This is a genomic window from Acinetobacter sp. AOR43_HL (assembly GCF_027854635.1).
Lineage (GTDB): Bacteria > Pseudomonadota > Gammaproteobacteria > Pseudomonadales > Moraxellaceae > Acinetobacter > Acinetobacter pittii.
Window position 1 is genome coordinate 55,598 of the sequence record NZ_JAKTHX010000028.1, and the last position, 54,303, is coordinate 109,900.

Genomic DNA, 54,303 nt, shown 5'->3' on the forward strand with positions numbered 1-54,303 from the left:
GCCCGTGAACGAGCTAAACTCACACAAGACATTGTGGGAACTTTTGCCAAAAGTGCTGCACGCAGTTTAGGAGGAAGTACCGGCCAAAAACTCGTAAGGGGCTTGCTCGGCTCTTTATTTGGTAAATAAAAATATTAAAAAAATTGCGTTAATTTTAGGGGATTTTATATCCCCTAATTTTTTTATGGTTTTTTATAAAAAAGTTATTGCCATTAATTTTTTAAAGATGTATTTTAAATACATCTTATATAGCCAGATAAATAAGGTCTAGCCATGACTCCACAACAAATTGAACTTGTTAAATCTACTGTACCGGTTTTACGTGAACACGGCGTTACGCTGACTACATACTTTTATAAGCGCATGCTTAATAACAACCCCGAATTAAAAAATGTTTTCAATTTAGATGACCAAACCAGCTTACGTCAGCCACGTGCTCTTGCAGCTGCTGTGCTTGCTTATGCAGAAAATATTGAGAATCCTACCGTGCTCGCTAAAGCGGTAGAACGCATCACCACTAAACACGTGAGCTTAGATATTCAACCAGACCAATATGCAATTGTTGGGGACAACTTGCTTCATTCAATTAGTGAAGTACTCAACGTGCCATTCGAATCAGAGCTTATTGAAGCGTGGAAGCAAGCATACTTACAGTTGGCTGATATCTTGATTGGTGTTGAAAAACAAAAATATGAACAACTTGAAAGCTTAAAAGGTGGATGGGCTGGCTGGCGTTCATTTGAAATTACTCAAATTGATCCTTTGGAATCTGGCAAACGCTTCACTTTAAAAGCAACTGACCATGAAGACGTACTGACTAGCCCAGCAAATGCCTTTATTTCAGTTAAAGTACAAGTTCCCGAGCAACAACTTGAACAACCGAAAGCGTTTAAATTTACTGAAGCTCAAGAAGATAACTCGTATCACATTGAAGTGCAGCCTGAAGAAAATCATACTGAGTTTTCAGTTGCTAATATTCTACTTGAGCATTATAGAGTTGGTGATCAAGTACAGGTTTCAGCCCCTTTAACGCTGTAATGTAAAAACCTCTTGCCTGAAAGTTTTCTTATTTAGACTTTCAGGCTAAGATGATCATCCTTTTAATCTCTTCCATTTTTGGTGATCATGCAACTTAATAAATTTACCGATTATGCATTACGACTCTTAATGTATGTTGCACGCCCAAGTGATGCACCCTACACGATTGCAGAAATCGCGAAAGATTTGCATGTTTCACAAAACCATCTAGTTAAAGTTGTTCACTTCATGGGCAAGCAGGAATGGATTATTACCATTCGTGGAAAAGGCGGCGGAATTCGCTTAAATCCAGAGGCACTTAACTCAAATTTAGGTTCAATTGTTCGAATATTACAGGGCGACAATCAAATTGTTGAATGTAATACACCACCTTGTGTATTACGCAGTCACTGTGGTTTAAAAGGTATTTTAGATCAGGCTTTAGAGAGCTTTTACCAAAGTCTAGATCAATACACACTCGGAGAAGTTTTGCAGCAATCAAAATCTGCTCCTGCCAACTCCCCTATTGCATTTTTACAAATCTAAGCTCTACTGATTTTGATAACTCGACTTATTGAAAATTAGCAAGAATACCCAAGCTCCTTTATACTAGGCGCGAGCCCTCTCATTTAAAAAGTTATTTTTTATGCGTCGTAGTGAAAAATCGAAAGACACCAAAGCCAGACTCGCACCCAAGCAAAAGATCAGCTATGAAAAGAAACCAGATCCAGCGATCACAGCATATGCTGTGCAATCACTCAACTGGTTACGCCAAGCTGAGTTTCTAATGAGTGCACCTAAATTGGCACTTTGTGTTGAAGATAGTGGCTACGAGATCGCTTTTGCAGGACGCTCAAATGCCGGTAAGTCCAGTGCTATCAATGCCTTAACTAACAAAAAACAGCTAGCGCGCGCCTCTAAAAAACCTGGCCGTACTCAGATGATTAACTTCTTTAGTTTAGGTAATCCTGATCAACGTTTAGTCGATCTTCCTGGCTATGGCTATGCAGCCGTACCTGAAGATATGAAACGAGTATGGCAAAAAGAATTAGAGAACTATTTAATCCATCGTAAAAGCTTACAAGGGTTAGTATTACTGATGGATATTCGCCATCCTCTACAGCATTTCGACATGATGATGCTAGAGTGGGCTTATTCACGTCATCTCTTTGTTCATATTCTCTTAACGAAAGCTGACAAACTTAATCGTGGCCCTGCAAACAAAGTGCTATTAGAAGTTAAGCAACAACTGAAAAAAATGAAGCTTGATTTCTCGATTCAACTTTTCTCATCACTTAATAAATTAGGTTTAGAAGAGCTAGCAAGTGTTATGGCTGGACGCCTGCATTTTACGCTTGATCAAGAGCCGGAATTCGACGTTGACGCGATCCCTGAAGCATCAGATGAGGATACTGAAGAGTAAATCGTCAAAACAGATACAATTTCTTTATTAAATTTATTTTCAAATTGGCCCCTATTGCTAAACACAAATGTAGGGGCTTTTTTTATACTCTTTATAACTTCATCGAGTTAAAAATCAGGACTAAATGATGAAATTGTTATCTTTTTTGAAGAACAAGGCTTTAGGTTCTTCTATTGACTATAAAATTCTTCCACGTAAAGTAAAATTTGACTGGAAAGATACCCCTGTTGACTGGATTCCAAATCAGCCTTTCGCAAGTTATTTTATTAATGAAATTAATAACATCTTACCTGCTGGAGAATTTTGGTTTTGCCGTTTGTACAATAAAGTTTTACCGCAAATTAAAGACGAAAAACTTAAACAGGATGTCCAAGCATTTATCCGCCAAGAAGCTATGCATGCCAATGCGCATACTTCTGCCAATAAAGAATATTTAAGCGCACGTAATATTGATATCCAGCGAAATCTGGACATTATGAATTATCTATTTACCACTGCCTTAGCAGATAAACCATTTGATAAAGAAGTTCCTCAATTTCTACAAGGGCAATGGGACCTTTTCCGTTTAGGCGTTATTGCAACTGTTGAGCATATGACCTGTGTATTAGGGAAATATGCACTCTATAACAAGCGTTGGGAAGAATTAGGCGCTGACCCTGAAATGGTCGATCTGGTTAAATGGCATGGTTCAGAAGAAATTGAACACCGTACCGTTGCTTTTGATTTATACCGCCATTTGGGTGGTGGATATATTCCACGCTACTATTTAAGCCTTGCAGTAATTGTACTGGTGCTTGGATTATGGGTAGATGGCGCTGCGCATATTATGAAACAAGATCCACGTTTTGCTGATGCTGCTAAATCTAGATTTTTCCCAGTATGGGTTGCTGTAGAGTGGTATAAAATTAGCAGAAAAGATAATCAGGTTTTACCAAACCCAATCTGGCTGATTGCCCAACAAATTGATTACCTCATGCCTTGGTATGATCCAGTTAAAGAAGGCAGCACTGAAGATGCGGTTAGCTATTTATCGCAATCTCCAGCAGCAAAAAGAGCAGAACTTCAAGCCGCTTAAAAATAAAAAAGCAGGATTTTAAATCCTGCTTTTTTATTTAGGAGATTAGACACTGATATCTTTATCTTTCGTATAACGATCTACAACCACACTAATCATCATATCACCCTGCACATTTACCACTGTTCTTACCGTATCCAATAGGCGGTCAATCGGAAGTAAAATTGCAATTGCTTCAGCCGGTAAACCTACAGACTGTAAAACCATAATCATGGTAACCATACCAGCACTTGGAATTCCAGGGGCCCCTAGTGATGCAATCATTGCTGTTAAACACACAATAATTTGTTGTGTCAGGTTTAAGTCTAGCCCCACCAAATTTGCGACAAATAATGCAGCGGCTGCTTCATATAGTGCAGTGCCATCCATATTAAGCTGTGTACCTAAAGGAATTACAAAACCAGCTGTTTGCGGACGAACACCTAAGTTTTCTTGTGCGCATTTCATACTAAGGGGCATTGTGGCAGAACTAGAGCTGGTTGCAAATGCTGTAATTAGCGCTGTACGTGTTCCTTTGAAAAAAGCCCAAGGACTCATGCGGCCAAAAATCCAAAGTAGTAACGGTAAAACAACAGCACCATGAAAAATGGTAGTACCCGTCACTACAACAGCAAACTCAGCCAAACGACTTAGTACTGAAATATCTTCCGTTGCCATTAACTTTGCTAACAAAGCAAAAATACCCAAAGGTGCTAGCTTCATTACCCAGCCGACTAGCATCATCATCATTTCAAAAAATTGATGACTTAATACGCGAATACTTTTAAAACGCTCACCGCCATGGACTAAAGCAACACCAACAAATAGTGCAAACACCACAACAGCTAAAACGTTACCATCACTAAATGCTTTAAATGGGTTAATTAATGTATTTTGAATAAAATTAGTGAAAAAACTTGCAGGATTTAAACTATCTGGTGCCTGATAGTTTTGCATAGACGTTTGGAAAATAGAGATATCTATACCGCGCCCTACTTCAAATAGATGAGCACAACTTATACCTAAAATTAAAGCTAATGTTGTTGTAGTCAAACAACATAAAAAGGTAATTTTCCAGACTGGACCTAACTGCCCTCCCGCCTGCAAATTAGATACTCCCACAACAATCGAGCTAAAAATCAAAGGCACCAACAACATTTTAAGCAGCCCAATAAAGACACTACTTAATATGCCTAACCCATATAAACTATGTTTTATAAACGCAGTATCGGGATACAACGTTAATATAAAACCAAAGGCTAAGCCTAAAATGGCCGCAATAAGAATTTGTGTATTTAAGTTCATATCAGCATTATTTTTTTCAGTTGGCAATCCTTTTGCAAATATGACATGAGCTTGCTTTTCATACGAGCAATTTTTTGTCACATCATTTCAATTAAAAATAAAAAAGCCATCTAATCAGATGGCTTTATAAATAAGTTTATTGCGTTTCAATTTCCCGCAAACGAATTAAACCCTCTTGTACTGTACTGCATACCAGCTGACCATTTTGCCACATACGGCCAAAGTTTAAACCGCGAGAAGCTGCGCTGACTGTTGCTTCCATATCGTAAAGCATCCATTCATCGGCACGCAGCGGACGATGAAAATAGATGGCATGATCAATACTTGCACACTGCAAACTTGGAGAAATATAGCTAAGCCCATGCGGTCTCAAAGCAGTTGTCATTAAGGTAAAGTCTGAATAAAACGCAACAATTGCTTGATGGAGGGCAATATCATCTAATTGTTTTGGAATACGGTCATGTGTGCGGATATAGTGTGCATTATACGGCGCTTCAGGTTGAGGCTGAAACGGATTTACCGGATCAATTGGGCGGATTTCTACATGGCGCTCACGCATGAAACTAGCACGAACATTTTCAGGTACGAAATTTAAAATACCTTCTTTGAGCTCATTTTCAGATTTAAGAGTCTCTGGTGCAGGATACTCTGGTTCTTGATGTTGATAATTCAGTCCTTCTTCGGGGTTAGCAAAAGAAACCATCGCCGAAAAGATAACTCGCCCATGCTGAATTGCACGAACCTGACGACTTACGAAACTCTTTCCATCACGTAAACGGTCTACTTCATAGATAATTGGGGCATTAATATCACCGCCATACAAAAAATATGCATGCAAAGAATGCGCTGGGCGATCGGTTGTATAGGATGCCGCACGTAAAGCCTGACCCAAAACCTGCCCGCCAAAGACACGTTTACCGACAAGATTACGGCTTATGCCACGGTAAATATTTTCTTCTAGCTTTTCTAAAGTAAGAAGATCGACAAGTTCTTGGGTTAACGCATTCATGAGAGATACCTTCATATTTCAGGTAAAAAATCGTATTAAAGTACAGATGTGTAGAATCTATTGTGCCATAAAAAACTATTTGAACATGGAACAATCAGTCAACTTCTGATGAAGATTGCTCATATAACAGCTAAAAATACGATTTTTAACGATAAAATATGCCAAAAGCATTATAATTTATAAGAAAGTAGCATATTGTTTTTTTTAATAAATGCCGCAAAATAATTACCCTCTGCATTTGGTGCTGGGATTTGTCTTTAAGAAGTAGGAGTTCTTATGTCCAAGAGTGGGTTTGGTCAAATGTATCGTCGGCTTTCGAGTAAACTACTTGACCTCGTGGTAACACCACATGTTCTTGGGGAAGTTCCTACTGAACCAGTATCAGAAACAACAGAAACAGAAGCAAAAACTGACCGCCAAAAAGTGGTTTGTTACGTCTTACAAAACCACTCTCGAAGCAATGCTTTAGTGGTTGATGGAGAAACGCGTCGTTTAAATTTAAAACCTGCGTTAGACCCACTCATTGTGGGTACTCATCAGGAAAAAGCATCAGTTTTATTTTTACAGCACAATGATGAAAATAATTTACTGAATCCGCCTCCTCATGCTTTTCCACCGCGTTTAATAAAACTGATTGAAGTTTTACAAGAAAACCCTGAACTTGATATAGAGCTTGTTCCGGTTACAGTTTTATGGGGCCGTTCGCCAGATAAAGAAGATTCTTGGTTTAAATTATTATTTTCAGACACATGGGCAACACCAAGCACAGTTAAGCAGCTGGTTAATATTGGTTTGCATGGCCGTCAGTCTTATTTAGAATTTCATGAACCACAATCGCTACGTGAATTGGTTGAATATGCACAGCAGCATTATCCAAATCTTTCACCAGCAACTTATATTGTAAGTACGTTAAATGATTATTTAGACCGTCAGCGTGAAGTCGTGTTAGGCCCCGATTTGTCGGATCGCCGCAATGTCATGCAATCGGTTGTTAAATCTCGTGATGTGCAAGAAGCAATCCGCCGTGAAAGTATTCGCGGAAAAGTGAGCATGCTTGAAGCTGAACGCCGTGCGATTGGCTATGTGAATGAAATCGTATCGGATTATTCGCACTCAGCAGTGCGCTTTGCCGATCTTGCCTTAACACGCCTATGGACCCAGCTTTATGACGGTGTAGAAGTACATAACTTTAGTACGGTTCGTGAACTAGCGAAAGACTATGAAGTTGTCTATACACCGTGCCATCGTAGTCACATTGACTATTTACTATTGTCATATGTCATCTATAAACGTGGCTTAATGGTTCCGTATATTGCTGCGGGCGATAACTTAAACTTACCTTTTGTTGGACAGCTTCTACGTGGTGGCGGTGCATTCTTCATTCGCCGCTCTTTCCGTGGAAATGGACTCTACACTACTGTATTTAAAGAATATCTATATAGTATTTTGTCACGCAACACGCCTCTTGAATACTTTATTGAAGGTGGACGTTCACGTACTGGACGTTTATTACCGCCTAAAACCGGTATGCTTGCCATGACAGTTCACAGCCATTTACGTGGCCGTGCTAAACCTATCGTTTTCTTACCAACTTATATTGGTTATGAACGACTTATGGAAGGCTCAACTTACGTAGGCGAAATGCAAGGTAAGCCAAAAGAAGCCGAATCTATTTTTGGTATTGTGAAAACCTTACGAAAAATTGAACGTATCTTTGGTAAAGTCCACGTGAACTTTGGTGAACCCGTTTTCCTTGATGATCTGCTTAAGCAACATAATGCAGAAAACGTTTATATCGAGAAAAATGACGACCCAATTCCTCAAGCTGTTTCAGATGCAGTAAATAGCTCTGCACATGCAATTTTAGAAAATATTAACCGAGCTGTGGTGATAAACCCTGTTTCTTTACTTTCTATTATTTTGCTTGCAACTCCAAAGCATACGCTTGATGAAGAAATTTGTATTAAGCAGCTAGAAGCTTATCGTAACTTGGCATCGAACTTCCCATATGACCAACGTATGGAAGTAACGCCACTTTCTGGTAAAGAAATTATTGCGTATGGTTTAAAGCTTAAACTCATTAAACGCGTTCAGCATGCGCTTGGCGATATTATTGCGATTGAAGATAATCAAGCTGTTCTTTTGACTTACTTCCGTAATAACATCTTGCACGCCTTTGTTTTACCTTCTCTAGTAGCATCACTTGTTGAGCATAATGGAAAAATCAGTCGTTCAGATTTAACTAATGTCATCTATACGCTCTATCCATTCTTGAAAGCTGAGTTATTCCTTAAATGGAAGAGTAGCGAGCTTAAGGCACAAGTTGAGCAATATGCAGATGCTCTAGTTCAATCTAACCTTATTCAACAAGACGATGAAGGTAACTTGATTAGCTCTGCGCCAAATACAGAAGAGCATAATCAGCTTGTTGTTTTAGCAACGCCAGTTAAGCAAAGTCTTGAGCGTTACTACATGACGCTTGCGCTCATTACTCAACGTGGTTCTGGTAATATTTCTGCTAAACAAGTTGAAGAGTTAAGTCATTTATTAGGACAACGTTTATCAGTTCTATATGAATTTAATTCGCCAGAGTTCTTCGACAAAGCTTTATTCCAAAGTTTCTTAAAAGTGCTTACACAGCAAAATTATATTCGTACCAATGACCAAGGCCAAATTGAGTTTGATGATAACTTCCGTCAAATGGCTGCTGGTGCACAGTTGGTACTTGATGAAGTAACCTTACAAATGTTACAGCACATCACCACCTTTACCGACGAAGAATTGAAAGATGCTCTTGAAGCAATGGCATCTCAACAAGCTAAACGCCGTTTAAAACGCAAAAAAGCTTAAAGTCTTCAGTCAAAATAAAAGGCAACTTCGGTTGCCTTTTATTTTATTAGCGAATTGGACATTCAAAATAACGTGGATCGTCCATACAACGTAAGCGCTTCATAAGCTGAACAAAATAAGCATCGTAATAACCTGAAAGAACATACTGATTACGTATTTTGGCAACCATTACGTCATAACTTTGCTTCTCATAAAAAGAGACATCTACCCAATAATAAGCAGGTAAATGATTTTCCCATTGTGTCGCACGATTCGTCAGCAATTGGCTATTTTGAACGAACCATCCTCGAATTTTCCGGCCAAAATTAGCGGGATAAGCTTGCGGCTTAATAATTAAATTAACACCGAAATATGCCAAAGGAAAATTAATGACTTGAGTATCTGGTCCAAATTCTTTTTGTAAGTTATACGGCAATAATCCATACACTGGGGCAGCAATAATATCGATTTTATTTTGCTTAAACTGCGCAATCGCGTTAGATAAATCGACATAAACTGGCTGAGCACCTACACTTCGCACCAGTGCTTGTTGTGGTGGATTGTTGGGTAGCACCCCAATACGCTGATTTCTTAATTGAGCGACTCTAGAGAGGTTCTTATTTTTTAGAACCATGTAAGCAGTTCCAATTGGAATCATTCCTATAGCTTCATAATTCTTAGAAACTAACCTTTTCTCGATTGTAGGATGATTTAAAAGCTGCAAAAAGCTTTTGGCCGTACGGTTATTAGGAATAAGCCCTATACCCGCGGTACTTCCCATAAACTGGTTATAACGATAAGTATTGAAATTGGATGCAGCTAAACCCGAACATTTCCCATCATCAAAAGCTTGTATAGCCTGCTGTTCTTTTTGATAGGTAACTACTTTAAATTTGACTTGATATTGCTGGGCATATAGCCGAATGTCATTTAAACGGCGAGTAATATCCCCTTGGGACCCGATAGGATCATAGGCACACCACACCTGATCCTCAGCCCAACTCGCAACAGCTGTTATGCTCAAGATAAGAGCTAAACAAATTTTTTTCACTTTCAACCTTTTTATCTTTATCGGCAATTTGACTGCCTCATCAGGTATTTATGTTCTTATTTAAAGTTTAATCAAAATTTCATTTAGTGCTATGAACATTTAAACATAATAAATAGTCATTAAAGCAAATCGGATGTTCTAACTGAAAACCTGTTGTAGATAACTGTCTTGCATAAATTCTTTTACCTGAAATTTGGTTTGATTCTAAAGTTAATTCTGGCAATCCCAATTGTTTTTGAAACCACACAATAATTTCATGCAAAGGCAATGGTTGATTATTCGTCACAATATAGCTTGTTTGATGACTTTCATAATCAGCCATAAAAGCCAAAAATCTCGCTAAATCATCAATATGTATTCGATTGCTATAATGTATATTTGGATAACTTTGATTATTTTCAGCCATTTTCTTTAAGCGGGCAATGGAAGTTCCATAAATACCTGTAGGACGAACAATTACAGATTGAGTTGGATAATATTTTTGCCAGAGTAACTCCATATTACGCAATATATAGCCTTGTGCATCATTTGGATGAATTTCACTAAAATCATCAATGATCTCCCCTGCATTTTCACCATACACCCGCGTAGAAGAGACAACAATTATTTTTTTTACTGGATGTATTTTTAATGCTTCTCGAATCGGTTCAATACTATCTACATAAGTATGTTGATAGCCCTCAACCGTACTCTCATTTGGAGAAAGTAAAATATATACGACATCCACAGGTTCAATTTTACTTAAATCAAGTTTAAAGATATCTTGAACAAGATGTGTTGCGTAACTATCCGTTTTTACACTACGGCTGATTGTGGTAATTTGATGTTCTTTCTCAAATAGTTGTTTAGCAACACGCTGAGATGTTTTACCATAACCGATAAATAATATATGCATAGAAAACTCGTTGAGGGGACATGACTTCAGTCCATCAGTTACAAGGCGTTGGATCGGCTTCAGCAGCCCTACTCGAAAAACTAAATATTTTTACCACAGATGATTTATTGTTTCATCTGCCACGTGATTATGAAGACCGCAGTACGATTATTCCAATGAATCAACTTGTGGTTGGGCGGAGCTATTTACTCGAAGGTGAAGTCAAATCAATTGATTTCCCTCCGGGAAAACGAAAATCTATGGCAGCCTTGGTGCAAGATGAATTCGGTAAAGTCACCTTACGCTTTTATCATATTTATAAAAACCTGACTGATAAAATAAAACCCGGTCATCGCTTACGTATTTTTGGTGAAGTCCGTGTAGGTGCTCGCGGCCTTGAGATGTATCATCCTGAAATTCAACTCATTCATGAACATACACCTCTACCAAAAACTCAGCTGACAGCAATTTATCCAAGTACCGATGGGTTAACTCAACCCAAATTACGCGAATACGTTAAACAAGCTTTAAAGCATCATAGTGATGCCTTACCAGAGCTACTCCCAAAGCAATATACCAATGGCTACGCGCTTAAAGAGGCTTTGTATTACATTCATGAGCCTCCTGTGGATGCCAACATGCTTCAATTGGCTCAAGGCTCGCACCCTGCACAGCAACGGCTTATTTTTGAAGAGTTGGTTGCGCACCAAATTAGTTTACTTAATCGCCGGGCTTATATTCGTCAAATTGCGTCACCTGCTTTTTCAAGCAGTAAAGTATTAGCTAAAAAACTATTAGAAGCTTTACCATTTCAAATGACCAATGCACAAAAACGTGTATCTAAAGAAATTTTAAATGACTTAAAACAACACCAACCTATGCTACGTCTAGTACAAGGCGACGTAGGTGCTGGAAAGACCCTTGTTGCAGCTGTAGCCGCTTGTCATGCTTTAGAAGCAGATTGGCAGGTTGCATTAATGGCTCCTACTGAAATTCTTGCAGAACAACATTATTTAAACTTTAAACGTTGGTTTGAACCATTAGGTATTACCGTGGCATGGTTATCTGGCAAACAAAAAGGTAAAGCCCGTGCCCAAGCAGAGCAGCAAATTAAAGAAGGCCACGCGGAACTTATTGTGGGTACCCATGCCTTATTTCAAGACAATGTTGGCTTCGCTAAATTGGGGCTAGTGATTATTGATGAACAACATCGTTTTGGTGTAGACCAACGTTTAGCTTTACGCAATAAAGGTGCTGAGCAGTTCACTCCACATCAACTCGTGATGACAGCCACTCCGATTCCAAGAACTCTAGCAATGAGTGCTTATGGTGATTTAGACACATCTATAATTGATGAGTTACCTCCAGGCCGTACCCCAATTCAAACAGTTACGATTCCTCTTGATCGTCGAGAGGAAGTACTTCAACGTATTGCTTCAAATTGCAGAGATGGGAAACAGGCCTATTGGGTATGCACATTGGTTGAGCAGTCTGAGACTTTAGATGCTCAAGCAGCAGAAGCAACTTACCAAGAGATGAAAGAACGCTTTCCTGAACTCAATATTGGTTTGGTACACGGCAAAATGAAAGCTGATGAAAAGCAAGCCGTCATGCAAGCATTTAAAAATAATGAATTACAACTTCTTATCGCAACAACAGTGATTGAAGTTGGAGTAGACGTTCCTAACTCTTCCATTATGGTGATTGAAAATGCCGAGCGTTTAGGGCTTTCTCAGCTACACCAATTACGAGGTCGCGTAGGTCGAGGTGCTCAAGCTAGTTTTTGCGTACTTTTATATAAAACGCCTCTCTCTCAAAATGGACAAGAGAGACTTTCTATTTTAAGAGAAAGTAATGATGGCTTTGTGATTGCAGAAAAAGATCTGGAACTACGTGGGCCGGGTGAATTACTAGGAACTAAACAAACTGGGGATATGGGATTTAGGGTGGCCCGATTAGAGCGAGATGATCATCTACTGAGTCAAGCCCACTATGTGGCACAGCAAGTTTTAAAAGATTATCCAGAACAGGCAGATGCTCTATTAAAACGTTGGCTTCCTGAGGCGCCTCGCTACGCCTATGTTTAATTTTTTAAACTTCCAACATCTTATTCAGTTATTTTCACCTTGCTCATTGTGCGAGTTAGGCACGCGAGAAAAATACTCGCTCTGTAAAGACTGTTGGGAACAGCTACCTTGGCTTAAACAAACGATTCAACGTAATAATCACTCTGTTCTTGTGGCTTGTAATTATGCTTATCCGGTTAACCGGATTATTCAGCAGTTTAAATATGAACAAAAGTTACATTATCAGATCTTATTAGGTGAAATTTTAAAACAATTAAAATTTCCCAAGGTACAAGCGATCGTACCTATGCCCATTTCCAATCAACGTTTAATCGAGCGTGGTTTCAATCAATCCTTAGTACTCGCCAATATATTAAGCAAACACTTAAAAATACCTGTTTGGCAACCAATTCAACGCTTAAATGAACACTCTCAAAAAGGACTTTCTCGGCTAGAACGCTTTGAAAATATCGAACAACAATTTTTACCTCATCATCAAGAGAAACGACGTTATCGCCGCGTTCTCATTATTGATGACGTGATAACCACAGGAAGCTCTGTTCATGCGCTCAGTCAGGCACTTAAACAATTAGGCTGCACATCCATTCATACGGCGTGCCTAGCGGCAACACTAAAGAGTTAAGCTATTGCACCGTAGATAAATACTCTTCACACCAAGGAATGACAATTTCTCGGGTCAATGGTGCAAGTTGAGTTTCCGAATCATTTAAATCTATCCACTTCATTTCTGCAATTTCGGCTGCAATTTTAGGTGCTTGGTCGAGCTGAACTAGGTATAAATGACTCACCAAAATATGATCTGGCTCATTGGCAGCTGCTGTTTCGAAATGACCAATAAATTGCTCAATCACACAAGAGCTTCCGACTTCTTCTAAAATTTCTCGCTGCATGGTGATCTCTGGTGCCTCATTAGGTTCCAGCTTGCCACCCACTTGCATAAAAGCGTGTGTATTACGCTTTCTTACAAGCAACAACTGATTTTGCTCATTTAAAATCACTGCGGCAGCGACCGTAATTGTTTTCACCTATTTAACCTCGTTTATGGTTGGACATCTGCGTTTGTCCATTTTGGAGCAGGAGCCTGATATTGCTCAAATTGTTGAAGAATATCTTCAATTTTGTCTGATGCGATCAATTTATCAACGAACCGTGCTTGGCTGAATCCATTATCCACCGTTCCTTGAATCATTTTAAGTAAATCTTCATAAAAGCCCGCTACATTTAAGAAAGCACATGGCTTTTGATGAATACCTAATTGCGCCCACGTCCATTGTTCAAAGATTTCTTCCAATGTACCAGCGCCACCCGGCAAGGCAATAAAGCCATCTGAAAGATCCGCCATCTTGGTTTTACGCTCATGCATATTTTCAACCACATATAATCTGGTTAGGCCCGGATGAGCTAACTCACGATCAACTAAAGCACGAGGGATCACGCCAATGACTTGTCCACCTGCTTGTAAGGCGCTATCGGCAACTACACCCATTAGGCCTGAGCGACCACCACCATAAACCAAGGTCTTCCCTTGTTTTGCAATAGCCTCGCCTGTAGCTTGGGCAATTTTTTGGAAAATTGGGTTTGAACCAAGAGATGAACCACAGAAAATACAAATTGATTTCATAGTGTAAAAAACCGTTTTATTGAACTGTCATGCTGACAAACTAAACTATCGATAGAGTTTTTTTTTGCAAAATAGCGTATTGGCAAGTGTTTTTCGGCAAATCCTTGTCTAAAATACACCCATCCATTTCCATCAGACTGCGTGAGGAAAAAAGACACATGCTTGAAGCCTTTTATGCCACAGAACGCGGAAGTCTGGAAGATGCCACCATCAATGGTGGATTTGATCTACATCCCGAATTAGTCTGGCTTGATCTTATTGCACCCTCGCAAGAAGAGCAACAATGGGTATTAGATGCCTATGACCAAAATTTACCAACACTAAAGTCGCTTGAAGACATTTCATCTTCTGCACGATTTTACCGTGATGATGACGGTATTTTGCACATCAGTACTTATTTTTTAACGAAAAATAAAAATTATCAGGTGGATGGAGACGCTGAAGAGTCATCACATATGCTTGCCATGGTGCAAACCGTAGCTTTCATTTTACATAAAGACCGCCTCTTTACGATGCGCGGAGAAAAACTAGTTGCGTTTCGTGCCTTTCGTGCCCGTGCTCGCCGAAATGACTATGACATGGACTATAAAGATCCTACCTGGATCTTATTAGGCCTTCTTGAAGCAAAACTCGATGAGCTTGCGGATATCTTAGAAGATATCCACAAAGATTTAGAAAAATACTCCACAGAGGTTCTTAATAACCACCAACGTGAAAAAATTCTAGATCTCGATGACATGATTACGCGCCTAGCTCAACAAGAAGATATGCTAGGAAAAGCACAGCTTTGTCTCATTGATTTACGACGTGTACTTACTTTTTTATCGCGTCCGCGAGCATTAGGCAGTCATATTTATGACGCTGACATTCGAGAGCTCAGTGAAGATGTACGCTCACTGGTAGAACATGATGCGTTCTTATTCCAAAAAGTACGATTCTTACTTGATACGACGTCTGGATTCATTAACACAGAACAGAATGATACGATTCGTCGATTCTCGATCTTACCAAGTATGTTAGCTCCTCCGATGCTTATTGCCAGTATTTATGGCATGAACACAGACGTATTACCTTTTGCACATGGTACGACCAGTTTCTTCGTTGTTTTGCTGATTATTATGGGTTTCTTTATTGGGCCGATCATTTATTTCCGCTGGAAAAAATGGATCTAAGTTTTGTAATAAAATGCTAATTTCGAGCATAAAAAAGCACCTAAATATAGGTGCTTTTTTACATCAAAAACATCAGATCAGTTGCAGGTCTTCCTGCAAATGACAGGCTTGAATGATCTTCAGCATTTTTTCAGGGACATTTTTAAAATGCAAACCAGTATTTTTTGGAGTCTCTCGCAACCATTGAACTAAAACAGCCAAAGCCAAGGTACTACCATGCTCAAGCTCAGTTAAATCCACCACAAGTGGGAAGCTTTGCTGCTTCTTTATGATGGCCAAACCTGCTTGATACTGTTGTTCCGCATTTTCAAAATCAATTTTTCCCGAAACAACCAATTGTTGGTTGAGATACTGAACCACACGTCACCTACTTATTTCTTTTTGTTTTGATTAACCGCTGCGTCTGCATCAGGTTGGAATGTAGCAATTGCTTTATTTAAATCACCGCCATTGCGTTTCACTGTTGCAGCAAACTGATTACGGAACTGTAATCCTAGATCAATACCAGAGACATTGATATTACGGATTTTCCATTGAGTACCTTTGTCAGCCAACTGGAAAGAAACAGGAATTTTTTCACCATTGTGATTAAAGTCCAATGTCACTACAGGGTTTTTACCCGCAGTTGCCTTGTAAGGACGCATGGTATAGCTTTGATTTGTATATTTAGCAAATGCGCTACCGTAATTTTCAATTAATGTATTACGGAAGTTTGTTTCAAACTGAGCACGCTGTGCAGCTGTACTATACTGATTCGTCGCATAAGTACCCATCACAATACGAGTGAACGCTTGTGAATCAACATATGGGTCTAAGTTCTGACGTACAATTGATTTTACTAAAGCAGGATTGTTCTGCAACTTAGCATGATCTGCTTTTAAACGAGCGATCAAGCCATCAGCAACACGCTTGATAAAATCAGATGGTGCTTCTGAAGGTGCAGCAAAAGCTGTACCTGCAATCATAGTAGACAAAAGACTTGCTGTCAGGGTTTGTTTAAACAACGTATTCACCTGGAACCACTCCTTCAAATAAACTCTTACTCAACAAATGACGGCTGTGCACTGCTGTCGGTACTTGCAGGAGCTTTTTCTTCTGCTGAGGATGAACCAGCGGCAACTTTACCTGCGCCACCACCAGTAATAAATTTACTAATTAAATCTTCTAAATCCATGGTTCCTTGGGTATTTGAAATTGTATCGCCACGTTTAAGATAGTTTAAACCACCACCTGGAACGACTTTCAAATATTTCTCACCCAACAAACCATTGGTTGCAACCATTATATAAGCATCTTCATCAATACTGGTGATGGAGGACATGTTACTGATCAGTTGCTGTTCCATTGCTTTTTGTTGCTCTGGAGAAGCCTGCGTATAGTCAGAACTATAACGTAGTTCATCTAAAGCATTTTTTTGAACTTCTTTTAGCTGCTCAGCATTAAAACTTGTCAACTTTCCATCTAAACCAAATGTTACGGTAGCCAAACGCGTAACCGGATCAAGTGTAATTGAATCAACACGACCAATTGTAACACCACTCATTGTTACTTTAGCACGTGGCTTTAGCCCATTGACGTTATCAAATTGAGCCTTCATGGTATAACTATCACTTAAGTTCGTACCAACAAGCCCACTAACTTTCATTGCTAAGAAAAACAATGCAATACCGAAGATAATAACAAAGATACCAACGGCCAGTTCACTACTACGTGATTTCATTAAATCCCTCCGAACATGACCGCAGTCAACACGAAATCAAAACCTAAAACACATAATGAAGAATACACAACCGTCCGGGTCATTGCCGTTGCAATGCCTTCTGGTGTCGGATCACAGGCATAGCCTTGATAAACAGCAACCCATGTACAAATCAAAGCAAAAACAATACTTTTAATAATCGTGCCATTGATAATGTCATGCCCGAAACGCACTGTATTTTGCATGCCACTCCAGAAGGAGCCTTCATCAGCACCTAAAAAGTCAACACCGACCATCTTGCCACCAATAATCCCAATGGCGGCAAATATCACAGTTAACATTGGCAAACTGACAATACCTGCCCAAAGACGTGGTGATACGATTTGTTTTAATGGGTCAACACCAATCATTTCCATACTGGCAAGCTGTTCGCTTTGCTTCATTGAACCAATTTCGGCAGTCAATGCAGAACCTGCTCGCCCTGCAAATAGCAATGCAGCAACCACAGAAGCAAGCTCACGGAGTAGTGTTAACGAAATCGCTGTACCCAACATCGACTCAGCACCGAAAGTGACCAAAATGCTATACATCTGCAAGCCAAGAACCGCACCAATAAACAAACCAGAAACGGTAATAATAAGTAAGGACATCACACCTACGCGGTGCATTTGGTAACCAAAACGACCAAAACCACCCTTGGTAGGAAGTGAAAAAATAATCTGCAAGAGCATATGTGCCGCAGCACCAATGCCTCGAATCCGCTCAATAACGAGTCTACCTAACCAGGCAATCGTATTCATGGACGAACCTCGTTATTTAAATAAGCTTGTTGACTAAACTGGTATTCAACTGGTCCTTCTTCCGAACCTGTTAAGAATTGGTGTACAAATGGAGAAGCATGTTTTTGCAACTCTTCAGGTGTACCCTCTCCCTGAATTTTTCCTTCAGCTACCACATAGATGTAGTCAGCAATCGATAATGTTTCTGCAACATCATGCGAAACAATAATTGTTGTTAAATCTAACGCTTCACGTAGTGAACGAATTAAACGTGTCAAAACACCTTTCACAATTGGGTCTTGACCAGCAAAAGGTTCATCGTACATGATTAAATCGGGATCAAGTGCAATCGCGCGAGCCAATGCTACACGGCGATTCATACCACCTGAAAGTTCTGTCGGCATTAACTGTTCAGAACCACGCAAACCCACCGATTCAAGTTTTAATGCAACCAGTTCAGCAATGAGATTTTCAGGAAGCTTCGTGTGCGCTCGAATTGGAAATGCCACATTTTCATAGACCGACATATCCGTAAATAAAGCACCGCTCTGAAATAACATTCCCATACGTGCACGGGCTGAAAAAAGTTCCTGACGAGACATTTTTGCAATATCTTTACCGTCGAGCAAAACCTCACCCTGATCAGGAACTAACTGTCCACCGATCAGACGTAATAATGTTGTTTTACCTGTACCAGAAGGTCCCATAATGGCCGTAATCTGGCCTCGACGTATATTTAAACTAATATTGTCATAAATGACGCGTTCCCCTCGATTAAAACTCAGATTTTTCACTTCAATAAGTGGTTGAGTCGAGAGAGGAGTTTTATTATTCATAATGGCAATCGTTCCTGCACTTTTATGCACGCATACTATAACACTGAAAATTGGCAAACTTGTTGTTATTTTGACAAAAGCAAAGCTAACTTAGTTGGTAGAAATAGAAGAGGTATGTTCGTAAAAAGAGGTTAATTCAGAAATTTGAAACTGCTCAATAGAACTTCCAGTTATAAAAGCATAGGCAAAATAAACCCCATTACACAAAACAAGTGCAATAAAAAGATAAGGCAAGCCGTGCTGAACTAATAAGTTCTTCAACTGTGCCATTATTGTTTCTTTTCGTTTACTTTTACTCATTATTTAATAAAAAATTGAACCAATTCACACTTTGTTATTTTATAACAAAACTGAAAAATAAAAAAGGCCAGTATTTCTACTGGCCTTTCTTTAAACGAACTTTTGATTAACGGTCGAATTTACGACGCGGTTTATCATCAAAACTACGACGTGGACGATCTTCACCACCGAAGCTACGTTTTGGACGATCTTCGCCACCAAACGCTGGACGCTCACCACGTGGTTTATCATCGAAGCTACGACGCGGTTTATCGTTAAAACCACCTTCGCGACGTGGACGATCTGAGTTGAACTCACGACGTGGACGATCTTCGCCACCAAATGATGGACGCTCGCCACGAGGCTTATCATCAAAACTACGACGTGGACGATCTTCACCACCGAAACTACGTTTTGGACGATCACCAAAGCCATTTTCACGACGTGGTTTGTAATCTACGCGGTTACCACGGTTGTCATCATTTGAGTCAAAACGCGGTTTATCATTGAAACCACCTTCACGACGCGGACGATCTGAATTGAACTCACGACGTGGACGATCTTCAAAACCACCTTCACGACGTGGGCGATCTGAATTGAACTCGCGACGTGGACGATCTTCACCACCGAATGGACGTTCACCACGTGGTTTGTCATCAAAGCTACGACGTGGACGGTCATCACGACCACCTTCACGGCGTTTGAAGTTGCTTTCGCCTTCAAAACGACGACCACCGCCAAAACCGCCACCACGACGACCATCACGACCACCGTTGCCGCCACGACCGCGACCACCGCCATCACGACCTGAACGAGCAGGAGGTGGAGATGGCTCTAAGCCTTCAATTTCAGAAACACTTAAACGTGCATCTAAATAGTCTTCAAGCGCACGGATTTTACCGCGTTCACGATAAGTCGCTAAAGTAATTGCTTGACCTGTACGACCAGCACGACCTGTACGACCAATACGGTGTACATAGTCTTCATGTTTCATTGGTAAACCGAAGTTAATTACGTGTGAAATTGTCGGTACGTCAAGACCACGTGCAGCAACGTCTGTCGCTACCAAGATTTTTGCACGACCTTCACGGATACTACGTAAACGACGGTTACGAACTGTTTGTGGCATTGCACCGTGAAGTGCAACTACAGAGTGACCTGCTTCTGCAAGTTCTTCAGCCAACATATCTGTATCTTCTTGAGTGCTCGCGAATACAACCGCTTGATCAAGAGTTTCATCAGCCAACCAGTGAGTCAGAAGTTTCTTCTTGTGTTCGAAACCATCTGTCCAGTGTAAAGTTTGGGTGATGTCAGTGTTTGTACTGTGACCTGTTTCAATTGCAATACGCTCAGGTTCATTCATCATGCGTTCAGCAAGACGAATAATACGATCAGCGAAAGTTGCAGAGAACATTAATGTTTGACGACGGTTACCAGCTAAATCGCTGATCGCTTCTAAATCTTCAGAGAAGCCGAGGTCTAACATGCGGTCAGCTTCGTCAACGATTAAAGCTTCAACTTTATCTAACTTTAATTGACGACGGTTTACTAAATCTAATAAACGACCTGGAGTCGCAACAATAACTTGCGCGCCTTTAAGCTGTTGGATTTGCTTACCAAAAGGCATACCACCCATGATTGCAGCAATACGAACACCTTTCATGTGACGTACGAAAGCAATCGCATCTTGGCTAACTTGTTGAGCCAATTCACGTGTTGGGCATAAAACTAAAATGTTAGGTTGGGTCACAGCTTTCATACGTTCTTTGAACGGAACAAAAGTTTCTTGACCAGCTAAATTATGTAATGTTGGTAATAAAAATGCCGCAGTTTTACCAGAACCAGTCTGGCTAGATACTAGAAGGTCTTTTCCTTCTAAAGCTGCAGGAATAGATTGTTCTTGCACAGGAGTCGGGGTAGTAAAACCTAAACCTTCAAGCGCTTGTTGTAAGGTTTCATGCAAAGAAAATTCGGCAAAAGTTTTGCTCATAGAGAGTTTCACCCTAGTGGGTGCTCCATTTTTAATAAATACAAAATAGACATCGGCACAAAGCGGCAAAGCAAAGTTAGCTGAAACGTTTTTTCAGCAGCAATCCGAGTAACGACGATGTGGACTAAACGCACGCTTGATTACGGCCGAACCTGAAGAATCGCTGAGCGATCGGGGCGCAAGAAATGGTCCTCTCTATGGACAGCGTGCGCTTACAATGAATAGAACAGAATGTTCAGGTAATGAACGGAAATTTAAGTGCGTGGGCGGATTATAGCAGAAAGAAATTAAAAGTCATGTGTTTTAATCAACTTTCTTCATATTTATTGAACTAACTAAAATTTACCAATTACTTAAAAAATAAAACCCTCTGATAATAGAGGGTTTTATTTATAAATAATTAAATTATTTTGCAGCTTGACCCCAAGCTGGAACTACAGTTTGCATTAAAGGTTTTAGCATTTTGAGTGAACTTGCAAGCACTTGACCGTTTTCAAGAGACTCATTACCACCACGTGCGTCAACCACTACACCGCCTGCTTCTTTAATAATAAGCTCACCGGCAGCGATATCCCATGGTTTTAAACCAAGCTCAAAGAAACCATCAAAACGGCCAGCAGCAACATATGCTAAATCTAGAGCAGCTGAACCACCACGACGAATTTGTGCGCCTGCTTGAGTCACAGCTAATAATGAAGCAAAGTGTTGTTCTGCATAAGACACGATCTCACCAGCACGTTTAGCACGGTAAGGATGGCCTACTGCCAAGAATGTATTTTCTAAAGTATCTTTTACATTTACACGGATACGGCGTTGGTTCATAACTGCACCGCGACCGCGACTTGCAGAGAATAATTCGTCACGTACTGGGTCGTAGATTACGCCGTGTTGAGTAACGCCTTTATGCTGAACTGCAATAGAAATACAGAAATGAGGGAAACCATTAATAAAGTTTTGCGTGCCATCAAGCGGGTCGATTACCCAGCACCAGTCTGCATCATGGCCTTTGCCTTCTTGCAAACCGAACTCTTCACCTAAGAAGCTATGGTTTTTATAACTTTTACGTAATGTATCAATCGTCAATTGTTCCAAATAACGATCTACACGTGTTACTGGGCCATCAATGCCTTTCTCTTCAACTTGCAAATCGAGTTTATGACGATTTTGATGCGCTTTTAAAAGCTCTTGACCAACTGTTTGAGCCGCACGCGCAGCCATAACCACCATAGGTTCCATTGAACACCCACTACAATACAAATTTGAAGATTTTGACAAAGAATAATGCATAAAAGCGCATACATTTTAGCAAATGAATGCGCTTTATGGGAAAAAATGTTTCAAAAATTTTATTAAAGGCTTAAACCACCTGATTTAGCTTAAGCCAAGCTCGTTCAATTGAGCTCAAAATACCTTTAGCATCTAGCCCACAATCTTGTAGCATTTGACCATGTGACGCTTGCTGCAAAAACAAATCTGGCAGACCTAAATTAATGATAGGTTTAACAATTTGTTCTTGTGCCATGAACTCATTTACTGCACTGCCTGCACCACCCATAATTGCGTGTTCTTCAACAGTTACAAATAATTGTGTATGTTCAGCCAAATCACGAATAATTTTTTCATCCAGTGGTTTCACAAAACGCATATTTACAACACGCACGCCAACATCATGTTTTTGTGCAAACTGCTCAGCAGCTTCTATGGCAACCATAACGCGACTACCAAACGCTAAAATCGTAATCTGCTCATCACAAGCAGATTTAATTTCAGCAACTACTTCTGCCTTACCTAACTCAATAGCAGTTAGCTCTTGCTGAATTTCAACGCCTACCCCAGCACCACGAGGATAACGTACTGCTGCTGGTCCATTATAAGCATAGGCAGTGTGCAACATTTGGCGGCATTCATTTTCATCTTTTGGTGCCATGATGACCATGTTCGGAACTGTACGCATATATGCATAGTCATATGCACCAGCATGAGTTGGACCATCTTCACCAACCAAGCCTGCACGGTCAATTCCAAAAGTCACATCAAGATTTTGTAATGCGACATCATGAATAAGCTGGTCGTAACCACGCTGTAAGAATGTTGAATAGATCGCAACAACAGGTTTTAACCCTTCACAAGCCATGCCTGCTGCAAGTGTTACTGCATGCTGTTCGGCAATTGCAACATCGAAGAAACGTTTTGGAAATTCTTTAGCAAACTTAACCATGCCCGAACCTTCACACATGGCTGGGGTAATCGCTAATAAACGTTCATCCTGTGCAGCTTCGTCACACAACCACTGACCAAATACATCAGAATATTTTGGCGGTGTTTTACCTGCTGAAGTCGCATTAATTTTGCCAATTGCATGATAGGTAATTGGGTCAGCTTCTGCCGGAGTAAAACCTTTACCTTTTTTAGTATAAACGTGGACTAAGCGTGGACCTTTACGTTTTTTCAATGCATTAAATACTTGAACAAGTTGATTTACGTCATGTCCATCGAAAGGACCAAAGTAATCAAAACCAATCGCTTTAAATAAATTATCAGCCGCATCTGTTGCCGATTGATGTAAACGAGAGTTGTACGTCCATTTCGGATGTGGCTGTACATACGCCTCGCCATGTTCATCGACATTAACTAAATGGCCTTTTTCCCAAATTGCAGCTAAATGCTTAGCAAAACCACCTGTACTGCAAGAAATCGACATGTCATTGTCATTAAGTACAACAATTAAATCGGCATCGTGTGCCACAGCATCGTTCATGGCTTCAAATGCCATACCTGCTGTCATTGCGCCATCACCCACAATACAAACGACTTCACATGGGTCATTTTGATAGCGACGTGCTAAAGACATTCCCAAACCTGCCGAAATTGCAGTTGATGAATGCCCTACACCAAAAGTATCAAAAACTGATTCTTCTCTAGCTGGAAATGCTGCTAAACCGTTTTTAGCACGAATTGTTGTCATTTGCTCACGGCGACCAGTCAAGACTTTGTGTGGATACGCCTGATGTCCTACATCCCAAACTAATCGGTCATTTGGAGTATTAAAGCAATAATGCAGCGCAACCGTCAGCTCAACCACGCCGAGGTTAGCACCGAAATGGCCACCACTCTGGCCTGCTGCATATAAAATATATTGACGCAACTCATCAGCCACTTGAACCAATTGGCTATGCTCGAGCTGACGTAATTGTTGAGGATGATCAATTGCATCTAACAATGGCGTAACAGGGCGTTGAGTTGGAATTTCGGTATACAACATATGTGGCAAAGCCTTTATAAGCCTGGCAAATCCTAAGCTGGGTCAAAATGGGTCGATCATACAATCGAATGAAGTCACCTTCAATCAGCCACATTTGCGAACGAGGTCATGCAAAGCAGTCTCTCATACAGTATGGGTATGGTTGGCAGATTATCCTGAATAATCTGACTATTTATCAACTATTATCGTCTTCTTTATACAAAAAAGAAAACCTTAGTGCTCAAAATGATTATGACAATTCGACCAATCTCCCAGCATTACGCTATACTTTAAACCGTTTTCGGTTAAAAGATGAGTTAATCTGTGCCTATAGAGTTCATTGCAACATCAAAACTCCCGACCGCTTTTGGTGAATTCAATATTTCTGTGTTTCAAGATCCAGTATCAGGTGAAGAACATGTGGCACTTTCTAAAGGGTTAGAAAATCCACCCACAGGCCCTGTTTTAGTACGTGTTCATTCAGAATGCTTAACAGGTGATGCTTTTGCGTCATTAAAATGTGACTGCGGCCCTCAATTACAGGCAACTCAAAAGCTCATTAACGAAGCAGGTCAAGGCGTTATTTTATATTTACGTCAAGAAGGACGTGGTATTGGGCTTACAAATAAAATTCGTGCGTATGCCTTACAAGATCAAGGTCATGACACGGTAGATGCAAATTTACTTTTAAATTTACCTGCTGATGCACGCCGTTATGACATGTGTAGCATTATGCTCGATCACTTAAAAGTAAAAGAAGTTAAGTTAATTACTAACAATCCTTTGAAAATTCAGGCACTCAAGGATCAAGGTATTAATGTGGTTGGTCGTGTTCCGTTAACGGTTGGACGTAATCCTTTTAATGAACAATATTTAAAAACTAAACGTGAACGCATGGATCACCTTTATCAAAAAGATGATTTCTAAAACAAAATTATAAATTTAAAAATAATTGGAAGGGATTTTTAAGACATTTCTTAAAAATCCCTTACTTTTTTTATGGTTTTGTGTTTTGATGTATCTATCTCCTATCTCAATCATCTTTGAGGGTCACTATGCAACATCCGACTTCAACAGATATTCAACGTGTCCGCGAATTTCTCCTCGATTTACAAGCCCGTATTTGTGCTGGTTTAGAACAACAAGAAAAAGCTGGCGGTGGTACGGGTGAATTCATTATTGATGATTGGGAACGTCCAGAAGGTGGTGGTGGTCGTTCACGAGTTTTACAAAATGGTACCGTGATTGAAAAAGGTGGTGTGATGTTTTCTCACATCAACATTAGTAAACTGCCCGCTTCTGCTACAGAAAGACATCCTCAAATTGCTGGTGCTAAAGCACAAGCGCTCGGTGTGTCATTAGTCATTCACCCTAAAAACCCGAATATTCCAACCTCCCATGCCAATGTACGTTTATTCGTTGCAGAACCTGAAGGACAAGATCCAATTTGGTGGTTTGGCGGTGGTTTTGACTTAACACCGTTCTATCCAGATGAACAGGATGTTATCGATTGGCATCAAGCCGCATATGACCTATGCCAGCCTTTTGGTGACAATGTCTACGCTGAACATAAAAAATGGTGTGATGACTATTTCTATCTAAAACATCGAGATGAACAGCGTGGTGTCGGTGGTTTATTCTTTGATGATTTAAATTGCTGGGATTTCGAAACCTGCTTTAAATATATCCAAGCTGTAGGCAATGGTTATTTAAATGCCATTCTGCCAATTTTTGAAAAACATCGTGAACAGCCTTATACCGAAGCTCAACGAGAGTTCCAGCTTTACCGTCGTGGTCGCTATGTCGAATATAATTTAGTCTATGACCGCGGAACATTGTTTGGCTTACAAACAGGTGGACGTATTGAGTCTATTTTAGTCAGCCTGCCTAATCTTGCAGCTTGGTCATATCGTCCAGAATGGGATGAAGACTCACCAGAGAAACGTTTAACCGACTATTACTTAAAACCACGTGACTGGTTAAACCTAAAAGAAAAAGTCGCTTAATTTTTTGCTTTTTGGAGATTCTTTGGCTTCCACCCTAAAGAATCTCCTTTTTTATTTCCAATTTTCTGAATCTCATTCAAATATTTTTTCTTATTAAAATTTGGCTTATAGTGAGGCCTGCTGAAAATTCAGTACAGACCTTATCTGCCTCATGCCATTTTAAAATTTTGGATATAAGAATGACCAAACAGTTTGCAGTAATTGGCAACCCCATCGAACAATCACGCTCTCCTGAATTGCATCATGCTTTCGCTCAAAAAACAGGTATTGACCTAGACTACCAAAAACGTCTTGCCCCTCTTGATGGTTTTGAGCCGAGTATGCGTAGTTTCTTTGAAAATGGCGGGAGTGGCATGAACGTTACCGTGCCGTTTAAAGAACAGGCATTTGCTTTGTGTGATGTGCTGACTGAACGTGCTCAAATTGCCAAAGCTGTAAATACACTTTGGATGGAAGATGGCAAATTGCATGGTGACAATACAGATGGCCAAGGCTTAGTTGCCGCAATTCAAGCTTTAGATTGGAACTTAGAAAATACAGTTATTTTAATTTTAGGAGCTGGCGGTGCAACTCGCGGCGTTATTTACCCGCTTGTACAGGCTGGTGCTAAAAAGATTGTGATTGCAAACCGAACTCTTGCTCGTGCTGAACAACTTGTAGATGACCTAAAAGCAGCAGTTCCGCAAGCTCAATTACAAGCAGTTTCTCTAAATGAGCTAGAAGGGAAATTTGATATTGTAATTAATGCAACTTCTGCAAGTCTGGCTGGTGATGCATTACAACTACCAGAAAGTCTAGAGTTCAAATATGCCTATGAGATGGCCTATGGCAAGCCATCTAGCTTCCTTGATCAAGCGAAACAACGCAATGTGCCTTATGCAGAAGGTTTTGGCATGCTAGTTGGCCAAGCCATTGAAGCCTTCTATATCTGGAATGGCGTAAAGCCAGAATTAAAAGATTTTCTATAAATCAAAAAAAGAACCTACACGAAGTAGGTTCTTTTTTATTTCATCTATTATTTTTTAGCTGTAACCATCTGTTTATAAACATCTCGGAAAATCTCATAATCAATAAATTCATTATGTTCAGGTTTTAAATTCTGAATTGTTTTTTCCGTAAGTTGCTGTTTGCGAGCAGCGACATAGACTTTACCTAAAATATCAGCTGTTTCTGACAACAAGTGTTTTTCTTCATCAGAACTACCATTTTGTTTTTCAAACTCTAATTGATACTGTTTTGAGAAAAGCTGTTCAGGTTGCTTATATTGTTTCTGTAGTTTTTGCCATGCTTCACGCCCAGCTTCACCTTGTATTGTTGTGATCACAATATGGTCCACAGCTCGGCCTAAGTCATTATCAAACTGATCTTCTTGCTCAAGATGATGTTTTTTCTGTAACGCCTCAATACGTTCTAAAGCTTTCCCTTGAGGGTTATAAGTTTCCTCTTCAGAGAACCAATAAGCATAAACCTCGGCAATTTCTTGCAACTGTTGAACTGAATAATAATGAATATATGACGGTTTTTCGGCAGTCAATTTTGCAATAAACACAGCCTTATACGTCTTGTCATAAGCATGTGTTGCATCATAAGTTTGGTTAGCCAACAGTGCCAGAGTCGAGTCTAAATCTTGTACATCGCTATGTGCACCAACTGGATGCTCAGAAACATCACCCTGCCCAAGTTTTTCACTAAATCCTTTTACGAAGTTTTCAAATAAAGAACCTTTGCTTGCCTCTGCAACTGATTTAGCTTGTTTAAGCTGCTGCTGATTAATTGGGGTCGCTTTACCATAATTGAGAATTTGCATGTCTGCTTTAATATTAAAGCGATGGTTAAATTCAGCTGGTGTATACGCAATATCATAATCCGCGTTGACTAAACGGCCCTTTTCATCCAGTCCGACATCAATCGCAACCGGATTTCTTTGTTTTGGTAAAGCTTGTTCAATTTCTGCTTTATGCTTGATCCATAGAGCTTTGAATGCCTCATCATCAACAAACTGGCTTTGATCATAAGCAGCAAAAGTTTGTTTCAATGCAGCTTGACGAGCTTTAATCTGAGTTTTTTCGGTATTTACAGCACTCCGATCAAGCACATCAATACCGTAAATTTGACAGTAATTAATATCACCTAAGGCAACAGGACTTTTTTGAGACTGTAATTCAACACACTGCTCTTCTGTAAGTGAAGCCACTTCTTCATCTTGTGTGACTTCTTCAGCATCTGCTACAGCAACATCTTCGGCTTGGGCCGTATCAGAAGCATTCTCTTCGGCTGCCCCATCTTGAGCTGCACTTGATTGGTCTTCATCACCATATTCAGAATCTAAAGCATTACCGAAATGAGCATTAATAAGTGAATAAAGTTGCTGGCTAACTGCTGCTGCATCTTCTGAAGAAACTTTTTGCCCATCAGCATTACCTTCTTTACTCTTCGCTTCTGAAGCAGCTAATTCAGTTGCTATAGATTCGGCAATCTTTTCTTCATCAAAACCAAAAACATTTTTTTGCAGATATTTAGCATTGACCTGACTATAGAGCTCCGATTGTAGCAATAATGCTTCAACCGTATCTTTTAAACGAATTTTTTCTACAATCCCCGCTTTACGCTCAGCGTCACTAACTGATAAACGCTGTAAATTTTGCGGTTCAGCCAAAAGATAAGATACAGCACCAGAAGCTTTCGCATATTCAACGAATTTCTTCATATCGACATTCGTAAACAGGTTTTTATACTTTGAAAAATCGACATACGCCAAATTATTTTGATTATCTTTATTGACCAAATAAGGCATTAACCCGAAATAATTAACGTAAAATTTATAATCCTTCAGATCAAGTACCATTGGCAATTTTGCCTGTACCAAAAGTGTCGGTTTTTCATACCTTGCTGTAAGGTTTAAAGACCCCATTTTTTGACGATAATGAACCGAACCATCGTAACTAAATTGAAGATCATTTAATAAATTAATTAATACGGCATTTACTTTTTCTGAGCGTGATTCACCAGAAATGCCCGAGTCCGCTTGCTCATTTGCAATTGCGGCATACAGCGCCTGCTTCTGTTTTTTATTCAAATTAATTTTTTGTTCACGTAAATATTGATCTACTTTTTTTTGCACTGCAGCATCTAGCTGCACTGTTTTTTCTACATTATTTATTTTTTTTGACTGATTTGGATCAACACTAACTTTAAAATGCCCACGATAGTCATAGCTTGGGTATTCATAGATTGCATTCATACCCTGAATGACTTTTTGATCTAACTGAGTAGATGCTACCGATGGACGTAGGTTATGCTGCGCACAAGCGGTCAAACCCAAACTAAATAAACATAAACTGAGATATTTTAGATGCATAACCTTTTTTAAAACCTTATCGCTTTATCTTTTTAACAAAACTTGCTAAAAATAAGAAAATTAGTTGTTTTTTCACATAAAAGTATAAGTCCTGAATGTAGCAGAAATTATAATTTCAGGTGTATTTATTTTCGACAAAATTCGCTTTTCTGACATTTCTTTCGGGTGCGATTAACATTGTATTTTTATCATGCGAGTGAATAATCAAATCATCGATACAGATAATCCCACAATGATTCAAAATTAGGATTAAAGCCATGCCAGCATATAAAGCTCCGCTACACGATATCCGCTTCTTAATGAATGAAGTACTAGATTACCCTGCTCACTATAAAACTTTATCAAATGGTGAAAATGCTGATCCAGATACTGTTGATATGATTCTTGAAGGTGCGGCAGATTATTGTGAAAACGTATTGTCGCCACTTAACCAATCTGGTGATGAAGAAGGTTGCCATTTTGACAACGGCGAAGTAACTACTCCTAAAGGCTTTAAAGAAGCTTATGACCAATTCGTAATGGGCGGTTGGCAAGGTCTTTCTTACCCAGAAGAATTTGGTGGTCAAGGCCTACCAATGTCTTTAAACCTGATTAAATCAGAGATGATGGGTACTGCAAACTGGTCATTTACCATGTACCCAGGTTTAAGTTCTGGTTGTATGAACACTATTTTGCAATTCGGTACTGATGAGCAAAAACAAACATATATGCCTAAGCTTGTTGAAGGCACTTGGAGCGGCACAATGTGCTTAACCGAACCTCAATGTGGTACAGACTTAGGGCAGGTAAAAACTAAAGCTGAACCTCAAGCAGACGGTAGTTACAAAATTACCGGTACAAAAATCTTCATTTCTGCCGGTGAACATGATTTAACTGAAAACATCATTCACATCGTGCTTGCGCGCCTTCCGGATGCACCTGCTGGTACGCGCGGTATCTCATTATTCATCGTACCAAAATTCATGCCTACAGCTGATGGCGGTGTTGGTGAGCGTAACACAGTCGCTTGTGGTTCAATCGAACACAAAATGGGGATCCGTGCATCTGCAACTGCAGTACTCAACTTTGATAATGCAACTGGTTATTTAATCGGTGAAGTGAACAAAGGCCTACATGCAATGTTTACCTTCATGAATACAGCACGTATTGGTACTGCTGTTCAAGGTATTGCACACGCTGAGTTATCTTTCCAAGGTGCATTACCATATGCTAAAGATCGTATGTCAATGCGTGCGCTTTCTGGTAAAAAAGATCCGGATAAAGTTGCTGATGCAATCATTCACCATGCAGACGTACGCCGTATGCTGTTAACTCAAAAAGCAATCGCTGAAGGCGGTCGCTCTATGATTTACTACGCTGCTCAAATCGCTGACAAAATGACAGATGCTTTAGCACGTGGTGATCAAGCTGCTTTTGAAGACTACGATGATAAACTTGGTTTCTATACACCAATTTTAAAAGGTTTCTTAACTGAACTTGGTTTAGAAGCTGCTAACCACGGTATGCAAGTTTACGGTGGCCATGGCTATATTAAAGAATGGGGTATGGAGCAAATCGCACGTGATGCACGTATTGCGACCTTGTATGAAGGAACAACTGGTGTTCAAGCACTCGACTTAATTGGTCGTAAAGTGTTGTTAAGTTCAAAAGGTAAAGTAGTTCGTGAATACACTGCTGAAATCTTAAAATTCTGTGCTGCACATGCCCGTAATAAATATTTACGTCGTTTTGCTTGGGACTTAACTAAGCTTTGTGCTCAGTGGAACACTTTAACAGTTCGTATCATGCTTGCTGCACGTAAAGACCGCGACATCGTATCTTCTGCTTCTGTAGATTTCTTGATGTTCTCAGGCTACGTGATGATGGCTTATTTCTGGGCTCAACAAGCTGTGGTTGCTTCTGAAAAATTAGAAGCAGGTAACGGCCAAGAAACTGCTGAGTTCTATAAAGCAAAATTCAAAGTTGCTGATTTCTACTTTGATCGTTTATTGCCACGCGCTCAAGGTCATGCAGAATCGATGGTGACAACATCTCGCACACTAACATCATTACCAGTTGAACACTTTAGCTTCGACTACTAATGATTTTTAAGTTTTGAAATAAAAAGAGCGCAATTTATATTGCGCTCTTTTTTATATTTTTCGGATATCTATTCTTTAGTTAAAACATAAGCCTGATTTGGAACAAAATAATTTTGCTCTAAAAATTCACGATTTTTTCCATAGTCGTTATAAAGTAACTTTTCTAAATTTGTGACCAATCTTTTATTTGAATCAATATTAAAATAAAAATTAACTTTAGATAATGGACATTGAATCGTTAACTCACGCTCTTTTTCATCCACTTTCCAATTTAGAGTAGGACATAATTGATTTACAGCGGCACTTTTAGCCCCGTCTTTACTTCCCACACGACCAAAATGAACAACATTCCAATAAGCCGACCCATTTGGTAATAAATTTAAAATGTACTCTGCTTCGCCTGATTCACAATCAGCAAAAGCATCCTCGCATGAAATACGAGTATGATATCGTCCTACATATTGCAATGACGCTGCGTTTAATTTTTGGGTTTGATCTGAGGTATCTTCAGGTAAGAAAGTTCGTCCAGCGACATAATCCAATGTTTTTATAGATGTACTACTTTTTATTAAGTTTTCTTCATGATTAGAACTAGAACTTGTAGTTGAGTGATCTTTTGAATTGGTATGGTTTATATCGCAAGCACTCAGTGTCATGCACATCGCAGCCACTACAACCACATGCTTAACTGAAAAACGAGACCACTTCAAAGACATATACATTATTCACAGATAACAGCAACAGCTCTATTTACACTTCAAATCAAGTATTAGCTGATTGCCGCTTTAAACTCTTAAGCCCTGAAAGGGTGCATTTTAGTAGATGTTGGTTTCGTTCCTTTCAATCCTTTACATATTTTAACTATTTTACTTTTTAAAGGGCTTTAAACCCGTTATTTCGTCTCCATATTTTTATTAAGCAAGAGCAATAGCTTCTTGTAACTTTTATCTTTAAGGAGAATTAGATGGCCAGTTCTGGTTTATATCGCTCGAACCGACACAGCATGATCGCCGGTGTAATGGGTGGTATTGCTGAACGTTTTGGTTGGAACGTAACTTTACTACGTGTCATTTTTGTTTTGATCTCAATTATGAGTGCTGCCTTTCCAGGAATTTTAGTTTATCTGGTTTTATGGTTAGTAATTCCGAAAAAACAGCCAGAACATATTGAAGGCTATCGACAATCCGTCCGAACAGTAAATGAAGAACAAGTACGTTAATTCATAACTTTGGTCGCTACGGTTGCATCCCCTAATCAACCGTAGCTTTTTTTATTCTAAAAATTATAGCTTTCGATTTAACTGTTGCTGTAATGCAGCAATCATATCTGCACGGCTAATCATTCCTATAAGCTTACGATCTTCAACAACAGGAATGTAATTAAAAGACTTTTCAACAAAGTATGGCACCAAATCTTGAATAGGTTGAGTTGGCAGTACGGTAACCACTCTACGGCTCATGATTTGTTTTACATAATGCTGCCAAGAATTCCTTGGGTCGGCTGCACCTTTAAACCACTCTACGACTTCATATAACGCTAAAGTTCCGACCAAATGGTTTTCTGCATTTACTACAGGGAGGCTCATTAAGTTCACTTGTTTAAACTTATCGAGTGCCTGATGAATATCGTCATCTTCATGTAGTTTAATCACATCACGGCTCATAATATCCTGACAGATATATTGATTTACCATACGCTCATTGGCATGTTCCTGAGCTTCTAAAATGATTTTTTCTAAGTCGTATTGGCTAATATCTAAAAGTTCAGTGTGATGCCCTAATGCATACTCAATATCTTTCGGCTGAATTGATACTTTTTGAGTTGGCGTTGGGTCTTTACTACGTTCATTTAAATGCGCGGTAACCGGATAATGTCGCCCAATCAATCGATTAAAGAAAACAGCAAACCCAAGTAAAAGGAACGAATTGAGTAAAACTGGATAAAAAATAAAATAAAAGCCTAATTTATGAATTGCAGCACCGCCCAACACAGCCGTAATTGCGACTGCACCACTCGGTGGGTGCAAAGAGTCGGTAGTCATCATTAAAAATATAGCAAAACCCACAGCCACACTAAAAGCTGTAGTTAAATCAGGAATCCACTGTGCACAGGCAACGCCAATTATGCCGGCTAAGGTATTACCAACAATTACATTCCATGGTTGGGCCAAAGGACTGGTCGGCACAGCAAAAAGAAGAACAGATGAGGCACCCATTGGGGCGATGTACCATGCATTAATTCCCCCGAGAACATACCAGCTAATTAAGGAGGAAATTGCTAAACCACACAACGCTCCAATACCGCAAAGTAACCGTTCTTTTAAGGGTAAAACCTTAAAATTTGGCTTTAAAATCTGTAACCATTCTCGCTGTATAACACTCACAGTACACCTTAGGGGATATGCCGTCATTTATAACGGGCAAAAGTATACGCCCAAAGCCACATAAAGTGCATTTAAATTATACCTTTCAACAATAAGAAAACTGGCTGAATTATTCTTTATGATTTTAAAACTTTAATATTCCATCAATTTTTCATTTAAATAACGCCAATACCGCTTCGGCAAATATTGCACATGAAGTTTTATATTCTGGCGTTCAGTAATATTTACACTGTTAAAATAATCCTTCCAAAGCTGATCATATAAAACTTCCTGCTCATCAAGCTCAAGCTGAAAGCTTTGACTCATCCCATTTTTTAAATTGCGGTCAACCTCAGAGGCTTCGAGTAAAACTTCATGTATTTCACATAAATCATAATAAAGCCCGAACTTGCGTTGCTCGTCATAAATAAGCCAACGCTGATCTTGATAGCGCCGTTTAAAATGTGGCTGAATAAGCGGTAAAACATTAAAATCAGGACGCACTAAACTTAAAAAAAGTTCATCCTTGGTTTTCTTAAACCGAATAAAAGCTTCCATCCGATGTTTCTCTCGCCCGACTTTTTTCGTCCACTGCGCAATCGCTAAAACACTAGGATTTGAATAATCTTTTTCAATGGAAACATGGCTAGTAAACACATAGATACAATAATCAAATAAGTGCTGATAGGCGTCTAAAGATTCAGATAAAGAGGCAAAATAAAATTGTTTTAACGAAGAAGATGAAAGCTTTTTTTGTAGCGCTGACCAAACACGTTCAGCATGCCGTTCGTTATTTTCAACCTCAATTTTATCGGCAAATAAGCCATGTTGAGCCGCATCATTCAAGCAAAGCCTGACCTGTAATTCTTTAAATTGAAATGCACGAAAAACACAGCTCAGCAGCCCAGCCATCGAACCATCAAAATAGTAAGCTACTTCATCATTAAACATGGCTAAAACCCAAGGCTTAATTGTGGCGAGAGTTGCTGCACATATTTCGAAGATCCCTGCGTTAAAATCTGCTGCCGAATAAAACTTGATGATAGTTCTTTTTGGAATTTTGGACTGTCTTCGCAGCGAATAAAGAATTTTGCACGCTGATAGGCTACGCCGAGTTTTTTTAATAAATCGATATGGATTTTTCCAAAACGACGAGCCTGTACAATTTTCTTGGCCGATTTCACCCCAATGCCCGGCACACGCAAAATCATTTGATAATCGGCACGATTTAAATCTACTGGAAACTTTTCAGGATGCCTTAAAGCCCAGCTTAATTTCGGGTCTACATCAAGATCTAAGTTTGGGTGTTTTTCATTGACGATTTCATTAACCTCAAAACCATAAAAACGCATCAACCAATCGCTTTGATAGAGTCGGTTTTCACGAAGTAATGGCGGTGCAGAACCTACTGCGGGTAAGTAATTATTTTCATTATTAATTGGGATATAGCCAGAAAAATAGACGCGCTTGAGTTTAAATTCTTTGTAATGCTTGTCTGCCATAAACAATACATCTTGGTCTGACTCTTGATGGGCCCCCACTACCATTTGTGTGGTCTGCCCTGCCGGTACATATTTCGGTACATGCTTAATGATTTGCCGTTCATCTTTAAGCTGAATCAGTCTATCACGGACCAAACCTAAATCTTTTTGAACTTCCTGATGTGATTTTTCTGGTGCAAAAGTTTTTAGACCAATTTCGGTCGGCATCTCTAAATTAATACTCATCCGGTCAGCATATAAACCTGCTTCATGAATCAGTTCAGGAGATGCCCCCGGAATGGTTTTTAGATGAATATAGCCATTAAAGTTTTCTTCAAGGCGCAGCTTCTTTACGACTTGAAGCATACGCTCCATCGTGTGATCTGCCGATTTAAAAATGCCTGAGCTTAAAAATAAGCCTTCGATATAATTACGGCGATAAAAATTAATGGTTAAATCTACAACCTCTTGCACCGTAAATGCTGCACGTTGGACGTCATTGGAACGGCGTGAAACACAGTAGGCGCAATCAAAAATACATACATTACTAAATAGAATTTTTAAGAGAGATACACAGCGGCCATCTTCAGTATAGCTATGGCAAATTCCTGAATGGCTGGCATCTCCCAAACCTTTATCTTTATTTTTACGGTCACTGCCACTTGATGAACAAGACACATCATATTTAGCAGCATCAGCAAGAATCTGTAGTTTTTCTCGAATGCGATCAGACATATCAAACGACTCATTTATGGCATCGTTTAAAAAATATCATTTTGCATTCTTAAATTTAATCCAGCAGAGTACGCTCGGCGTCATGAGGTGACGTTTTAATTCTGCTCAAGCTAGTACTGTTTATTAAATCAGATATAATTACTAAAAATTCAAAAGATTAAATATCGAACAATGGAACAAAACAAAGAAGAACTCCTTAAGCATCTTGCTGCTTCACTTGAAGATGCAAAGAGTGAGGGCGGTGCAATTTTATTAGTAGGCGCTGGTATTTCTGTGTCTGCTGGAATTCCTCCTGCACAGAAACTGATGAAAATTGCTATTGAGAACTTTCCTAACTACTTTACTCAAGAAGAGCAAGAACTCGCACAGCAAGACATAAATCGACTCCAATATAATGATATTATGACTAAGCTCTCTAATGTTAAACGTAAAGAGCTTTTTAGATGGTTTATTGAAGGAAATGATAAAAAAGGAATAAAAAAAGCAAAACTTAACTTCGCACATATTGCGATTGCAGAACTCTTAAAACAAGGCTATTTCAGCCGAGTATTGACTGTAAATTTCGATCCTCTTTTGATCCATGCTTGTTACATGGTTGGTATGTATCCCTTTCCCGCTATTTATGATTTAGGTGCTATGGGTAAAGTCAATGCTGAGCTTTTACACGACCCAAGTATTGTCTATTTAAATGGGCAACATGTTGGATTTGTTCAGCGAAATACTACAGATCAACTTGAAGCACATAAAGAAACTTTAACTCAAATCGTACGCTCAACAGGCTGTAATAAAACTTGGGTTGTTGCTGGTTATAGCGGTGAGAATGATCCTCTAATGCACGCTTTAAATGAGCTGCGCCCATATAATAATTGGATATACTGGTTAGAATATGGTAATCAAATCCTTCAAAAGGAGAGCCATCATTTCTTGGAAAATGATGAAGAGTCCAAAGTAATTTATGGATGTGATGCAGATGAAACATTTATGGAAATTGCTGAGCTTTTAGGGTGTAGCTTAGACTTTATTGAAAGCCCAGAAGCAGAATTAAAAAGATATTTAAATGAAATAAACTTTTACTCAGCCAAGTATCAAAGAGGGATCATTTATAAAAACCTAATAGAACAATATATTAATTTATTATCAAATGATCCAAATATAAAAAAACTTCAAAATATAAAAAATATTGAAACTATATTAAATCAAGTACTAACATGTATGTACAATTTTATTATTGAGGATAATCCAAAGTTAGAAACTTTAGATCAAAATATTAGTTTAGTTAAACAACAATATGAAGAACACAAAATTACAGATATTTTAGAAACTTACTGTTATGGATTATGTAGAAAATATCAAATTACTAAAGATATTAATAATTTAAAAGAAGAGATTGAGTACGCCGTACAAGAAGCTCATATCTACAAGGATGCTAGCCCAACCCTACGCTTCCAAATTATCCGGTTGTACTGTATCAGTCAGAAAGTTGACTTAGCATTATCTGAGCTACAAAGCTTCCCTAAAGATGCAGCTCTAGAACGTAAAGAGGGTTTCTTAGCAAACAACGAACTTAAAATTTTGAGAAACACTTCAGAATACCAGAATTGGTTTTTTTCAACATTCAATGAAAAACTACCTGACTAGCATGCTTTTTTAAATTAATACTCGCCCAATACTTTAATGGATAACCTTTGCCACTCCCCCACAAAATCCTTATACTTAGGGGCAATTTTTCTCATAAATTCGTGGATGCTACATGAGTCGCGCCATCTCGCACATTGATACATTTCAGGGTTTAATTCTTGCCCTACAAAACTATTGGGCCGAACAAGGCTGCGTCGTATTACAACCTTACGATATGGAAATGGGCGCTGGAACATTCCACACCGCAACATTCTTACGTGCTTTAGGGCCTGAGACTTGGAATGCTGCATACGTTCAACCTTCACGTCGTCCAAAAGATGGTCGCTATGGTGAAAACCCGAACCGTTTGCAACACTACTACCAATTCCAAGTGGTGCTTAAGCCAAATCCAGAGAACATCCAACAGCTTTATCTTGATTCTCTAAAAGCAATCGGGATTGATACGCTTACTCACGACATCCGTTTCGTAGAAGACAACTGGGAATCTCCGACGCTTGGTGCTTGGGGCTTAGGTTGGGAAGTTTGGCTTAACGGTATGGAAGTGACTCAGTTCACTTACTTCCAACAAGTCGGTGGTGTTGAATGTTACCCAGTAACAGGTGAAATCACTTACGGTTTAGAACGTCTTGCGATGTACCTACAAGGTGTTGACTCGGTTTATGACCTTGTTTGGACTAAAGGCCAATTTGGTACTGTAACTTACGGCGACGTATTCCATCAAAATGAAGTTGAACAATCGACTTATAACTTTGAATACGCTCCAGTTGAAAAACTATTTGAACTATTTGATTTTTACGAATCAGAAGCAAACCGTTTAATTGAAGCAAAACTTTCTCTTCCTGCTTATGAGCAAGTTGTTAAAGCATCTCATACCTTTAACTTACTTGATGCACGTGGCGCAATTTCTGTGACTGAGCGTCAACGTTACATTTTACGTGTACGTACTTTAGCGCGTGCTATTGCACAAAGTTATGTACAAGCACGTGCAGAGCTTGGCTTCCCAATGGCAGAACCACACTTGCGTGATGAAGTATTGGCACAGCTAAAAGCACAAGCTGAAAGTGAAGCAGCAAAGGCGGAGAAAAACTAATGAGCAAACATACTGTTTTATTCGAACTTGGCTGTGAAGAGCTTCCACCAAAAAGCTTAAAAACTTTACGTGATGCATTACAGGCAGAAACGGTAAAAGGCTTAAAAGATGCGGGCTTAAACTTCGTATCAATTGAAGCTTATGCAGCCCCACGTCGTTTAGCGCTTAAAATTGTTGATATCGATGCTGCTCAAGCGGATACACAAAAACGTTTTGATGGCCCTGCTATTCAAGCGGCTTACGATGCAGAAGGCAAACCAACTAAAGCACTTGAAGGCTTTATGCGTGGTCAAGGTATTACAGTTGATCAGCTTTCTACTTTCCAAGCAGGTAAAGTTGAAAAAGTTTGCTATTTAAAAGATGTAAAAGGTCAAAGCCTTGATGCTTTACTTCCACAGATTTTACAAACTGCGCTAGACAATTTACCAATTGCTAAGCGTATGCGTTCTGCGGCAAGCCGTACCGAATTTGTACGTCCAGTGAAATGGGTTCTTTTACTCAAAGACGATCAAATTGTTGACGCAACGATTCAAGATCACAAAGCTGGTAATGTGACTTATGGCCACCGTTTCCATGCACCAGAAGCTGTGACTTTAGCGCATGCAAATGACTATTTAGCTGCTTTAGAAAAAGCGTATGTTGTTGCGAACTTTGAAAAGCGTCAAGCAACTATTCAAGAACAAGTGAAAAAGCTAGCTGATGAAGTTAACGCGACTGCGATTGTTCCGGCTGACTTACTTGATGAAGTAACAAGTCTGGTTGAATGGCCTGTAGCTTTACGTGCAACCTTTGAAGAACGCTACTTAGCTGTTCCTCAAGAAGCTCTTATTACGACAATGCAAGACAACCAGAAGTATTTCTGTTTGATCAATAGCGACGGTAAATTACAGCCTTACTTCATTACTGTTTCAAATATTGAGTCTAAAGATCCGACTCAAATTATTGAAGGTAACGAAAAAGTTGTTCGCCCTCGTTTGTCTGATGCTGAGTTCTTCTTCTTACAAGATCAAAAGCAACCGCTTGCATCTCGTAAAGAAAAACTAGCAAACATGGTATTCCAAGCACAACTTGGTACGCTTTGGGACAAATCAACACGTATTGCAAAACTTGCAGTTGCATTATCTTCAATCACTGGTGCAAACCCAGCTGATGCTGAAAAAGCTGCATTACTTGCTAAATGCGACTTAACCTCTGAGCTTGTTGGTGAATTCCCAGAACTTCAAGGTATTGCGGGTACTTACTACGCACGTATTGAAGGTGAAAACACTGAAGTTTCAGAAGCTTTAGGTGAGCAATATTTACCAAAATTTGCGGGTGATGTTTTACCTAAAACCAAAACAGGTACAACCATTGCCCTTTCTGACCGTTTAGATACGCTTGTTGGTATTTTCGGTATTGGACAAGCGCCTACAGGTTCTAAAGACCCGTTTGCTCTTCGCCGTTCAGCAATTGGTATCTTACGTTTAATCATTGAAAATGAATTAGATGTAACGATTGAAGAATTAGTGAATCTTGCACTTCAAGGTTATGGCGATATCGTTAAAGACCACGACAAAACTCGTGCTGACGCGGTTGCATTCTTGGAAGGTCGTTATCGTGCTAAGTACGAAGACCAAGGTGTTGCTGTTGACGTACTTCAAGCGGTTCAAGCACTTGCACCAAAATCTCCACTCGATTTTGACAAGCGCGTAAATGCTGTTAACCACTTCCGCACATTACCTGAAGCTGCTGCACTTGCTGCTGCAAACAAACGTGTTGCTAATATTCTTGCAAAAGAAGCAACACCTGAAGGTTCTGTAGTTGAAGCAAACTTGGTTGAAGACGCTGAAAAAGCATTATTTGCTGAACTTCAAGCAGTGACACCTGTGGTTGAACCATTACTTGCAGCAAAAGATTACACAGCTGCCCTTTCTAAGCTTGCAGCACTTCGCGCGCCGATTGATGCATTCTTTGATGGCGTAATGGTAATGGCAGATGATGCTGACCTAAAAGCAAACCGTTTACGTTTATTGGCTCAGTTACGTAACTTGTTTACCGCTGTAGCTGATGTGAGTGTGTTGCAGGGCTAAGCCTTTATTAGTTGTAAATTAATGAGAACCCCTCTATAGATTAGTGGGGTTTTTTAATATTAAAAATAAATCCGCAGTCATCATAATGAATACCACTTCAATTAAAAATTTTTATCGTATAGATGCTTATCTTGTTCTTTGCCACACCCTTTTACTGGTAATCGGTTATGGCCTATGGAAAGTATATCCTCATATAAAGACCAAACCAGATATGAGCGGCCTGTTCTTTATGATTATCTCTATTCTAGGCGGTTTTGCAGGGCTGATTATGCTAGCTGTAACTCTGCCTCGTTTAGATCGTTCTGTTCGTAATTTATCAGTGAACAAATTTATTTTGGCTCTGCTGTATTGGGTTTCTAGTAGCATTATTTTCGTACTATTTGGCATCAGTAAATTCTTCTTCAATAATCCGCTAGTTTTGCTGGTTTTTGTTTTGGTTTTTTTCAGCAGTGTTTATCTTTCGGTGATTCGCCTTGCAGATATGCGTCAAAAAGACTGGCTGATCTTAAGCGGAATTTTTGGAGCTATTGTGCTGTTCTTCTTTTTGCCAGAGCTTTAGAAAATGGTTTAAGTAAAGATTCTAAGCTTGTAATGCTTTGCGTACTTAACAATACCTTCTTTGATGGTGTAATGGTAATGGCAGATGATGCTGACTTAAAAGCAAACTGTTTACGTTTATTGGCTTAGTTACGTAAATTGTATACTGCTGTTGCTGATGTGAGTGTGTTGCAGGGTTAATTAGCTTATTATGAAATAAAGGGATCTTTTATAGATCCCTTTATTTTTTTGAGTTAAACAAAATCTTTAATTTCTTCTAAACTTTTCGATGGCTCAAACCACATAAAATCATAATCGGCCACATCATGAATATAAAACGGATCATTTTTCATAATTTCTTCAGCTTCTTGAATCGAAGAGCTTAGAACTAAAATTACCCCACCTACTCTATTTTCTCGGCGCCCCGACGCTAAAAACTTCTTTTGCTCATAGTAATGATCTAAAAATGCAATATGTTCTTTCAATACAGCATCAACTTCGGCTAATGGTTTTTTATAGGTCAAAGTAACAACAATCATCTTATTCTCTTAAAGCAAGTAGCGTATGACATAGCATTAGTCTATAGATAGTTTAATGATCTATAGATTATTCGATAGTACGCCTATTCCCCCAATTCATCCATACTAAACTCCCTACAATAATCACCCCACCTAACAGCACCATTATTGACGGTTTTTCATTTAAGAAAACAACTGCCAAAATCATCGCGACAATCGGCGAACAATATAAAAAATTCGATGCAATTGTTAACGGCATATTTTTAAGAACATAGCCCCAAAGTACATAAGCCATCGCACTTGGGAAAATACCCAACAAAACTATAGACATATTGGCTTGCCAAGTAGCATGTAAAATTTCATGGGGTAAATGAGTACTATAAAATAGTAAAGGAATGGTTCCGAACCAAATGATGTAGCACATCATGCTCAAAGCATCATAATTTAAAGCAAATTTCTTATATAAATTAAAGTAGAGACCCCATGCAATTGCAGCCAAAACAATCAATAAACTATAAGGACTCGGTACACCAAAACCATGATCTCCACTGACCACCAACACGGCGCCGCAAAGTCCCAATAAAATACATAACCATTGCTTGAAATTGATTTGTTCCTTAAAAAGCAAAGCTGAAATAATAAAGGTAAATAACGGAATAGATTGGCTCAAAATACTAGAGGCAACCGCAGTCACATATTGCTGCCCTGTATTGATAAGCAGATGATGCAGCGTCACAGAGAACAAACCTAATACAGCAAGCGCAGGAGCATCTTTCCACTTTAAAGGCTGAATGCCTTTTTTCATGACCAAAAGCAGTAAAAAAACCGATGCGATCAAAAAGCGAAGCAACGCAATATGCTGCGGTGTATATGAATGCAAAGCACTATGTACGCCAATAGGTGAATAGCCCCAACAAAAGACGGTCACAGCAATACATAAATAGAGCTTAAATGCGGGAGGCTGGGTTTCGGCAGCAAGAGAAATTGCCATGTTAAATCTGCACTAATGAAATGGAACTCTTTCATCATATGCGCATGGATAGTTGAATAAAATTAACTTATATTGAGTCAAATATTCATTAAAAGTGAATGATAAAACATGGATATCGCACAGTTAAAAATGTTTCAGACCGTGGTTGAATGCGGAACAATGGCTAAGGCATCAATGCAACTACATTGTGTACCATCCAATATCACAACGCGCATTAAACAACTCGAAGAAGAACTAGGCGCACCGCTGTTTTATCGGGAAGGAAAAAGTTTAAAACTCACTCCCTCTGGGGAAATCTTTCTTAATTATTGCCATAAAATTTTAGCGCTGTGCGATGAAGCAAAACGTAGTATTCACCCTGATGCTCCACCCTGTGGCCCATTAAAAATTGGGGCGATTGAATCTTCTGCCACAACTCGCCTACCCAACTTACTTGCGAAATATCATCAACGTTTTCCAGAGGTTTCCATTCAAATTATTACAGGTACATGGAAACAGCTATTAGTCGATATTTCTCAACATAAACTTGATGGTGCGATTGTTGCGGGCAATATTGAATTTCCGATGCTCAATAAACTCAGTATTTACCAAGAAGATATGGTCTTAATTGCATCTCATTCTTTGGGAGAGATTCATTGCCAAGAAGACCTGATTGGTAAAGAAATTTTTATGTGGACGGAAGGCTGTCCTTACCGTGCAGCCCTTGAAGAATGGCTTAAACTGAAGAATATCTCTCTTCCTATTACCAGCATTACTAGCTATGCCACGATTATTGGCTGTGTCAGTGCAGGCTCAGGGGTAGCGTTAGTGCCTAAAAGTATTTATGAGCAATATAAAAATTTGGCCCATATCCAAAGTTATAAATTTGAATATCTTGCTTTTATGCAGAACCACTTTTTCTGGCACAAAAATGTGAGTAACCATAAAGCTAGAGACATGTTTATAGAATTGATTAAGACTGAATTTAGTTTATGAATTATTGCAATGATTGGTTTAGCGCCATTAAATGATGATTTATCGTAATCAAATCGTATGGGTTTTATCTCATTGCAGTACAAGCTTTATTTTTAACAGTAAGATCACCACTTCATCTTTTGATTCTGGTTGGGGAGATTGATCCATATGAAAACCTTACAAGTGTTATGCGTTGCAAGTTCTATATTGGCTTCATCAACCTTATTTGCAGAAACAACACAGCCACAACAAGTTGTTGAAACAACACCCAAAACACAACCTTATGGTGACAATCCTAGCTTAGGGCGCGTACTGTTATATAAAACAGGCAAAGGCATACAAAATTTAGGAAACTCTATTCAAGGTGCTTCTGAAAAAACATCGAATAAAATTAGTGAGAAATGGCAAAACACCAAAGAATTTACTGCTGAAAAAGCAGAAGTCGTTCAACAAAAGGCAGATACAGCCAAAGTATTTACTGAACAGAAAATAGAACAAGCCAAACAAAATATTACCAGTAGCCGAAATGGTGAAAATATCCCGATCGAGCAAGGTGAATTAAGTAAATCGAGCACAGCAGCTAACTAATTTTTTGGATAGCGCGATAACTTCGCGCGCTTATAAACACAGATATTTATCTAGAAATAATGTCATTAACTATAAGAAAGCTAGGAATCTGCCTTATGAATAGTCAAAAACTCCTCTTTTCAACACTATGCTGCTTAGCATTAACTGCATGTGCGACCTCTACACCTCCTTCTTCATCTTATTCTCAAGCACAAGTTTTAGAACAAGATACGAATATCGAGGCTTATCCCTCTACTACAGGTAATGTAGCCAAGCTCATTAAACAAGATAAACAGGCTTGTATGATTGAATTTACTGGCTATTTAGGAGGCGGACATGTAACTGAACACTGGACTTTTAATAATAATGGTCTGATTTCAGCGACCTCTTCGACTATGCAATATCCTGATGAATCAGGCATATTAAATCAGGCAACCAAATCTACAACCAAAAGTTCAACGACTTTTAATATTCAAGATCCAGAAATTCAGAATAATTTCAAGAAACTCCAAAGCAACTTTAATCCAGCGAATCTAGCAAAGTGTAATTAATACTTATCCATAAAAAAACCCGTTGCAGAAGTTACCCTTTGCAACGGGTTATAGCCATTTATAAATTTCTTGGACCTAATTTAAAAAATTATAAATAAGCTATTTAATTAATAGTCAAACCATTTGTTGCTGCCAGTAAATCAATACGAGGGAAAACCAATCCCGTTCTTGGGTCAGTAATTGGTTTACCTGTCGTTTTTAAACGGCTGATGGTTTGATCAATACTTTCTGTTGGACTCACGCTATTCGCTCGTAACAAAGCAATTGCACCTGCCACATGTGGTGTCGCTTGAGATGTACCGCCCATGGTATAACCACCCGCCGTGATCATTGCTCCTGGTGCTAATAAGGTCACAAGACTACCACCATTACTAAAGCACGCTACCTTATCTGCCGCTGTGGTTGGGTCCGAACATTTCACTGGGTTCCCCCATGACACACCACCAATATTACTATCATAAACAGCCCCTACTCTTACTGCACCAGCAACACAGGCAGGAGATGAAATTCCATCTGAAAATGCATCATTACCTGAAGCGACTACAGGCACCACACCAGCAGCTCGTGCATTGGCAAATGCAGTTCCATAACTGCTATCACTACACTCCGAGGTATATTTAACACCTGGTACGCCAAGGCTTAAGTTAACTGCTTTAATATTATAGGTTTGTGCATTATTTACAGCCCAGTTAATCCCTGCGAGGATATCACTATCATAAGCTGTGCTTACCCATTTACCTTGGGATCTGACCTTTCTAAAGACATCAATACCTATAATTTTGGTTTTGGTAGCAACCTTAGATACGATGCCTGAAACATTACTCCCATGCCCATCATCATCTAAAGCGCCATCATCTGGTGCACTATCAAATGAATAAACCACTCGACATGTGCTTGATGGTGTATTTACTGCCGTACAGCCAAAATCAGAATGAAGATAATTCACACCTGTATCAATTACTGCCACACTAGAGCCTTCACCCGTAAAACCATTGGTATTGGCTTGTGGTTGATTAATTAAAGGTAAACTTTCATTGGTCGTAGTCTGGTTAATACGGTTCGGATAAACCGCTTTAACATTTGGATCATTTAATAAAGTCACCAAAGCTTCGCGATTACTAATTCGATAGAAAGCTAAAGGTAAATTATTGTAGTCCCTAAGTACTTGGACACCACCAGCACGGTTAAACCTTGCCTGTATATTCTTTTTATTTGTTGCAATATAACTCCGCCGCTCTAAACCAGAAGGCACACTCACCGAAGGAATATTGTATTCGACGATTAAATCATTCGAATCATTATTGACCAAGGCATCCAAATCGATTTTGCTCTGAAATACTTTTTGTTTTGCTGCTTGATTTAACCGCTGTTTAGCACCTTTAGAATCTAAAGGAAGAGCGGATGCAGTTGTACTTAATATCGTACATAGACCTAATAGAAATAACGTTTTGCTTTGCATTATTTTTCTCCGTAGTTTTTCAACTAACAATTTGCTTATTTCGCTTTTATTTCATTTGCTGGATCTTTTTCTGGATCAATCGGTTGAATAGAAAGATCACTTTTTGTGTCATAAAAAGGAACGGTATCAGCTGATACCGATTGAGGATGAGTTGAATGTTGAGATAGATTTTTAGGTTGAGTAGGCTCCTTAAGTTTAGAAAGAAAGGACGTGGTGTCTGGTTGTGGCGAATTCGACTCATGTAAAGCAGAATTGAACACATCAGATGCACCACTTGTTGGCTTAAGATAGAGAACAACGGCGATCAAGCCGACCAATACAAGAAGGGAAGCAATAATTTTCATCTGTCATATCTCTGTTTTTTTGTTTATAGATATCTATTTTTATTTTTGATTATTCGAAATAAAGCGCTATTTCTTTCAATATATTTCATGTGAAATTTCTATTTCATGAAATATACAAACCTGAGAAAAGCTAAAGTACCTTTTCCCGAATAAGCAAAAATACAGTTCTGCCCTGTACATTTATATTTCTGGCAGAATATGGTTCAAAAAAGTGCTAAAAAAGCACTCCATTCTCATAATAAGCAATAATTATGCCGTTTCCTCTAATAAATAATTAGATTCACATCACATTTAAAGATATAAAGGACAAGTCGAGAAAAACCGAAAGAGAAAAAATTAAAGGATATTTTTTAAAAAAGGAAAAACAAGAGAGTCTAATTAGAATATCTAACAAATAAATGTTCTTTTTCACTTTATTATTAATTTTTATTAATCTTCACAATTTATCCCTAGTCTGTTTACTCAACGTAACACTGTTGTAACATTTTGATGAAGACAGTTCACAAGACTATATTGCCTTGGCTATGATTCGTTTGCGTTTATGAAATACCTCACTAAAAGGGTATATTCTTTGAAGGATATCGCAATGAAAATGATGAAAACAGCTATCGTTACTGCAAGTGTTCTTGCTTCTGCCTCTATTTTTGCACAAAGTGCGGGCGTTAATGCAGGTGCTTCTGCTCAAGTAAATGTACAACCGGGTGGTCTTGTTAGTGGCGTAGCCAATACAGTCAAAAATACTGCACATACTGTGGGTAGCTCAGCAAAGCATGCTGGTCATGTAGCGGCTGACACTACAGTTAAAGCAACAAAAAAAACAACAGGAAAAGTGACTGAACTTTCTTCTAAAGCTGCAAATGGTACAAAACATTTTGCTGCCGAAGCTGCGACAGGTACTAAAAATGTAGCAACTAAAGCCGCAACTGGTACTAAACATTTTGCTACCGAAGCAGTAACAGGTACTAAAAATGTAGCGACTAAAGCTGCAAACGGTACTAAAAACCTAGCAGTTGAAGCGAAAGCTGATACAAAAGCAGGTATTGATGCTGTAAAAGCTAAAGTTACAGAAAAACAAGCAGACCAAAAAGAATTTACTGCTGAAAAACAAGCTAATGCTCAAGCGCATGTAGATGCTGTAAAAACTCGTGTAGCTCAAAACCAAGCTGAGCAAAAAGAGTTTGTAGCTGACACTAAAGCTGATGCTCAAGCAAAATTAAATGCAGCTCAACCAGCTCATGGAGTTAACGCTCAAACAGGTGTAAACGTTGGTGTTAATGTTGCTGGTATTAATGCAAATGCAAACGTAAATGCTGGTGCTCAAGCGTCTACACAAAAAGCTGAAAAGAAATCTTTTATTAAAGGTCTTTTCGGTAATAACTAATCCATTATAAATAAAAAAGGGCAATTAATTGCCCTTTTTTATTTCTCAAAAATTAAGTATTCAACTCGTTTCAGTTAAAACTAAGCCTGCACGCAAACCAAGCTTCACATTTGGGTTTGGAAATAAAATCCAGACCTGATCTTGCTCAACTACATAATTACCAGAAGGTTGAGTTGCAATGATTTCACCTTTGGTAAAAGTCGAAAAATTCGGAGCTTCAGCTGATAAATTCATCTTAAAATCTTCATCTTTTTTAATTAAAGAATCAGACACTTTAAAGACTCGAATTTTTGTTTTATTGCGTAGCGGCAAGGCTTGCTCAGAAACTACATTACGAATAACTTCATCAATTGCTGCAAATTGGCTCAAGTCATTTTGCCCAAATGGTAAGGCTTTGCCTAACTCTAACGTTGCGCTCGCAGCTTTAAAATTCTCACTCGTAAAATGTGTAAACGTTTTACCTACTGCATTGTGATAAACCAAAGCATCTAAATCGGCTGCTTCAAGACTTGCTGTTAAATCAGCATCATAGCCATGCGTTTGATAGGGAAATAAAGCAAACGTTGGTAACAATGAAGCACGAATTGCTGTGTGTAAATCATAGTGATAGCGTTTAGCGTCACTTGCACTTTCTTGAAAGAAGTTGGTGACAACTTGCTCTAAAACTTCAGCACGCTTTGATTCTTCAGTCACGGCTAGAGTTTTATATCCACCACAAAACATTCGATTTACATCATCATGCACATAGCGTTTGCCTTGACGCATTGCATAAGGGTTACCCAATACAAGCAGCAACCTCACAGCAAGGTTTAAACGCCCTGCAAATAAATCCGTACAAAGATGAGATAACAATTCAATTGGTGCTGTTTCATTACCATGCACTCCAGCTGACAGTACGACAGCTTTGTCGTACTGTGCGTTTGGCGTACATTCAAGAAGTCCTTCACCCAACCAACGCCAAGAAAAATTATTTTGTTTTCCTTCGCGAATTGTAGGCTGCTCACCTTGTAAGGTTAATGCTAGAAAATCTTGCATGTCACCTCCTCATTATTTTTGGAAAGGATAAACCGAACCCAAACCTAGAATTTTGGTCAGTTCGTCAAGTGCCATACGGCTTTCCATTAACAAATGCGGATCAGCCAGATCTTCTTGTGCTAAACGATCACGATAATGTTTATCAACCCATTGATTGAGTGTGCCAAACAATTGATCATTCATAAGAACTTTTGGATTTACAGCATTTAATTCAGTTTCGTTTAAAGCTACGCGTAAACGTAGACAAGCTGGACCACCACCATTACGCATACTTTCACGTAAGTCATATACCTGAATAGCATCAATTGGTGAGCCCATTTGAATCATGTCATTTAAATAGCCCCAGACTGCTGCATTTTGACGAGACTCTTCTGGTACAACAATAGTCATTCCACCATCTGGACGAGTCAAAATTTGGCTATTAAATAAATAGGTTGCTACGGCATCGTCAACGGTAACACGGTTTTCAGGGACTTCAATTGAAATAAAGTCTTCACCGATGCTTGCCATTTTTTGACGAATTTCAGCAAAGGCCTGATCTTGATTTAAAAATGCATGTTGATGATGGAATAAAACCTGTTGGTTACTTACCGCGATCACATCATTATGGAAAACGCCCTGATCAATTACATCCGGATTTTGCTGAACAAAAACGGTATGTGCATCATCTAAACGGTGCAAACGTGCAATTGCTTCACTTGCCTCACGCGTTTGACGAGCCGGATAGCGTTTTGGTCCCGGCAAGCCATTATTTAAATGTTGTTGACCATAAACAAACACCTGAACACCGCGCTTAGCATAATCACCCCCTAAACGGTTGTGATTGGCTGCTCCTTCGTCACCAAACAAAGCTACTTGTGGTAATGCTTCGTGGTGTACAAAGTGGCGTTCATTTTTAAAGATTGCTTGTAAAACTTGGCTTGTAGTTTCAGCTTCAATTGAACGGTGAAACTTATTGTTCAAGTTCGCTGCTGTAAAATGCACGCGCTCATCTTGACTATCTGCAGAAGGTGAAACAGTTGCTGCATTGGCAGTCCACATTGGAGAGGCTGAACTTAAAGATGACAATAGTTCAGGTGAATGACGCATTGCTTGAGCAACAACGCTAATGTCATCACCTGTAAAACCTAAACGGCGTAACATTGGAACATGTGGACGCTCATGTGGAGCAAGTACACCTTGTTTCATTCCCATGTCAGCCAAGGCTTTCATCTTTAGCAAACCTTGTTTAGCTGCTAATTTTGGATTCGAGGTATTATTACGGTTTTTTGTCGATGCTTCATTACCAAACGACAAACCCGCGTAGTGATGTGTTGGTCCCACTAAACCATCGAAATTTACTTCATATCCTTTCATTTTTTTCTTCCCTAGTGTTTAAGGCAACACAATCCCTGGAGATAATTTTTCTGGTAAGGTTAAGCTGTCACTTTCAAGTGATGCCATTGGCCAAGCACAATAGTCGGCAGCGTAAAAAGCACTCGCGCGGTGATTACCTGATGCCCCTACACCACCAAACGGTGCGGCACTTGAAGCACCAGTTAATGGCTTATTCCAATTCACAATACCTGCACGTGCTTCAATGAGTAAGTCATCAAACAGTTCACGTTTTGGTGAAACCAAACCAACTGACAAGCCAAAACGAGTTGCGTTAGCAATTTTTAATGCTTCATCAAAACTGTCATAACGTTGAATGGTGGTAAGTGGACCGAAATATTCTTCATCTGGAATATCTTTCACGCCTGTGACATCAACAATACCCGGAGTAAGTAATGAGCTGTCTTCTTGAGGACGTGTCATGGCTAATAAACTTTTTGCACCCAGCTCAAGTAACTTTTGCTGAGCATTCATCATGTTTGTTGCAGCAACTGAAGAGATTACCCCCCCCATAAATGGTTGTTGCTCGTCATTCCAACGGCCAACTTTTAGGTTTTTAGCAACTTCAACAAAACGTTGAATAAATGCATCACCTTCAGCACCATTTTTTACCAAGATACGGCGTGCACATGTACAACGCTGACCTGCCGAAACAAAAGCAGATTGAATAGCAAGATTAACTACTGCATCGACATCGATAATTTCATCAATAATCAATGCATTATTGCCGCCCATTTCAAGCGCAAGAATTTTTTCAGGTGCACCCGCCATTTGCTTATGCAAGTGATAACCAGTGTTTGCACTTCCAGTAAACAATAAACCATCAATTTCATGTGAAGCAGCTAATGCTTCGCCCGTGGTACGACCACCTTGCACCAAATTCATCACACCATTTGGCAGACCAGCTTGTTGCCAAAGTTTTACAGTTTCTTCAGCAGTCCAAGGCGTTAATTCACTTGGTTTAAATACAACTGTGTTGCCAGCAAGCAATGCAGGAACAATATGCCCATTTGGTAGATGGCCCGGGAAGTTATATGGGCCAAAAACTGCAAGCACACCATGCGGACGATGACGTAAAGATGCTACACCATCGGCCATTTCAGTCGAGCTTTCGCCTGTACGCTGGTGGTAAGCGCGAATCGAAATCGCAACTTTGCCAATCATTGATTGAACTTCAGTTAACGTTTCCCAAAATGGCTTACTGGTTTCTTGGCTAATGACTTCTGCTAAATACTTTTTATTTTCTTCAAGCAAAGCGGCAAATTTTTCAACAATCGCTACACGCTCTGCAAGTGGTAAACGCGCCCAAGCTGGAAATGCAGTACGCGCTGCCTGACAAGCTTGTTCTACATCAGTAGCAGTAGCCTCGGCACCTGACCATACAGTTTGGTTATCAACCGGGTTTGTTTTCTCAAATGTTGCGCCGCTGCCTTGTAACCAGACACCGTTTATAAATAAAGAGTTTGACATCAGGATACTTCCATTGGATTTAGTGATAACACACGAACAACGTGACCTTCTTGCACACCGAGTTTTTCAGCTTGTTCATGTGTTAAATTTATTGTGTTATCAACAAGATCAAGCTTTAACAGCATTGCCTTATAGTCATGATAATTATCATTGGCAATGAGATATTGGGTCTTACCGACCGCAGCTTCACTTGTAATTTTGACGTTTAGTAACTGACTTTCTTTTACTGCTCGCAATTCATCAATATTGGCTTCAATAGTTGGACCAGCATCAAAAATATCGACATATCCTTGATAGCGTAAGCCTTCCGACTCAAGCACATGATAAGCAGGTAAAGTTTGTGGATGCATTTTTCCAATTACCTCTTGCGCATCTTTTGGCAAGAGATCTACATAGACTGGGAAACGTGGCATAAGCTCTGCAATAAACACTTTTTGCCCAATTCCACTCAAATAGTCTGCAGTTGAAAAATCCATATTAAAGAAATGGTGACCAATCGCATCCCAAAATGGAGAACATCCATTTTCGTCTGAGAAACCACGCATTTCAGCAATTAACTTTTTCTCGAAATATTGCTTAAAGGCAGCGATAAACATAAAACGGATTTTCGATAAGAATTTACCGTTTTGGTTTTCACGACGCTCTGGATCTAAAAATAGTGTACAGAGTTCGCTACTACCTGTTCTGTCATTACTTAAAAATAAAGTAGGTAATGACTTATAGACATTTAATGCTTTTGAAGCGTGTACTTGAGTACCAACATGAAAGTTGTACCAAGGTTCAATGAGCCCTACAGCAACTTCAATTGCACTTAATCCAATAACACGTTGAGCTTCTGTATCTTCAAGAACAAACAGATAGCCTTGTTCACTTTTATGGACATTGCCATTTAAAGTATTGCGAGTACGTGAAATTCGAGCCGAAAGTGTATCCATATTTTGTGGCAAGGAAGTCAGGCCTACACCCGACTTACCTGCTAATTTATAAATATCTTCAAGGTCTCGAAACTCGGCATGACGGACGATCATCATGGCTAGCTTTCCTTTTTTTTATTTAGCCAACTTTGCCAATGCGCGCTTTAAACGAGCAATTCCTTCATCAATATCTTGTTCAGGAATAATCAGAGACGGTGTAAAACGAACCACGTTTGGTCCCGCGATTAAAGCAAGCAAACCTTCTTCGCCCGCCCAAGTCGTAATGTCTTTCGCTTTCCCTGCATACTCAGCTTTTAATACACAACCAATGAGTAAGCCTTGACCACGAATTTCTTCAAAAATCGGGTACTCAGTATTTAATTTATTTAATGCGTCTAGGAAATATTGATGACGATGTTTTACACCTTCAAGTACTTCAGGTGTATTAATAAACTCAAATACTGCACCAGCAACCGCACTCGCTAACGGGTTACCACCATAAGTCGTACCATGTGTACCGACAGAAAAATGCGGTGCAAATTTATCAGTTGTTAGCATTGCACCAACTGGAAAACCACCACCTAGTGCTTTTGCAGTCGTTAACACATCTGGAATAACACCAGAGTTCATATAGGCATAAAGTGCACCTGTACGGCCAACACCAGTTTGCACTTCATCAAAAATAAGTAAGGCACCGAACTCATCACACAGTGCTCTTAAGCCTTTTAAAAATTCGATGTCAGCAGGAATAACACCGCCTTCACCTTGGATCGGCTCAACAATAACTGCACAAGTTTGCTCATTAATGACCGCTTTTGCAGCTTCTAAATCATTAAAGGCAACATGATTAATACCGTTCGGAAGTGGTGCAAAGTCTTGTGAATATTTAGGTTGACCACCCGCCGAAACGGTAAATAAGGTACGGCCATGGAAAGCATTGTTAAATGCCACAATGCCACTTTTACCAGCAACACCGCTGTCTAGTCCAACTTTACGAGCTAGTTTTAATGCTGCTTCGTTCGCTTCTGCACCTGAGTTACAGAAGAAAACCTTGTCTGCAAATGTATTTTCAGTGAGTTGTTTTGCAAGGCGTAGAACGGGTTCATTTGTATAACCGTTACC

The 54,303-nt window shown here is 39.3% G+C and carries 52 protein-coding genes and 1 pseudogene (1 of these 53 running past the window's edge); 24 read left to right on the forward strand and 29 right to left on the reverse strand.

Annotation, left to right across the window (positions count from 1 at the left end):
- The 6 genes from MKL33_RS11575 to MKL33_RS11600 form a co-directional block, all read left to right on the forward strand.
- Positions 1–129, forward strand: partial view of a helicase HerA-like domain-containing protein gene (locus tag MKL33_RS11575; RefSeq protein ID WP_270906976.1) — the 3' portion only. 1,419 nt of this gene lie to the left of the window's left edge; 129 of the gene's 1,548 nt are visible here — the last part of the coding sequence; its start codon lies off the left edge, out of view; it ends in the stop codon at positions 127–129.
- Positions 119–271, forward strand: coding sequence for a hypothetical protein (locus MKL33_RS11580; RefSeq protein WP_014207750.1), 153 nt, complete (start codon positions 119–121; stop codon positions 269–271). The genes MKL33_RS11575 and MKL33_RS11580 overlap by 11 nt, the downstream gene beginning before the upstream one ends.
- A gap of 2 nt (positions 272–273) precedes the next feature.
- Complete coding sequence (locus MKL33_RS11585) at positions 274–1,038, forward strand: globin domain-containing protein (protein WP_270906977.1); 765 nt, start codon at positions 274–276, stop codon at positions 1,036–1,038.
- 87 nt (positions 1,039–1,125) lie between these two features.
- Positions 1,126–1,563: an RrF2 family transcriptional regulator gene (locus MKL33_RS11590; RefSeq protein WP_032063095.1), complete on the forward strand. Its 438-nt coding sequence runs from the start codon at positions 1,126–1,128 to the stop codon at positions 1,561–1,563.
- A 100-nt stretch (positions 1,564–1,663) separates the two neighbouring features.
- Entirely contained in the window at positions 1,664–2,440 is a 777-nt protein-coding gene (gene yihA, locus MKL33_RS11595; RefSeq protein WP_002116788.1) for a ribosome biogenesis GTP-binding protein YihA/YsxC, read from the forward strand.
- A gap of 124 nt (positions 2,441–2,564) precedes the next feature.
- Complete coding sequence (locus MKL33_RS11600) at positions 2,565–3,515, forward strand: metal-dependent hydrolase (RefSeq protein WP_080631032.1); 951 nt, start codon at positions 2,565–2,567, stop codon at positions 3,513–3,515.
- A 45-nt stretch (positions 3,516–3,560) separates the two neighbouring features.
- Here the strand turns inward: MKL33_RS11600 and MKL33_RS11605 are convergent, their stop codons facing one another.
- Positions 3,561–4,826, reverse strand: coding sequence for a dicarboxylate/amino acid:cation symporter (locus tag MKL33_RS11605; RefSeq protein WP_270906992.1), 1,266 nt, complete (start codon positions 4,824–4,826; stop codon positions 3,561–3,563).
- A 109-nt stretch (positions 4,827–4,935) separates the two neighbouring features.
- Entirely contained in the window at positions 4,936–5,808 is an 873-nt protein-coding gene (locus MKL33_RS11610; protein WP_002116924.1) for an acyl-CoA thioesterase, read from the reverse strand.
- A gap of 276 nt (positions 5,809–6,084) precedes the next feature.
- On the opposite strand from MKL33_RS11610, the gene plsB reads away from it, so the two are divergent.
- Positions 6,085–8,658 carry a glycerol-3-phosphate 1-O-acyltransferase PlsB gene (plsB, locus tag MKL33_RS11615; protein ID WP_005067259.1) on the forward strand — a complete coding sequence of 858 codons (2,574 nt, stop codon included), beginning with the start codon at positions 6,085–6,087 and terminating at the stop codon, positions 8,656–8,658.
- Positions 8,659–8,704: 46 nt separating this feature from the next.
- Here the strand turns inward: plsB and MKL33_RS11620 are convergent, their stop codons facing one another.
- Positions 8,705–9,688, reverse strand: a complete 984-nt coding sequence (locus MKL33_RS11620; RefSeq protein ID WP_025466709.1) for a putative solute-binding protein — start codon at positions 9,686–9,688, stop codon at positions 8,705–8,707.
- Between the two features lie 79 nt (positions 9,689–9,767).
- Positions 9,768–10,583 carry an NAD-dependent epimerase/dehydratase family protein gene (locus MKL33_RS11625; RefSeq protein WP_270906978.1) on the reverse strand — a complete coding sequence of 272 codons (816 nt, stop codon included), beginning with the start codon at positions 10,581–10,583 and terminating at the stop codon, positions 9,768–9,770.
- 20 nt (positions 10,584–10,603) lie between these two features.
- On the opposite strand from MKL33_RS11625, the gene recG reads away from it, so the two are divergent.
- Together recG and MKL33_RS11635 are read left to right on the forward strand one after the other, a co-directional pair.
- Positions 10,604–12,649, forward strand: a complete 2,046-nt coding sequence (recG, locus tag MKL33_RS11630) for an ATP-dependent DNA helicase RecG (RefSeq protein ID WP_005078352.1) — start codon at positions 10,604–10,606, stop codon at positions 12,647–12,649.
- Complete coding sequence (locus MKL33_RS11635; RefSeq protein ID WP_141314837.1) at positions 12,642–13,271, forward strand: ComF family protein; 630 nt, start codon at positions 12,642–12,644, stop codon at positions 13,269–13,271. The genes recG and MKL33_RS11635 overlap by 8 nt, the downstream gene beginning before the upstream one ends.
- Position 13,272: 1 nt before the next feature.
- Here the strand turns inward: MKL33_RS11635 and MKL33_RS11640 are convergent, their stop codons facing one another.
- Entirely contained in the window at positions 13,273–13,674 is a 402-nt protein-coding gene (locus tag MKL33_RS11640; RefSeq protein WP_002116701.1) for an NUDIX hydrolase, read from the reverse strand.
- Positions 13,675–13,688: 14 nt separating this feature from the next.
- Positions 13,689–14,270, reverse strand: a complete 582-nt coding sequence (locus tag MKL33_RS11645; protein WP_005067248.1) for a TIGR00730 family Rossman fold protein — start codon at positions 14,268–14,270, stop codon at positions 13,689–13,691.
- A 158-nt stretch (positions 14,271–14,428) separates the two neighbouring features.
- Between MKL33_RS11645 and MKL33_RS11650 the strand changes: the two genes are divergently transcribed.
- Positions 14,429–15,442: a magnesium and cobalt transport protein CorA gene (locus tag MKL33_RS11650; RefSeq protein WP_002116978.1), complete on the forward strand. Its 1,014-nt coding sequence runs from the start codon at positions 14,429–14,431 to the stop codon at positions 15,440–15,442.
- A 72-nt stretch (positions 15,443–15,514) separates the two neighbouring features.
- On the opposite strand, the gene MKL33_RS11655 is transcribed toward MKL33_RS11650, so the two are convergent.
- From MKL33_RS11655 to dxs, 9 genes are all read right to left on the reverse strand, one after another.
- On the reverse strand, positions 15,515–15,802 hold the full coding sequence (locus MKL33_RS11655; RefSeq protein WP_019767454.1) for an STAS domain-containing protein: 288 nt from the start codon (positions 15,800–15,802) through the stop codon (positions 15,515–15,517).
- Between the two features lie 11 nt (positions 15,803–15,813).
- The gene (locus tag MKL33_RS11660) at positions 15,814–16,455 is read right to left on the reverse strand and encodes an MlaC/ttg2D family ABC transporter substrate-binding protein (RefSeq protein WP_270906979.1); all 642 of its coding nucleotides are present in this window, start codon (positions 16,453–16,455) and stop codon (positions 15,814–15,816) included.
- Between the two features lie 26 nt (positions 16,456–16,481).
- Complete coding sequence (mlaD, locus tag MKL33_RS11665; RefSeq protein ID WP_104075313.1) at positions 16,482–17,162, reverse strand: outer membrane lipid asymmetry maintenance protein MlaD; 681 nt, start codon at positions 17,160–17,162, stop codon at positions 16,482–16,484.
- On the reverse strand, positions 17,162–17,941 hold the full coding sequence (gene mlaE, locus MKL33_RS11670; RefSeq protein ID WP_049837392.1) for a lipid asymmetry maintenance ABC transporter permease subunit MlaE: 780 nt from the start codon (positions 17,939–17,941) through the stop codon (positions 17,162–17,164). Before mlaE ends, mlaD begins: the two co-directional genes overlap by 1 nt.
- Positions 17,938–18,756, reverse strand: coding sequence for an ABC transporter ATP-binding protein (locus MKL33_RS11675; protein WP_044100001.1), 819 nt, complete (start codon positions 18,754–18,756; stop codon positions 17,938–17,940). Before MKL33_RS11675 ends, mlaE begins: the two co-directional genes overlap by 4 nt.
- A gap of 90 nt (positions 18,757–18,846) precedes the next feature.
- A complete protein-coding gene (locus MKL33_RS11680; RefSeq protein WP_005067237.1) occupies positions 18,847–19,056 on the reverse strand; it encodes a hypothetical protein in 210 nt (69 codons plus the stop codon).
- A 106-nt stretch (positions 19,057–19,162) separates the two neighbouring features.
- On the reverse strand, positions 19,163–21,025 hold the full coding sequence (locus MKL33_RS11685) for a DEAD/DEAH box helicase (RefSeq protein WP_016143582.1): 1,863 nt from the start codon (positions 21,023–21,025) through the stop codon (positions 19,163–19,165).
- A 405-nt stretch (positions 21,026–21,430) separates the two neighbouring features.
- On the reverse strand, positions 21,431–22,261 hold the full coding sequence (locus MKL33_RS11690; RefSeq protein ID WP_002117045.1) for an inositol monophosphatase family protein: 831 nt from the start codon (positions 22,259–22,261) through the stop codon (positions 21,431–21,433).
- A 121-nt stretch (positions 22,262–22,382) separates the two neighbouring features.
- Positions 22,383–24,287 carry a 1-deoxy-D-xylulose-5-phosphate synthase gene (gene dxs, locus MKL33_RS11695; protein WP_002117085.1) on the reverse strand — a complete coding sequence of 635 codons (1,905 nt, stop codon included), beginning with the start codon at positions 24,285–24,287 and terminating at the stop codon, positions 22,383–22,385.
- A 303-nt stretch (positions 24,288–24,590) separates the two neighbouring features.
- Here dxs and ribA point away from each other — a divergent pair, with 303 nt between their 5' ends.
- From ribA to aroE, 3 genes are all read left to right on the forward strand, one after another.
- The gene (ribA, locus tag MKL33_RS11700; RefSeq protein WP_002116908.1) at positions 24,591–25,193 is read left to right on the forward strand and encodes a GTP cyclohydrolase II; all 603 of its coding nucleotides are present in this window, start codon (positions 24,591–24,593) and stop codon (positions 25,191–25,193) included.
- A 128-nt stretch (positions 25,194–25,321) separates the two neighbouring features.
- Complete coding sequence (hemF, locus tag MKL33_RS11705) at positions 25,322–26,272, forward strand: oxygen-dependent coproporphyrinogen oxidase (protein ID WP_019767450.1); 951 nt, start codon at positions 25,322–25,324, stop codon at positions 26,270–26,272.
- Positions 26,273–26,451: 179 nt separating this feature from the next.
- Entirely contained in the window at positions 26,452–27,240 is a 789-nt protein-coding gene (gene aroE, locus MKL33_RS11710) for a shikimate dehydrogenase (protein WP_270906980.1), read from the forward strand.
- A 47-nt stretch (positions 27,241–27,287) separates the two neighbouring features.
- On the opposite strand, the gene MKL33_RS11715 is transcribed toward aroE, so the two are convergent.
- Positions 27,288–29,630, reverse strand: a complete 2,343-nt coding sequence (locus tag MKL33_RS11715; RefSeq protein WP_270906981.1) for a hypothetical protein — start codon at positions 29,628–29,630, stop codon at positions 27,288–27,290.
- Between the two features lie 257 nt (positions 29,631–29,887).
- On the opposite strand from MKL33_RS11715, the gene MKL33_RS11720 reads away from it, so the two are divergent.
- Complete coding sequence (locus tag MKL33_RS11720; RefSeq protein WP_270906982.1) at positions 29,888–31,711, forward strand: acyl-CoA dehydrogenase C-terminal domain-containing protein; 1,824 nt, start codon at positions 29,888–29,890, stop codon at positions 31,709–31,711.
- 68 nt (positions 31,712–31,779) lie between these two features.
- On the opposite strand, the gene MKL33_RS11725 is transcribed toward MKL33_RS11720, so the two are convergent.
- Positions 31,780–32,427: a hypothetical protein gene (locus tag MKL33_RS11725; protein WP_270906983.1), complete on the reverse strand. Its 648-nt coding sequence runs from the start codon at positions 32,425–32,427 to the stop codon at positions 31,780–31,782.
- Between the two features lie 248 nt (positions 32,428–32,675).
- Here MKL33_RS11725 and MKL33_RS11730 point away from each other — a divergent pair, with 248 nt between their 5' ends.
- On the forward strand, positions 32,676–32,930 hold the full coding sequence (locus MKL33_RS11730) for a PspC domain-containing protein (RefSeq protein ID WP_002116779.1): 255 nt from the start codon (positions 32,676–32,678) through the stop codon (positions 32,928–32,930).
- Between the two features lie 63 nt (positions 32,931–32,993).
- Here MKL33_RS11730 and MKL33_RS11735 read toward each other — a convergent pair whose 3' ends face one another.
- From MKL33_RS11735 to MKL33_RS11745, 3 genes are all read right to left on the reverse strand, one after another.
- The gene (locus tag MKL33_RS11735) at positions 32,994–34,094 is read right to left on the reverse strand and encodes an HPP family protein (protein WP_060464946.1); all 1,101 of its coding nucleotides are present in this window, start codon (positions 34,092–34,094) and stop codon (positions 32,994–32,996) included.
- Between the two features lie 132 nt (positions 34,095–34,226).
- A complete protein-coding gene (locus tag MKL33_RS11740) occupies positions 34,227–35,024 on the reverse strand; it encodes a TIGR03915 family putative DNA repair protein (RefSeq protein ID WP_270906984.1) in 798 nt (265 codons plus the stop codon).
- Positions 35,025–35,026: 2 nt separating this feature from the next.
- Entirely contained in the window at positions 35,027–36,289 is a 1,263-nt protein-coding gene (locus tag MKL33_RS11745) for a putative DNA modification/repair radical SAM protein (RefSeq protein ID WP_270906985.1), read from the reverse strand.
- A gap of 171 nt (positions 36,290–36,460) precedes the next feature.
- On the opposite strand from MKL33_RS11745, the gene MKL33_RS11750 reads away from it, so the two are divergent.
- The 5 genes and pseudogenes from MKL33_RS11750 to MKL33_RS20685 form a co-directional block, all read left to right on the forward strand.
- Positions 36,461–37,927 carry a hypothetical protein gene (locus MKL33_RS11750; RefSeq protein WP_270906986.1) on the forward strand — a complete coding sequence of 489 codons (1,467 nt, stop codon included), beginning with the start codon at positions 36,461–36,463 and terminating at the stop codon, positions 37,925–37,927.
- A 112-nt stretch (positions 37,928–38,039) separates the two neighbouring features.
- Entirely contained in the window at positions 38,040–39,017 is a 978-nt protein-coding gene (glyQ, locus tag MKL33_RS11755) for a glycine--tRNA ligase subunit alpha (protein ID WP_270906987.1), read from the forward strand.
- Positions 39,017–41,086, forward strand: a complete 2,070-nt coding sequence (glyS, locus tag MKL33_RS11760; RefSeq protein ID WP_270906988.1) for a glycine--tRNA ligase subunit beta — start codon at positions 39,017–39,019, stop codon at positions 41,084–41,086. The genes glyQ and glyS overlap by 1 nt, the downstream gene beginning before the upstream one ends.
- Before the next feature lie 85 nt (positions 41,087–41,171).
- Positions 41,172–41,645, forward strand: coding sequence for a hypothetical protein (locus tag MKL33_RS11765; RefSeq protein WP_174748788.1), 474 nt, complete (start codon positions 41,172–41,174; stop codon positions 41,643–41,645).
- Positions 41,646–41,665: 20 nt separating this feature from the next.
- A pseudogene (locus MKL33_RS20685) lies at positions 41,666–41,773 on the forward strand (hypothetical protein); the annotation flags it as partial.
- A gap of 104 nt (positions 41,774–41,877) precedes the next feature.
- On the opposite strand, the gene MKL33_RS11770 reads toward MKL33_RS20685, so the two are convergent.
- Both MKL33_RS11770 and MKL33_RS11775 read right to left on the reverse strand, forming a co-directional pair.
- Positions 41,878–42,162: a YciI family protein gene (locus MKL33_RS11770; protein WP_002116836.1), complete on the reverse strand. Its 285-nt coding sequence runs from the start codon at positions 42,160–42,162 to the stop codon at positions 41,878–41,880.
- Between the two features lie 67 nt (positions 42,163–42,229).
- A complete protein-coding gene (locus MKL33_RS11775) occupies positions 42,230–43,132 on the reverse strand; it encodes a DMT family transporter (RefSeq protein ID WP_069037046.1) in 903 nt (300 codons plus the stop codon).
- A gap of 108 nt (positions 43,133–43,240) precedes the next feature.
- Between MKL33_RS11775 and MKL33_RS11780 the strand changes: the two genes are divergently transcribed.
- From MKL33_RS11780 to MKL33_RS11790, 3 genes are all read left to right on the forward strand, one after another.
- Positions 43,241–44,107, forward strand: coding sequence for a LysR family transcriptional regulator (locus MKL33_RS11780; RefSeq protein ID WP_069037047.1), 867 nt, complete (start codon positions 43,241–43,243; stop codon positions 44,105–44,107).
- Positions 44,108–44,254: 147 nt separating this feature from the next.
- On the forward strand, positions 44,255–44,674 hold the full coding sequence (locus MKL33_RS11785; RefSeq protein WP_005804579.1) for a hypothetical protein: 420 nt from the start codon (positions 44,255–44,257) through the stop codon (positions 44,672–44,674).
- A gap of 95 nt (positions 44,675–44,769) precedes the next feature.
- Entirely contained in the window at positions 44,770–45,204 is a 435-nt protein-coding gene (locus MKL33_RS11790; protein WP_069037048.1) for a hypothetical protein, read from the forward strand.
- Positions 45,205–45,307: 103 nt separating this feature from the next.
- Here MKL33_RS11790 and MKL33_RS11795 read toward each other — a convergent pair whose 3' ends face one another.
- Positions 45,308–46,663 (reverse strand): S8 family peptidase, encoded by a 1,356-nt coding sequence (locus tag MKL33_RS11795; protein WP_199997159.1) that lies wholly within the window; start codon positions 46,661–46,663, stop codon positions 45,308–45,310.
- A gap of 35 nt (positions 46,664–46,698) precedes the next feature.
- Positions 46,699–47,007 carry a hypothetical protein gene (locus tag MKL33_RS11800; RefSeq protein ID WP_069037050.1) on the reverse strand — a complete coding sequence of 103 codons (309 nt, stop codon included), beginning with the start codon at positions 47,005–47,007 and terminating at the stop codon, positions 46,699–46,701.
- Between the two features lie 586 nt (positions 47,008–47,593).
- Here MKL33_RS11800 and MKL33_RS11805 point away from each other — a divergent pair.
- Positions 47,594–48,388, forward strand: coding sequence for a hypothetical protein (locus MKL33_RS11805; protein WP_069037051.1), 795 nt, complete (start codon positions 47,594–47,596; stop codon positions 48,386–48,388).
- Positions 48,389–48,448: 60 nt separating this feature from the next.
- Here MKL33_RS11805 and astE read toward each other — a convergent pair whose 3' ends face one another.
- From astE to MKL33_RS11830, 5 genes are all read right to left on the reverse strand, one after another.
- A complete protein-coding gene (gene astE / locus MKL33_RS11810; RefSeq protein ID WP_270906989.1) occupies positions 48,449–49,423 on the reverse strand; it encodes a succinylglutamate desuccinylase in 975 nt (324 codons plus the stop codon).
- 12 nt (positions 49,424–49,435) lie between these two features.
- On the reverse strand, positions 49,436–50,779 hold the full coding sequence (gene astB, locus MKL33_RS11815) for an N-succinylarginine dihydrolase (protein ID WP_174725311.1): 1,344 nt from the start codon (positions 50,777–50,779) through the stop codon (positions 49,436–49,438).
- 18 nt (positions 50,780–50,797) lie between these two features.
- Positions 50,798–52,267, reverse strand: a complete 1,470-nt coding sequence (astD, locus tag MKL33_RS11820) for a succinylglutamate-semialdehyde dehydrogenase (RefSeq protein WP_270906990.1) — start codon at positions 52,265–52,267, stop codon at positions 50,798–50,800.
- Positions 52,267–53,298 carry an arginine N-succinyltransferase gene (astA, locus tag MKL33_RS11825; RefSeq protein WP_002116871.1) on the reverse strand — a complete coding sequence of 344 codons (1,032 nt, stop codon included), beginning with the start codon at positions 53,296–53,298 and terminating at the stop codon, positions 52,267–52,269. The genes astD and astA overlap by 1 nt, the downstream gene beginning before the upstream one ends.
- A gap of 18 nt (positions 53,299–53,316) precedes the next feature.
- Positions 53,317–54,303, reverse strand: a 987-nt coding sequence (locus MKL33_RS11830; RefSeq protein WP_270906991.1) for an acetylornithine/succinyldiaminopimelate transaminase, incomplete at its 5' end; no start/stop codon positions are given.

Bases quoted from the DNA above. Each gene is read 5' to 3' on its own strand.
- MKL33_RS11585 (WP_270906977.1), top strand. From the start codon at position 274: ATGACTCCACAACAAATTGAACTTGTTAAATCTACTGTACCGGTTTTA.
- MKL33_RS11590 (WP_032063095.1), top strand. From the start codon at position 1,126: ATGCAACTTAATAAATTTACCGATTATGCATTACGACTCTTAATGTAT.
- yihA (WP_002116788.1), top strand. From the start codon at position 1,664: ATGCGTCGTAGTGAAAAATCGAAAGACACCAAAGCCAGACTCGCACCC.
- MKL33_RS11600 (WP_080631032.1), top strand. From the start codon at position 2,565: ATGATGAAATTGTTATCTTTTTTGAAGAACAAGGCTTTAGGTTCTTCT.
- MKL33_RS11610 (WP_002116924.1), bottom strand. From the start codon at position 5,808: ATGAATGCGTTAACCCAAGAACTTGTCGATCTTCTTACTTTAGAAAAG.
- plsB (WP_005067259.1), top strand. From the start codon at position 6,085: ATGTCCAAGAGTGGGTTTGGTCAAATGTATCGTCGGCTTTCGAGTAAA.
- MKL33_RS11625 (WP_270906978.1), bottom strand. From the start codon at position 10,583: ATGCATATATTATTTATCGGTTATGGTAAAACATCTCAGCGTGTTGCT.
- recG (WP_005078352.1), top strand. From the start codon at position 10,604: ATGACTTCAGTCCATCAGTTACAAGGCGTTGGATCGGCTTCAGCAGCC.
- MKL33_RS11635 (WP_141314837.1), top strand. From the start codon at position 12,642: ATGTTTAATTTTTTAAACTTCCAACATCTTATTCAGTTATTTTCACCT.
- MKL33_RS11645 (WP_005067248.1), bottom strand. From the start codon at position 14,270: ATGAAATCAATTTGTATTTTCTGTGGTTCATCTCTTGGTTCAAACCCA.
- MKL33_RS11650 (WP_002116978.1), top strand. From the start codon at position 14,429: ATGCTTGAAGCCTTTTATGCCACAGAACGCGGAAGTCTGGAAGATGCC.
- mlaD (WP_104075313.1), bottom strand. From the start codon at position 17,162: ATGAAATCACGTAGTAGTGAACTGGCCGTTGGTATCTTTGTTATTATC.
- mlaE (WP_049837392.1), bottom strand. From the start codon at position 17,941: ATGAATACGATTGCCTGGTTAGGTAGACTCGTTATTGAGCGGATTCGA.
- MKL33_RS11675 (WP_044100001.1), bottom strand. From the start codon at position 18,756: ATGAATAATAAAACTCCTCTCTCGACTCAACCACTTATTGAAGTGAAA.
- MKL33_RS11680 (WP_005067237.1), bottom strand. From the start codon at position 19,056: ATGAGTAAAAGTAAACGAAAAGAAACAATAATGGCACAGTTGAAGAAC.
- MKL33_RS11685 (WP_016143582.1), bottom strand. From the start codon at position 21,025: ATGAGCAAAACTTTTGCCGAATTTTCTTTGCATGAAACCTTACAACAA.
- MKL33_RS11690 (WP_002117045.1), bottom strand. From the start codon at position 22,261: ATGGAACCTATGGTGGTTATGGCTGCGCGTGCGGCTCAAACAGTTGGT.
- dxs (WP_002117085.1), bottom strand. From the start codon at position 24,287: ATGTTGTATACCGAAATTCCAACTCAACGCCCTGTTACGCCATTGTTA.
- hemF (WP_019767450.1), top strand. From the start codon at position 25,322: ATGCAACATCCGACTTCAACAGATATTCAACGTGTCCGCGAATTTCTC.
- aroE (WP_270906980.1), top strand. From the start codon at position 26,452: ATGACCAAACAGTTTGCAGTAATTGGCAACCCCATCGAACAATCACGC.
- MKL33_RS11715 (WP_270906981.1), bottom strand. From the start codon at position 29,630: ATGCATCTAAAATATCTCAGTTTATGTTTATTTAGTTTGGGTTTGACC.
- MKL33_RS11720 (WP_270906982.1), top strand. From the start codon at position 29,888: ATGCCAGCATATAAAGCTCCGCTACACGATATCCGCTTCTTAATGAAT.
- MKL33_RS11725 (WP_270906983.1), bottom strand. From the start codon at position 32,427: ATGTCTTTGAAGTGGTCTCGTTTTTCAGTTAAGCATGTGGTTGTAGTG.
- MKL33_RS11730 (WP_002116779.1), top strand. From the start codon at position 32,676: ATGGCCAGTTCTGGTTTATATCGCTCGAACCGACACAGCATGATCGCC.
- MKL33_RS11740 (WP_270906984.1), bottom strand. From the start codon at position 35,024: ATGTTTAATGATGAAGTAGCTTACTATTTTGATGGTTCGATGGCTGGG.
- MKL33_RS11745 (WP_270906985.1), bottom strand. From the start codon at position 36,289: ATGTCTGATCGCATTCGAGAAAAACTACAGATTCTTGCTGATGCTGCT.
- MKL33_RS11750 (WP_270906986.1), top strand. From the start codon at position 36,461: ATGGAACAAAACAAAGAAGAACTCCTTAAGCATCTTGCTGCTTCACTT.
- glyQ (WP_270906987.1), top strand. From the start codon at position 38,040: ATGAGTCGCGCCATCTCGCACATTGATACATTTCAGGGTTTAATTCTT.
- glyS (WP_270906988.1), top strand. From the start codon at position 39,017: ATGAGCAAACATACTGTTTTATTCGAACTTGGCTGTGAAGAGCTTCCA.
- MKL33_RS11765 (WP_174748788.1), top strand. From the start codon at position 41,172: ATGAATACCACTTCAATTAAAAATTTTTATCGTATAGATGCTTATCTT.
- MKL33_RS11770 (WP_002116836.1), bottom strand. From the start codon at position 42,162: ATGATTGTTGTTACTTTGACCTATAAAAAACCATTAGCCGAAGTTGAT.
- MKL33_RS11775 (WP_069037046.1), bottom strand. From the start codon at position 43,132: ATGGCAATTTCTCTTGCTGCCGAAACCCAGCCTCCCGCATTTAAGCTC.
- MKL33_RS11780 (WP_069037047.1), top strand. From the start codon at position 43,241: ATGGATATCGCACAGTTAAAAATGTTTCAGACCGTGGTTGAATGCGGA.
- MKL33_RS11785 (WP_005804579.1), top strand. From the start codon at position 44,255: ATGAAAACCTTACAAGTGTTATGCGTTGCAAGTTCTATATTGGCTTCA.
- MKL33_RS11790 (WP_069037048.1), top strand. From the start codon at position 44,770: ATGAATAGTCAAAAACTCCTCTTTTCAACACTATGCTGCTTAGCATTA.
- MKL33_RS11795 (WP_199997159.1), bottom strand. From the start codon at position 46,663: ATGCAAAGCAAAACGTTATTTCTATTAGGTCTATGTACGATATTAAGT.
- MKL33_RS11800 (WP_069037050.1), bottom strand. From the start codon at position 47,007: ATGAAAATTATTGCTTCCCTTCTTGTATTGGTCGGCTTGATCGCCGTT.
- MKL33_RS11805 (WP_069037051.1), top strand. From the start codon at position 47,594: ATGAAAATGATGAAAACAGCTATCGTTACTGCAAGTGTTCTTGCTTCT.
- astE (WP_270906989.1), bottom strand. From the start codon at position 49,423: ATGCAAGATTTTCTAGCATTAACCTTACAAGGTGAGCAGCCTACAATT.
- astB (WP_174725311.1), bottom strand. From the start codon at position 50,779: ATGAAAGGATATGAAGTAAATTTCGATGGTTTAGTGGGACCAACACAT.
- astD (WP_270906990.1), bottom strand. From the start codon at position 52,267: ATGTCAAACTCTTTATTTATAAACGGTGTCTGGTTACAAGGCAGCGGC.
- astA (WP_002116871.1), bottom strand. From the start codon at position 53,298: ATGATGATCGTCCGTCATGCCGAGTTTCGAGACCTTGAAGATATTTAT.